A 57,671-nucleotide genomic window follows, 5' to 3' on the forward strand; every position below is an offset into this window, starting at 1 on the left:
CGCCTACGGTAACGCATGGTTTGTACGTGATATCGTATGGGCCCCCGACGCCAATGCCGAAATGAAAGCGCTGGATGCGCTGAATACCCGTGACTCCGCAGTGATCGATAAACGGTTTGAAAAACAACTGGGCAACTTCAAGCCTGGCGCCGACAGTACCGCTTCCATCAAACTCACCAAATACGGCCTGAATAAACTGGAATACGTTTCCCGCAACAGCCAGGAAGGCTTTGGCGTGTTTTCTGAAATTTATTACCCGGCCGGGTGGAACGCATTTATTGATGGTAAACCAGCAGATATTATCCGTACGGATTATGCCTTACGCGGACTGAAAATACCTGCAGGGGAGCATAAAATAGAAATGAGGTTTGAACCGAAAACGTTCCTGAAAGGATTAAAGATCGCCAATATCACATCTATCCTGCTGCTATTGCTGGTGGCCGCCTCCCTGGTGTTTGAAGTGATTAGGCAAAATAAAACAGGTGCAGCTGCTGAACCTGCGGCTCCGCAAAAAGCTAAAAAGTAACTGTTGTAATATTAAAAAGATGAGGGGCGGAGATAGTATCTCCGCCCCTCATCTTTTTAATAACTTACTTATTGTTCACTTCTTCCTTTTTTGACCACCGGGTAAAGTGATATCAAACTGATATAAGTCTGTATGATCTTCCAGGCATTGCCCCATTTCAGCCTGGCCACCGACAGCAGGAATGGCTTTCCCAAATCCTTCAACGCTTTCAGGTAGGCTACCGGAAGGTGCCGTCTTCGTATGTCCATTAAGGTTACCAGGCCATGCACCTTATAGGATTTAATGATCATTTCATCGGTTTCCTTACGGGCATGCCGGTCGTGGCAAATGGTTACAGCCGGGCACACCCCTATTTTAAACCCGTAATGAAGGATCCGCTGGGCCAGGTTACTATCTTCTCCGTAATGAAAAAATACCGGGTGAAATAACCCCGCTTTTTCCAGGCAGGCTTTACTCATCATCCATGCGGCAGCATTTACAAACTCCACCGGGTAAATATCTTTCAGGGGCTCGCCCGGTGCCGGTTGGCTGGCCTTGTAATATTGTGCAAATCCCGCATCCATACCGCTGTAGTCGCCACTCAGGTGTATGGGGCTTACCACCCCGTATTCCGGGTGCCGCTCCATCACATTGATCAGCACCTCAATGGTGTTCTTTTCTGTCCAGGCGTCCTGGTTGAGCAGGAAAACGTAGTCTGCTCCCTGCTGTAAAGCCTGTTTAATAGCCATGTTATTCGCCTGGCCAAATCCGAGGTTTGTACCCGAACGTATCAATGTTACTTCAGGATAATCCGCTTCCAGCATAGGAATCGTAGCGTCAGCAGAGCCGTTATCCACCACAATGGTTTGCACGGGATAACTGCCCGACCGCAAACTGCCAAAGCATTTATGTATCCATCTGGCCCCATTATAGGTGACAATAACAACAAATACTTTTTTCATTCCGGCTATTTTCTGTATTTCTCCTGCAGGAATTCAAAGAAGTAATGGGAAGGTTTCAGGTTAATGAGTTCATACCGGTTCTTTGCAAGATCATCATAGCTCATCGCCTCAATGGCCGGCAGGCTGAGGTTAAGTACAGTTTCCGGGGTACCTTTGGTGATAATGCCAATACCCCAGTCGCTATCGATGGTAAATACCTGCAGATCCTTGCGGGTCCGTAACATGGCAATCGACTTCCATACATCACCCGTCCAGGCCCCGGTCCAATCCGGGATTTCCCCTTTGGCAGCTTTCTCCAGCACTTCCTGTTGGGCCGCGCCTACCGGCGATTCACAGGCAGCATTTGGCGGATTCACATCATGCACTACAATAAAACCACCATCATTCAGGTATTCCAGGCAATTCACGATATCCTGGTAACATTGTTTGTAAGTATGCAAACCATCCACAAATGCCACGTCAATACCATCCTGGCGAAGCATTGCTTTCTGTTCTGCAAAAAACTGGTCGCTGGTTACCTGGAAATACTTTGCATTGCCCGGCTTCAGCTTTGTGCGTAACCAGGCCCTGAAGGGAAACCTGAATTCAGGGTCCACCGCAATTTTTGCTTTTACCGGTGCATCCAGGGAAAAGAATACATAACCGGTATCTACTCCTATTTCAACGTAAACTTTAGCCTTTGTTCTCTGCAACAGAGATTTAATGACAGCAATGCGATTCATTATAATGGTTTAATTTTTTTAATCATTCGCTTCTCAGAAAAACGCCCCTCACAAGATAGACATCATTTTCAATATACGATATTCGTTACGGTTCATTTACCGGAGCGCGCTAATACTTTTTACGGACCAGGTACCTGCCGGCAATAAACAGATGATTCACCAGGTTGGCCAGCCTACCATAGTAATGATTCAATATCCTGTACCGCTCCTTCCACGCCAGCTGCTGGTGCTGTTTTGAAGTGCCCCCTACCCTGAACCTCGCTACCACCAGGTGCGTATTGCATATTTTATGCGACGCCTTCAGCGTACGGATCATCCAGTCGATATCCGCACACACACGGTATTGAAGATCATATAACGGGCTCAGACTACGGCGGATCACATAGGCCTGGTGCGATACCACCATGCCATGTTTCAGGCTCTTCCAGGTTAACTGTTCCGGCACGCGGTGCGGGGTTTGTTCAGACCTCAGCCCTATATCCTGCCCGTTGTCATCCATAAACATTGCTTCCCCGTAATACACATCAGCATCGCTGCAGGTGGCCAGCATCCTGCTGATCACATCCGGCCCCGCCAGTACATCATCAGCATTGAGGAACAACAGGTACTCGCCTGTAGCAAGTTGCATGCCTTTATTCATGGCATCGTATAATCCTTTATCTTTTTCGGAGATCACAGTAGCAATGCGGGAGCGGTATTTTTCAATCACCCCCATGGTATTATCACGTGAAGCACCATCCACAATGATATACTCAATATGCGGATAGGTTTGCTCCAACACGCTTTGGATAGTGCTTTCAATAAATTTCTCGGCATTGAAACATACAGTAATGATGCTCACTACCGGGGAAGATGCTTTGTTCATGTATCTGTTGATTGCGGGTTCCTTACTACCGATTGAAACAGCTGATAGTACTGTCCGGCTATTACTTTCATTCCAAAATATTGTTCTATATATATCCTCGCCGCTTTGCCAAACTGCCGGCATGCATCCGGATGCTGCAGGAGCCTGAGCGTTTGTGCGGCAAACTGTTGCTGGTCGCCTGGCGGGATCACATATCCTGTTACACCGTCCTGCACTATTTCCCGGCATCCGCCCACATCAAAGGTAATACAGGCTGTTTCACAGCTTCCCGCTTCTATCAGCACATTGGGCAGGTTATCTGCCTTGGTGGGATAAAAGAAGATATCGCTGGCGCTGTAGCACTGCATCATTTTCTCCGTATCCTTCACATAGCCGGTATACACGCATTCCAGGTGTTTAAATGTTCCGGGCAGCTGGTCTCTGCCTATCATGAGCAGGTATACCTTCCGGTCGAGCTGCGCATCCAGCAGCTGTAAAATATGGAGCAGTTCAGCGCCGCCTTTAAACTCGCTGGCGAACAGGCGCTCGGATACAAAAGTGATCACCTGCGCATCTGCAGGGAGGCCCAGCGCCTGGCGGGAGGCCGCTTTATCCTGTGGCCGGAAATAACCGGTGTCAATAGGATTGGGTATATGGTACAATGGTTTGTTCCTTGTAAGCGGGCTTTCCGCGGTCATGTTATACAACCAGCGGGAAGGCGATACTATATGGAGATCGCTGCCGGCATATAGCTTTTGTTTTCTTTTGATGAGGTAATTGCCGGTAGGCAGGCCCATGGCAGGAGAACGCCTGTGCTCTCCTTTGCCGGCCCGGCCGTTTTTCCAGGAGGTGTCTCCAAAGGTATGCGCTGCATTGCCGGTAATGGCCCACATATCATGCAGGGTCCATACAATAGGGGCAATGGCAGATAAGCGCGGCAGCAGCGTAACATCAAAATATCCGCCATGAATATTGTGCAGGCTGATCACATCGGGTTGGTAAGCGTGTGCATGCCGCATGATGGCGGAAGTAGAGAACGGAAAATATAAATATTGCAGTCCGGCGCGGTTACTAATTACATTAAGCCCCCTTTCAATCACGTTACGCACGGTACCCGGGCGGGTGGGCGTTGCGCGGGAGGAAGCGGTATGGGTGCCTACCAGGAAATCGTTGGAGGTATGATAATATTCCTCCAGCCCGGCTGCAATCCTTTGCGCCGCTATGGCAGCGCCTCCGCTGTTCTCATATTTATTGATAAAAAGTACTTTCACCGCTAATATTTAAAGAACTGTTGCATTTGTTGGCGGAATATATCCGGTGGCCAGTTGCGCACCAGGATGCGTGGAAGCGCATACGGATTGCTCCAGCTATGTACCTGCCCGTGATAGTTGGCGCATACCATTTGCAGGCCAAGTGCTTTACATGCTTTGATACTGTCGGCATTATAATAACGTTTGGTGCCCAGGAACTTTCTCGCGCCAAAAGGATAGGAAAAGTGCACCTGCGGGACGCCCAGCACGCCTTCCAGGATCTCTTTGGACATACCTATTTCGGTATGCTGCTCTTCATAGCTCAGCATGCCTACAGCCGGGTGACGGTGGGTATGGCAACCAATTGCAGCATAGGCGTTGCTGTTCATCGCTTTTACTTCTTCCCAGGTCATCAGCCGGTGGGAAGGCCGGCCGGTCGCAGTTTGGCCGGACCATTCATACAGCTGCTGCATGACCGATTCTATTTCCGTGGGTTTGCAGAAGCGCAGCACCTGCTGCAGCGCGTAATAGGTTTCACGTATAGCTGTTAGCGTGCCGGTGGCATATTGCATGGCCTTCCCGTTGATGGTGATCTGCAGCACCGGCGGCAGGTTGCCGGGTGTGAGCAGTACCCTCTCCAGGTCGTCCCACCACAATTCGTAAGCGGTATTGATCTTTGAGGTAGTGATATAAAACAGGGCCGGCGCTTTATGCTTTGTAAGCAAAGGCAATGCCTCGTGATAATTATCTGCATAGCCATCATCGAAGGTCACAAATACTGACCGTTGAGGAAAGGCTTTTTTGTTTTTTACATGATAGAGGAACTGATCTGCATCCAGCAGGTTATAGTCGGTGGCCAGGTGCGCGAGATGCGAGTCGAAATGACCAGGCGTAACGGAAAGGTCCTGTGGATCCTGCTGCAGGGTGGTTACCCGGTGGTACAATAATATTACCGCCGGTTGCTGCACTTTGTTGGCCACATAGTGCATCACTGAAAATATTTTTTTACTCAGGTCTCCCATCAGGTGCTACTACATTTTATAGGCGTATACATTCAGCTGCATGTCCATGGTATCATTTGCCGCTCTATTAACAAAGGGGGAAGATCTTTCTGTGGCAGATTCAATGAAATACCTGAAGCCGTTCCGCTGGAGGATTTCCAGGATATCTCCCAATCCCTGTGGTGTTTTGTTAAAAGAATGATATTCTATAAAGATATTTTTTACAGCAGATAACATGCCGTCACAATCCTTTATCACTGCCACTTCGGCTCCTTCTATATCCATTTTGAGAAAGTCCACGGTTCCTGCCTGTTCCAGCATGCTTTTTAACCGCACGGTTGGCACTGTTACTTTATTACCGCTTCCCTCCCCGAATACACTGCCGCCATCTGCATTATCAGTATAAAAAGTAATGCCTTCCTCATTGGTCCATACAGCCCGGTCCACTACAGTAACCCCGCTAAGGTTATTTTTCAGGAGATTATCCCTGAGAACGCCTGCTATAAACGGGTCTGCTTCAAAGGCAGTAATCCTTGCATCGGGGAAAAGTGATTTAAAATAAATACAGCTAAGGCCCACATTGGCGCCGCAGTCGAAGATCACCGGGGCTTTATTGCTGCTTTCAAATTTATATACTTCTGTAAAAAAGATCTCTTTGTATTGGAATACAAAGGACGGTCCATCTACAATATTTATATGATAGTGCAGGAAATCAGCAGGGGCCTGTTTTTCTATCCGCTGCTGATAATGCTTACGGTGTAAACGTAAAAACTCCCGGTAATACCTGTTGCTGACAACCTGTTTAATCTTTTGCAGATTTTCACTGATCAATCCCATGTAGTCTTTTTTTTGCTTTAATGGTAATTATTACCGGGTATACCGGGTCATTAAAATCCAATTCCGCTGTTGTCAGCTCTTCTGTTACAATGCCCTGCAAAATAGCTGTGCAGGTGAGCACATTCCCGGAGGAAGATACTTCAATATTCTCTTCTCCAAAAACCTCACCGAATGCTTTGGCGGCCGACTGGGTAGTAAATCTCCAGTAGTCCCCCCATTGTTTCATATCTGTGGCAGACAACTGCGTAATACCGGCCAGGGTAGCCAGTAATACGCCTCCCGGTTTAAGCAGGTAATAGGCGCCGGTTATGGCCGACTTAAAGTCATATATAAAATTGAAGGTTTGTGTACAGATAAAACAGTCGATACGGTTTTCAGGCAAAGTACCCGGGTTGGTAAGATCTCCCACAATAGTTACCTGCGGTTCCTGCTTCATATGCAACACCTCATAGGTATGTACTCCGTGGCCAAACTGCCTGGAGTATCTGCTCTCCGCTATTTCCAGTACACTCCCTGAAATATGGGCAGTGTTAGCCTTTAGAAACTGTTCTATATAATAGCGGTCCACAGGCGTGCCCCGGTCGAAACCAAAAGTTGTGGACAGCGGCTGCAGGTTTCTCAGGCTGGTCCACGACAGTGGCGAAACCGTATTCCTTTTCAGGCGCTTTAATATCTTCCTGAGCAGCTTAACCATTCTTAGTGATTTTTCTCCAGAGTTTAATGATCCTTTGCTTCGCCTTTGCTTTAAAGGTCATACCTGCATTACGTCTTAAAAAAGTACCAAACTTTTTTTTTCTACCAGCAGGTAATTGCTTACAGGAATATCTTCTACAGGAATTCTTTCCTGGTAAATCTCTGTATAGGTATAATCATGCTCCATAAAATGATGGGTAGCACTGGCTACGTTGCCATCATGCCTTACCAGGGATTTCACGGGATAAAGGGTAAGCATATCATTCAGGTAAGCAGTAGCCCTCCAGCGGATAGCCCAGGAGCTCACCTTTCCATTCTTCTGCTGGTGCAGCATCCTGAAAAAAGGATAACCTCCCCAGAAATCAAAGGCTCTTTTCAGCCCGCTTTTTTTTATCTTTTCAATAACCGTTTCGGTATCTCTTTCAAACTTGTTCCAGGCTCTTGACCAGGTACCCCAGCCCAAACAGCCGGGATCATGGATCATAAAAGTAGATGGCTTATAGTCTGCCGGCATTTCGATCGGGTAAAGATAACCATGAATGGCAATCACCTTTTCGTTCTGCTCATATTTCCAGAGGCCGTCGTTCATGTATTGCAGGAAATAAGGAGACACTGCCAGGTCATCTTCCAAAACAATTACTTTTCCATGTTTATTAATCACTTCTGTAACTCCATCTATCACGGAAGTAGCCAGGCCTTTATTCTTTTCCGCTTCCAGCACCACCACTTCCTTACACCATTGCCTGCTGTGCACCACTTCCCGCGCCTGTTTTACCAGTGCTACCTGTTCGGGGGTTGCATTGGCTTTGGGACCGTCGCAATAAACATAAAGGGTACTTTCCCCTGCCTCCCGGTTTTTACTCAGGTGCTCTAAGGTGCTCAGTGTCAGCTCTGGCCGGTTGTATACAAATAATACGATGGGAGCAAGTTCCATGATATGAAAAAGCACTGCATAGTGCAGTTGTTAGGTTAAAACGGTAAAAATCGTATAAAAATAACAATAAAACAAATGTGTAGAAGTGGCTATAGTCGTCCTCCGCCGGCAAAATAACGTTTCCAGTAGGGCTCATTCAGATCGCTGATCATGACGCCGGCGCTGGTGGAGGCGTGAACAAATTTATCGTTTTCCAGGTAGATGCCCACATGGGAGATCCGTTTATGACGGATCCTGAAAAACACCAGGTCACCTTCATGCAGATCTTGTGATTTTACTTTCTTCACCTGTGAATACAGGTCTACAGAGTTACCGGAAAGGCCCATCTGGAATACAGTATTCATGAGAGTATTCACGAATCCTGAGCAATCAATGCCGTCTCTAGTTTTACCACCAAGCCGGTAAGGTGTGCCATACCAGTCGTCTATAAAACTATACAGTTTCTGGTTCAATACATCTTCCACGGCAACATCCAGCAACTGCGCATATTTGAATTGCCAGCTCTGTGCATTTTCCAGGTTGGCGCTGCCCCTGGTAATATTCCTGCTGATGCTGATATCCCTCTTATTATCACGGGAGATATTGCGGACAGGACGTTTGGTGGCAATGCCATCTATAAATTCAACCCGGTTATTATTAGCGGTAGCTGGTACGCTGGTTTGTTTTTTAGCAGTACCTTTTTTTAATGAAGCACAGGAACTGAGCGATAATGCACATATCGATAACTTCACAAGCAGGTGTCCCTTTACTCTGATCATAAGCGTCTGGCTAAATTTTCGCTAAAATACAAATATATAGGGATTTACAAATGTTGATTTATGCGGATTTTGTCTTGGAACACTGATTACGCTGATTATAATGATTAGTTTGATTTTTACTTTTAGATTTTTTTAAAATAACGAAGAAAGATGAAAACAGATATCCGCTTATATCTCCCAAAATATTTCCAGGTCATTAATAAAATTCAAAAAATAAAATCAAACTAATCATTATAATCAGCGTAATCAGTGTTCCAAGACAAATTCCGCAGCGCCTTCGGCGATCTTTACGCGAATTACATTACTTTTGTCGCTTGACGAAACAGATTAGCCGATGATTTTCTCCCATTTACACGTTCATACCCAATTCTCCTTACTGGATGGGGCAGCCGACATTAAATCGCTCTATAAAAAAGCGATGGCTTCCAATCAGCCCGCACTGGCAATTACCGACCATGGTAATATGTTTGGTGCATTCCAGTTTGTGGCAGAAGCATACAATAATAAATTAAATCCCGGCGATCCTAAAGATAAAAGACTGAAAGTAAAGCCTATCGTAGGATGTGAATTCTATGTAGTGGAAAACCGCCACAAGCGGGCCTTTACAAGGGAAGAAAAAGATATCCGCTATCACCAGGTGTTACTGGCAAAAGATGATGAAGGCTACCGCAACCTCATCAAACTTTGTTCACTGGGTTATATGGAAGGATTGTACGGTAAATATCCCCGCATTGATAAAGAGCTCGTATTACAATACCATAAAGGGCTTATTGCCACTACCTGCTGCCTCGGCGCCTCCGTGCCGCGTATCATACTCCGTAACGGTGAAGAGGAAGGAGAAAAAGAATTCCGCTGGTGGCTGGATATATTCGGGGAAGATTATTACGTGGAATTACAACGACACGGCATTCCCGAACAGGAACAGGTAAACGCCGTACTGCTTCGCTTTGCGCAGAAGTACAATGTAAAGGTGATTGCTTCCAACGATTCCCACTATGTAGACCAGGCCGATGCCAACGCGCATGATATCCTGCTTTGTATTAATACCGGCGAGAAAAAAAGTACGCCCACCAACAAGGAATTTTCCGACGACGACAGCGCAGGTGGCAAGAAAGGGCGTTTTGCTTTTTATAACGACCAGTTCTATTTCAAAACAACGGAAGAAATGTCGGCCCTCTTTCATGATCTTCCGCAGGCCATTGATAATACCAACGAAATTGTAGATAAGGTACAGTTGCTGGATCTCAAAAGAGATATCCTGCTGCCCAACTTCCCTATTCCCAAAGAATTCATTACACAGGACCAGTACCTGCGCCATATTACCTACGAAGGCGCGCGTTCCCGGTACCTGGAAATGACCGCCGATATTGAAGAACGTATCAACTTTGAGCTGCAGGTAATCGAGAACATGGGTTTTGCCGGTTACTTCCTTATTGTGGCCGACTTCATCAAAGCAGGCCGTGAGCTGGGCGTATTTATCGGACCGGGCCGTGGTTCAGCCGCAGGATCGGCGGTAGCCTACTGTATTGGTATCACCAATATTGACCCCATCAAGTATAATCTCCTGTTTGAGCGTTTCCTGAACCCGGAACGTAAGAGCATGCCCGATATTGATACGGACTTCGATGATGAGGGCCGTCAGAAAGTAATTGACTACGTAGTACAGAAATATGGCCGCAACCAGGTGGCGCAGATCATTACCTATGGTACCATGGCCGCCAAGATGAGTATCAAGGACGTGGCCCGTGTAATGGACCTCCCCCTGGTAGAATCCAATACGCTTGCCAAGCTGGTACCGGATAAACCCGGCATACAGCTGGATCGGATTTTCAATGCTCCCCTTGAAGGTGAAAAAAGCCTGGCCGATAAAGAAGGCCTCGCCGGTGAAGATATTGAGAACGTAAAAAAACTGCGGGAGCTTATCAAAGGGGACGACCTCCAGGGAGAAGTGCTCCGTGAAGCCTGCGTACTGGAAGGCTCCGTACGTAATACCGGTATCCATGCGGCTGGTATCATCATCGCACCACAGGACCTGTACGACCTGATACCTGTATCTACCGCAAAGGATTCCGACCTGCTGGTAACCCAGTTTGAAGGAAGCATTATTGAATCTGCCGGCGTAATCAAGATGGACTTCCTGGGGCTGAAAACCCTTACCATCATCAAAGGTGCGCTGGAACTGATCCGCCAGAACCATGGTATCTCCATCGAGATCGACAATATCCCGCTGGACGATGCCAAAACATATGAGCTCTACCAGAAGGGCGAAACCAACGCTACGTTCCAGTTCGAGTCGCCGGGTATGCAGAAATACCTGCGGGAGCTGAAACCCGATAGGTTCGACGATCTTATCGCCATGAACGCCCTGTACCGTCCGGGACCACTGGAGTACATCCCCTCGTTTATCCGCCGTAAACACGGACTGGAACCGGTGCAGTACGATATCGCCGAAATGGAGGAATACCTCAGCGATACCTATGGTATCACGGTATACCAGGAGCAGGTGATGCTGTTGAGCCAGAAACTGGCTAACTTCTCCAAAGGAGATGCGGATGTACTGCGTAAGGCGATGGGTAAAAAGCAGATCGCGGTACTGAACAAGATGAAAGCGCAGTTTATGGAAGGTTGCGCCCAAAACGGCCATGATCCTAAGGTGTGCGAGAAAGTATGGACCGACTGGGAAGCGTTCGCCTCCTATGCGTTCAACAAGTCGCACTCCACCTGCTATGCTTTCGTGGCTTATCAAACCGCCTACCTGAAAGCCCACTACCCTTCCGAATATATGGCCGCTGTACTGAACTGCGCCAGCAATATTGAAAAGATCACCTTCTTCATGGAAGAGTCCAAACGTATGGGCATCGACGTATTGCCGCCCGATGTGAATGAATCTTTCAAAGGTTTCGCCGTAAACAAACAGGGCCAGGTACGCTTTGGCCTGGGTGGTTTGAAAGGCGTGGGTGAAGCCGCTATTGAAAACCTGCTGGAAGAACGTAAAAAGGACGGCCCTTTCAAAAACATCTTCGATTTTATCAAACGCGTAAACCAGCGTGCAGTTAATAAAAAATCGCTCGAAGCCCTGGTGATGTCCGGCGCTTTCGACAGCTTCCCGGAATTACACCGTGCCCAGTACTTCCATAAACCGGAAGGCGAACCCCTTACCGGGCTGGACAGGATCGTTAAGTTCGGCCAGCAGGTAACAGCTGGCTCTTCCAATATGGGCAGCCTCTTTGGTGCAGACGACCTGCCCGATGTAGAACCACCCAAGATCCCTAACTGCGATCCATGGCCGCTGATCATGAAGCTCAACAACGAAAGGGATATCACCGGTATTTACATTTCCGGTCACCCCCTGGATGATTACCGCTTTGAGCTGAAGCATTATCACATGAACTCAGTACAGGAACTGGTGGAATACCAGGCCGAAATATCCCAGCCGGGCGGTTCCGGAGGCCGGGCCAGGGAGCGCAATTTCCGCCTGGCGGTATATATTACCAGCGCCCAGGAAAGGATCTCCCGAAATAACCGCCAATTTGGCGTAATGACCATAGAAGACTATACCGGTAAATTTGAATTTGCTTTATGGAGTGAAGATTTTATCCGCTTTGCCCCCTACCTGAAACCGGGTCTTTGCCTGTTTATCAATGGTGGTTTCAAATCCAAACGGTTCAATGATAATGAGTATGAGTTTAAAGTAAGTAGCATCCAGCTGTTACAGGAAGTGAAGAAAACCCATACCAAACAAGTGTTTCTGAACACCATGCCTAAGTTCATTAACCGGGAAACAGTCGATTTCCTGGCAGACAATATCAACCGTTACCCGGGCAATAGCGTGCTGCACGTACACCTGACCGACCGCGACGATCAAACCCAGGCAAAGCTGCATACCTTTAACCGTAATATCGAAATGAATGACGAGTTGGCGGGTTTCCTTTATAAACAGCCGGATATCGATGTGTATATAGAGATAATCAATAAGTAAGATGTCAGAAATGCAGTAATTTGCACTCGGATCAAGATTTGATCGTAATAATACAAATCATAAAAATCAAAACAATCGTTAAATAAAACTTTTTAAAATCAAAGAATATGGCTTTAGAAATCACTGATGCGAACTTTGAAACGGAAGTTCTGAATTCCGATAAATTAACTGTTATTGACTTCTGGGCAGAATGGTGTGGCCCTTGTCGCGCTATCGGTCCTGTAATTGAAGAACTGTCTAAAGACTACGCAGGTAAAGTAAATATCGGAAAGGTTAATGTGGACCAGAACCCACAGTTGTCTGTAAATTACGGTATCACCAGTATCCCTGCTATCCTTTTCGTAAAAGGCGGTCAGGTTGTTGACAAACAGGTAGGCGCTGTGCCTAAATCCGTACTGGATAAAAAAATACAGGCCAATATGTAATTTTTATAAAAACTGAGTTTGAAAGCGCTCCGGGTTGCTCCGGAGCGCTTTTTTTATCGCCTTCGGCGATGAAATTGTCTTGGAGCAGGATTACGCTGATTATACTGATTACTTTGATTTTTACTGCGCGTTTTGTTGCTTTTAGCTTTTTAAAAATAATTAAGGAAGATAAAAGCTTGTATATCCGCTCGTATCTTACTTTACATTTAACCAGATTTTTAAAATAAAATCAAAGTAATCAGTATAATCAACGTAATCCTGAGTCAGACAAATTCGCATCGCCGAAGGCGATTTTCGCGTATCTTCAAACCAAAATTTACCTTTTTGCGTCACTATTTCCTTGCCCTGGTTACCTTTTTTTACTGCGCCACAGCCATCGCTCAACGCAAATGCGGCACCGCCGAAGCATTGCAGCAGCGGGTAAAAGAAATTCCTTCCCTTCAGAAAATTATATCGGATAATGAAGCCCGGATGATGCTGGGCCAGCAACGGCAGCAGCTCCGCGCCCGCGTGGAAGCGATCCCGCAAACAGTAACTATTCCCGTGGTGGTACATATAGTGCTGGATAACCCCGCGCTGGTAACAGATGCGCAGGTAGCCACACAAATAGATGTACTGAACCGCGATTATAACGCCCTGAACCCTGATATTTCCCAGGTGCCCTCCGTATGGCAATCCCTTATTGGCAACAGCCGCATTAACTTCTGCCTGGCGCAAAGAGCACCCGGCGATGAGCCCACCAGCGGTATTATAAGGATGCAAACTGCTGCCGGCCAAAGCTTTTCCATCAGCAACGCCGCAGCCGACGCCAAGTACAACAGTACCGGTGGCTCCGATGCCTGGGACCACAGCAAATACCTCAATATCTGGGTCACCCGCCTTTCCGGCAATTATCTCGGCGTGGCCGCCCCTCCGGGCACCGGCTACCCTGTGGAACAGGAGGGCGTAGTGGTGCAATACACCGCTTTTGGCACTACCGGCAGTGTTGGGGCTACCTACAACCTCGGGAGAACCGCTACCCATGAAATAGGCCATTATTTCGGCTTAAAACACGTTTGGGGAGATGACAATGGCACCTGCGATATTGATGACGGTATCACAGATACCCCCCTTCAGGGCGATAATACCTACGGATGCCCCACTTTTCCCAGGCTCGATAACTGCACCCGTACCTCACCCGGTATCATGTTCATGAACTACATGGACTATACCGATGATGCCTGTATGCATCTTTTCACAGCCGGACAGGTAGACCGTATGCGTTATGTACTGGAAAACATTACCGCCAGCCTCACCAACTCCAACGGCTGCGTGCCCCCTTCCATGGCAGATAACGACGCCTCGCTGCTAAGCATCAATACGCCCGGTGGCAAAATATGTGATAACCATATTACGCCGGTGGTTACCCTGCGCAACCGCGGTGCCAATACCCTCACCACCGTGAAGATCTGGTACCAGGTGAACAGCGGCGCCCTTACTGCTTACGACTGGACAGGCTCCCTGGCCAGCCTGCAGCAAACCACGGTTACGCTGCCTTCCTCCAGCGTGGCCATAGGGAACTATAACCTGAAAGCATATACGCAATCGCCCAACGGCCAGCCCGATGGCAACATTACCAACGATACTGCGAATACCCGTTTCCGTTATGACGCAGAAGCTACCCTTCCTTTTGAAGAAGGTTTTGAAGACGACAGCTTCCCGCCACCAGCCTGGGACCTCTACAATCCCGACCACAGCTTCACCTGGGAACGTATCCGTAATGTAGGCAGGAACAGCAGCGCATCGGCCATGGTACGCAACCTTGGATACAACACCAACGACCAGGCGGATGATCTCATTACACCCGTAATTGATCCTCAGGGCGCCGACTCGGTGTTCCTCTTCTTTGATGTGGCCGCCGCTGTGTATACCGACCCGGCCACCTCCGGGAACGCATGGGATACCCTACAGGTGCTTGTTACCAACGATTGCCGCCAAACAGGCCAGATCGTCTATTCCAAATGGGGCAGGGACCTGATTACACGCCCAACAGCCATACAAACAGAGTTCACCCCAACCGCTGCGGAATGGCGCCGCGATTCAGTGGATCTGACCGCTGTTAGCCATAAAGGAAAGTTTCAGGTAGCCTTTAGAAATATCTCAAACTCAGAGAATAATATCTATATTGATAATATAAATATTGTTACCAGGCCGGTAAATCAAATACTCCGCGAAAAAGGAATAATGGTGAACCCTAACCCTACAGACGGCATTGTTTGGGTTACTTTCCTGGAAGTGCCGGAAGACCTGTTACAGGTATCCATTTATAATGTACAGGGGCAGTTTATTATGAGCCGCCCGGCAGCTGCCATCGGGGCAGGCAACCGGCTGACCTTTAATTTGGTAAATGAGCCAAATGGTGTTTATTTTGTAAAATTAATTTACAGGAACAGGGCCAACACCATTAAATTAATGAAAGTAAGATGACGATGAGACAAGATTATCCGGCTGTTCAGACGCTCCTTCAGCAACCCAACCTGGACGCAGCATTGAAGCGTATAGCAGAAAAGATCCTCCAACAGGAAAGAATTACACCCGCAGAAGGGCTGATCTTATTTGAAAAAGGCGATATCGGCCTTGTAGGTGCATTAGCCAACCTGGTACGGGAACGGATGCACGGCGACAAAACTTACTTCAACCGTAACTTCCATATTGAACCTACCAACGTTTGTGTATTTACTTGTCACTTCTGCTCCTATTCCCGCTTGTATAAGAACAGGGAAGACGGATGGGAACTGAGTATAGACCAGATGATGGACATCGTTAAGAAGTACGATAACCAACCGGTTACGGAAGTGCATATTGTTGGCGGCGTACATCCTAAAATGCAGCTCGACTTCTTCGTGGAGCTTATTCGGAAGATCAGGGCACACCGCCCGGACCTCCACATCAAAGGGTTTACTGCCGTGGAACTGGACTACATGTTCCGCAAAGCCAAGGTAAGTATAGAGGAAGGGATGCGCATACTCAACGAAGCTGGCCTTCAATCCATGCCGGGCGGCGGCGCTGAAATTTTTGCTCCCGAAGTGCGCGCAAAAATATGCCACGATAAAGTAGATGCCGAAGGATGGCTGGCGATTCACAGGGCAGCACACAACCGTGGCATGCATACCAACGCCACCATGCTGTATGGCCATATAGAATCCTTTGCCGACCGTATAGACCATATGGAACGCCTGCGCAACCTGCAGGATGAAACCGGCGGCTTTAATACTTTTATCCCGCTGAAATTCCGTAATAAAGGCAATGATATGTCCAATATCCCGGAAACTTCTATTGTGGAAGACCTGCGACTGTACGCCATTGCACGTTTATATATGGATAACTTCCCCCACCTGAAAGCCTACTGGCCGATGCTGGGAAGAAACACCGCGCAGCTGACCCTTTCATTCGGCGTGAATGATCTGGATGGCACCATAGATGATACTACCAAAATTTACTCTATGGCCGGTGCGGAGGAACAGAATCCTTCCATGAATACCGCCCAGCTGACCATGCTCATCAAGCAGGCAGGCAGAAGGCCCGTGGAAAGAGATACCGTGTACAACGAGATCAGAGATTATACAGACGTGGTTTTTTCAGACGAAGAACTGCTCACAAAATAGGATCACTGCTTATGCAATTACACCTGAAATGTATATTGATAGCCAGTTTGTACGTAGCCGGCTGTCACCAGAACAACAGTAATAACAATACCGGTTCCGCCTCCTCCGATGCGGGAACTGCTGTAACTACTACGGAAGTTACTGGTGAAACCTCCAACGGCATTGAGTTCAAAAAACAGGGCACCCTTGCATTCATTTCCAAAACCGGTGCTGATACCCTGCGGAAAATCGATATTCAACTGGCGCAAACAGACGAGCAGCGGGCCGACGGGCTGATGTACCGTAAATCCATGACAGACGACCAGGGCATGCTTTTTATTTTCCCTGATATGGAGGAACGCGCGTTCTGGATGAAAAACACCTACATCTCCCTTGATATTATTTACATAGCAGATAATATGGAAATCGTGTCTATCCAGAAATATGCTACTCCCCTTTCAGAGGAAAGTCTTCCCTCTTTCAAAAAAGCGAAATATGTGCTGGAAGTGAATGGTGGGTTCTCCGATAAATATCATATCAAATACGGCGATAAAATAACTTATCAATAAAAAAGGAAGCCCTGGCAGACGCCAGGGCTTTTTTTGCTTTGATACATATTTGATCGCTAACACTAATAGCCTTTTCTATACGTTTACCTCCGCATTCACCACATCCAGTATGTGTAGCTGCGTTTTTCCCGCAGGCACTTCCCAATCTATTACATCACCGGTGCTGTATCCCAGTAAGGCTGTGCCTATGGGAGAAAGGATCGATAATTTGCCCAGCTGTAAATTGCTGGCAGCCGGCAATACCAGCTGTACATTCCTGATAGCCCCACTACGCTCATCCCTGAACCGCAGGGTAGAGTTTACCTGCACTACATCGGCAGGTACCTTGCCTTTCCTGATAGTGGCCCTCTCGAGCTCTTCTTTCAGTTTGTCTGTACCCGGTGCATGATAGCACAGGGTTTTAAGGATTTCGTAATCATGTTGGGACACAATGATCTGCTTCTTTTTCATGATAGCCGGGTTTTATGTCAGTTGTTTACAGATGGCCCCGGGTACAACAATGCGCCTGCTTTGCTGTTATGGTCCGGGGCATATATTTCTTCATAAGATCGTATATCCGTTCTGGTTACACGCCTGTACAGGGCCGCAGGGTCTACCTTCTCCGCGGAAGCAAATCCGCAGGCCCCCATCAGTTCTGCCAGTGCGGCAATGGTATTGCGGTGATAATTGGCTACCCGTACTTTTTTGTCGGCCACATTTACACCCTGGTACAAATGCGGATCCTGTGTAGCCACGCCCACAGGGCAGTTGCCACTGTCGCATTGCAGCGCCTGGATACAACCCAGGGCCAGCATCATTCCCCGTGCGCTGTAGCAGGCATCAGCCCCCATGGCCAGCACTTTCAGGATATCGAAGCCGGTAATTATTTTTCCGCTGGCAATAATGCGTATATGTTGCTTCAATTTGTGATGTTTCAGCAGGTTAACTACCAGCGCCAGGGCATCATATAATGGCATACCGATGGAATCCGTGAATTCCAGCGGAGCTGCGCCGGTACCGCCTTCGGCGCCGTCTACTGTGATAAAATCGGGGTAAATACCTGTATTTATCATGGCTGTACAGATACGCTCAAATTCATCGGCACGCCCTACGCATAGCTTAAACCCTACGGGCTTGCCACCGGAAAGCTTACGCAGCTGCTGTAAAAAAACCAGCATTTCGTATTCATTGCTAAAGGCGGTATGGCCGGCAGGCGATAATACGCTTACCCCCGGCTTTACTTTACGGATGCCCGCAATTTCAGGTGTGTTTTTGGCGGCCGGCAATACGCCGCCCTTACCCGGTTTAGCGCCCTGGCTCAGTTTCACTTCAATCATTTTTACAGCCGGTTCTGCTGCTGCTGCGGCAAATACGTCCGGGGAAAAGTTGCCGCTTTCATCCCGGCAGCCGAAGTAACCCGTACCGATCTGCCAGATAAGGTGGCCTCCATGTTGCAGGTGGTAAGGGCTGATCCCGCCCTCTCCTGTATTGTGCGCAAAATTGCCTATCTGCGCGCCGCCATTGAGAGAGGCGATCGCTGTTTTACTCAATGCACCGTAGCTCATGGCGCTGATGTTCAGCAGGCTGGCATTATAGGGCTTGCTGCATTGTTCATTCCCTATGTTCACCCTCAGCGACTCGGGTTTTACCCTGGTGGGAAACGCCGTATGGGCAGCCCATTCATAGCCCGGTTCATACATATTTTCCAGCGCACCGAATGCCACTGTCTGTTTTACGTCTTTTGCACGCTGGTATACAACTGCACGCTGGCGGCGACTGAACGGTCGCCCGTCTGTATCGGATTCAAAAAAGTACTGCCGCATTTCCGGTCTTATCTGCTCCAGCAGGTAACGCAACCGGCCCAATAAGGGATAGTTCCGCAGCAACGCATGTTTGCCCTGCAACCGGTCGTAGATCGTGAGCAGGGTAAGACCTGCAGCCAGAGGCAATAAGATCCATCCGCTTAAATAACCACGATAAAGGCTTGCAGCAACGCTCACATCCAGCAACAGGCATAATAAATAAACTGCCCATCGTGCTATCCGATGATTCATAAAATTGATTTTATAAGATTGTTTTGGAAATACTAATGGAATAAATCTGCGCAGATGCAGTTATCCTCCCGGGTACAACACTTTGTATGCTAAAAGTTGCCCGGGCTTAATTGTTGAAGACTTTGGGGCAGGATAAGAACGGCAAAAGAAACCCGCACGTGCATTTGGAAGCACGGGGTGTATTGAGTATGGGTAATATGTAATTTGCCGGACGCAATTAATAAATAATTGTATCCGGCAAATATAAGGCATTTATTTACAACAAAAGGTTAATTCGCTAACTCGCCCGCTGTGAAAGGCTTCTGGCGGCCATTATACAACTTTCTCACCTGCTGGATATCCGCAGCGGTTACTTTATCGGCTTTGTTTTTCCAGGCGCTGCGCAGGAAGGTGAGCAGCTGTGCAATGTCTGCATCACTGAATTCATCACTGGCGCCGATGCCCGGCATATCGCCGTTTATTTCGGGCGCCTTGTACATTTTTCCATGTACTTCTACCGGGCCGGTGAGCCCGAATAATACAATAGAAATAAATGCTTTCTTATTACCGTTTACCCAGTTGCTTTCATTCAGTGGTGGCGCCATGGAGGCTATGCCTTCCCCGTTTTTACCATGACAGGTCTGGCATACGGTATTAAAGATCTTATACCCTCTTGGCAGTTCTTTCCGCAATGCTTCCATCTTTTTAGCATTGGCTTTACTGTCCATATTCTTCAGCACCTGTTGCAGCTGCCGGCGCAATACCAGCGCGGTATCGGGATTCCAGGCAATTACCTGTTTCAGTAAGGCCTCTTCCCTGTTGGCGGCGTTGTTTACCAGCGCAGCTGCCACATAACGGTCAGGGGCATACGATTTTATCATCTTATCTTCCAGGCGGGTGGCTGCTGCTTTGTCCAGTTTGCCTACTGCCGGTAATATATATGTTACCGCCGGCGCCAGGTAAGGGTTGTTTGATAAGGAATCCAGCGCTGCTACAGTTGCTTTGATGTTGCTGCTGTTCAATACAGACGGTAACGCTGCCAGCCCCTGCATCTTCAGACCGGCGTCTGTTTGTTGCCAGATCCAGCTGATATCCTCTGCGGTAAGGCTGTGCAACCCTTCCAGGGTCCAGAGGGCGTGGATCCGGGTGAGCGGATGTGCAGCGTCTTTGAGCATGGTTCGCAGTTCGGGGGCCATGGCTGTTAAGTGCTGATCAATGATGAGTTGCTGCGCTTTATCTCTCAAAATACCGTTTTCATTACCCAGCATTTTACCGAGGAAAGCAGGCGTAAGCTCAAACGTTACCGGCTGAGGCTTGCTACCGGCTGGAACGATCCGGTAAATACGGCCGCAGTTCAGGGGCAGCGTAAGGTTACGCATCTTTATTTCATTCTTCAGGTAGTCTGTAAGGTAGGTTTTGTGCTGCAGGATGCCACGGTACATATCGGCGATGTACAAGGCCCCGTCAGGACCTGTGCGCAGGTCCACCGGGCGGAAACGCTCGTCTGTGCTGGCGAGGAATTCCTTTCCCTTGTAGGCCTGCACGCCTTTCACAATATAGCTGCTGTCCGACAAAATATTCCTTTTGATCAGGTTGGCGGAGGGCTCTGCTACAAACGCATTGCCTGCATAAGCAGCAGGCAGCAGGTTGCCGCGATAGATCACAGGGCCACAGGCTGCAGTAAAATTTACCAGGCGCAGACTGTCGTCCAGCGTACCCTTCTGGTAACCACGGTTTACGCCGGGTGTTGGATGGGCAGGATAAGTGCGGTTATCGGGCACTATTTTCTGGTCGAAGCCCGCTGCATTATTCTGCAGGGGATTAGTGCCGCCCAAGCCGGGTGAAAAATAATCACCCAGGAGGTTTTCGGAATTGTTATTATAATAAAGACGGCCGCGATCATCCTGGGTAATTCCCCATTGACCCCGGAAATGGGTAGGTTCTTTTAACCACTTATTTCCTGCCTTACGGTAACGCCTATCCGATTTTGCATTATAGATCCAGTTATCCATTGCGCGCAGCAGGCCATTGGGCTGGTGCTCCACATTTCCGCCAGCGGCATATTGATCATCCACCAGGGTTTTCTTACCGGGTTTATCGCCGTTATTTTCTATAAACCAAAGCTGCGGAGGCGTAGCTACCAGTACCCCGTTCTCTATCAGGCATATGGCTCTTGGCAGTACCAGTGAATCAAGGAAAACGGTACGTTTATCCATTACGCCATCACTGTTGGTATCTTCCAGTATCACTATTTTCCCGTCTGGTTTATCTTCCCCGGTGCCGGCGGTATCGGGCATAAAGCCGGTCATTTCCACTACCCACATGCGGCCACGCTCATCAAACGACATGGCCACCGGCGCCACTACCATAGGTTCCGCGGCTACCAGCTGTACTTCCAGGCCATTGTCGACCTGCATCTGGCCAATAGCTGTTTTGGCATCCAGTACGGGTGAAGTGGCAAACTGCTCCCGCATGGCAATAGAATCTTTTCTGTGCTTGTCTCCGTCCTTTGGCTGATTCCCTTGCCCACAGGCAAATAGAGCCATGCATAACGTGGTGATTAAACGATAGTGAATACGCTGCATTTGGTTTATCATTCGATTGCGAAAGCACTAAAAATACATTTCTAAATATATTTTTTTCGAAAAATTATATGAGTGAAAGATCAACTATCTGCACCACGTCAAAAAAACTTATCTTCGTCGCTTCATTGCATACATTTTACGATTTATTTGCATTTATGGAACGCTTTCAGGGCATCATAGGCATTGTACTTATTTTGGGTATAGCCTTTCTATTTTCCAATAACAGAAGTAAGATCAATTACAGGCTGGTATTCAGTGGTATTGGCTTACAGGTATTGATAGGTTTCCTGGTATTTAAGGTGCCCCCTATTACCTGGTTCTTCCAACGGGTAGGAGATGCGATGGGGAAGCTGGAAGCCTTTGCCCGTAAAGGTGCGGCCTTTGTGTATGGCGGCATTGGCGTATCCCAGCCGGATGGCACGGGATTAAAGGACTACGCCGCCGGTGGTTTTGTATTTGCTTTTAATGTAACATCTACCATCATCCTGGTATGTGTGCTGGTAGCGGTTTTGTATCATTACGGTATCATGCAGCGCGTAGTAGCAGTAATCGCCCGGGCTATGAATTACGTGATGCGTGTTAGCGGCGCGGAAGCGCTGAGCAATGTGGCAAGCGCATTTGTAGGACAGGTAGAAGCGCAGGTAATGATCCGTCCGTACTTATCGAGTATGACCAAGAGCGAGATCCTGGCATCTATGAGTGGAAGCCTGGCCTGTATTGCGGGCGGTATCCTGGTGGTATATGTGAACATGGGACTGCAGGCAGGATTGCATATTGCGCCCTTCCTTATCACAGCCAGTCTTATGGCGGCGCCGGGCGCACTGGTGATCTCCAAGATCGTTTTCCCGGAAACAGAAGAAAGCGTAACCATGGGCCGCGTAAAGATGGAAGTAAAGAGTAATTATACCAACGTGATAGACGCCATTTCACACGGCGCAGGCGATGGCTTTAAAATAGCCATGAACGTAATTGCCATGCTGATCGGGTTTATTGCTTTTATTGCGCTGATCGACTGGATCCTGATCCATATCGGTCATATTTTCGATCCCGGTTTTAACCTCAGCCTCGACTGGATTTTCGGAAAAGTATTTATGCCAATGGCCTGGGCCATGGGTGTGCCACAGGGAGATGTGCAGAATGTAGCTACCCTGCTGGGACAAAAACTCACCATCAACGAATTTGTGGCTTTTAAAAGTCTTACTGATAAAACCGTTCCGGTGCTGACCTCTAAAGGCATTGCCATTGTTACTATTGCTATTGCAGGCTTTGCCAATTTCAGCAGCGTAGGTATGCAGATTGGCGGTATTGGCGAGCTGGCGCCCGACAGAAGATCGGACCTGGCGAAACTGGGGCTTAAAGCGCTGTTATGCGGTACGCTGGCGTCTTATATGTCTGCTTCCATTGCGGGGATATTGATTTAGAGCGGATTTTGTCTGACTCAGGTTATGATGATTTCGCTGATTTCCCTGAATTTTTTTTGGTGTTTTGTTGATATGAGCGGATTTTGTCTTGGAACACTGATTACGCTGAATTTTTTTACCGGCGTTTTGTTGATATAAACGAATATTTTTTTACACTTTACTTATAATAATTAAGGGAGATATAAGTGAACAATCCACTTACATCTCCCTTAATTATTATAAGTAAACGCAAAAATAAAATCAAACAAAATCAGCGTAATCAGTGTTCCAAGACAAAATCCGCTGAAAGACAAGTGCCAAAGGCACTCCCCCTACTCCAAACGCTTGATCAGACCCGCCTGTACACCAGCCCATTCTTCGCCATGCCCGGCTTCTTCCCAGTAATTCTTCATTTCGGAAGCAGCTACAATTTTGTTTACTGCAGCAATCGCCTGGTTCCTGAGTGCGCGTGTACCGATGAGGTTCAGTACATCCAGCTGATCCAGCGGATCTTCAGGGAAATCTTCGCTAGGGCGGCCAACCAATGCTGCCACCAGTTCTGCAGCGGCCAGTGCCTCTTCGCAATCTGAAACTTCCAGTGTTTCGATGTTATTGATGATACGCGCCAGCGTATCAGACACCAAACCACCGTCTTTATTATCGATCAGGTCAAATATCCAATCCTGTGATCCATCATTTTCAAAATTTCTGGTGCCCCATGCGCCCATAGTGTTTACGTTTTTTTATTTTTTTAGAATAAAGAATAAAAGTAATAAACTGTCTTCACAACAACCAAACCAAGTGGCTAGTTTAAACTCCTGAAATCTACCGGAACCAGTTTACTTACCCCCGGCTCCTGCATGGTTACGCCATAGATCACGTCTACAGCGGCCATTGTTTGCTTGTTGTGTGTTACAATAATAAATTGTGAATTATCGGAAAACTTCCTGATCATGTTGGTAAATTTACCCACATTGGCATCATCCAACGGGGCATCCACCTCATCCAGGATACAGAATGGCGCCGGTTTAATCAGGTAAATGGCAAACAGCAGTGCAGTAGCCGTGAGTGTTTTTTCACCACCGGACAACTGTGTAATAGCCGCCGGGCGCTTACCTTTTGGCTTCGCGATGATTTCAATACCGGTATCTGCCAGGTTTTCCGGATCACTCAGGATCATATCGCACTGGTCTTCTTCCGTAAACAATGCTTTAAACACCCTGATAAAGTTCTCTTTCACCTGGTTAAAGGTATCCAGGAATTTCTGGTTAGCGGTTGACTCTACTTCCTGTATAGTAGCCAGCAGTGAGTCTTTCGCATTAACAAGATCCGTTTTCTGCTCCAGGATGAATTCGTAACGTTTCTTCATTTCCTGGTAAGCCTCAATGGCTGTGGGGTTAATTTCCCCCATATTTTCCATGCGCTTTTTCAATCGCTCTGCACTGCCGGTCAGTTCTTCCACGGACAGTTCGGAGCTGCGCTGCTCATCAATAATCTCATCAAGGTTCACCTTAAACTCCACGCTGAGCCTTTCCTTCATAGAGGTAAGCTGCAGTTTCAATTCGTTCACTTTATCCTTGATAGTATTCAGTTGCTGTTCCAGTTCCTGTTTGGCGCGCTGTTTTGTTCTCAGCGTGGTTTCCAGTTCCTGCAGGTGGTTACGGAAATTATAGTATTCCTGGTCTTTTTCGTTGAGGGCTTTTTCTTCTTCTTCACGCTGGCGGAACAGTTCCACGAGGCCGTCATCAGCATGGCTCAGTTTTTCTACGGCAGCAGCGATGTTGGCCACTGCATCTTCCAGTTGCGATTTGTTGCTGGTGATCTGCACATGCAGGTCTGCCAGTTGTTTGCGTTTAAATTCCAGTTCCTGTTTGAGGGCCTGTATTTTACTTTGCTGGCGGGTATGTTGCAGGTTCTGGTTATTGAACTGCACAGTGGCCATATTAAACTGCTGTTCCGCTTCCTGGGCTGTCCTGTCGGCATCAGCGATACTGTCCTGCAGTTCATTCACCCTTTCATTCAGGCTTTCCAGTTCATCTTTTACACCGGAAATACTTTCCTGGTTGGTTTCCAGCGATTGCTGCATTTCCTCCAGGCGTTTGTCGCCGGCTTCAATGAGATGATGGAAGTTTTCAATCCTGTTCTGCAGGCCGAACAGCTGGTTGCTCAGTTGGTTTACCTTTTCCCTTGCAGCATTGATATTATTTTCGTTTAACTGGCTGTTGTAGCCTAACACTTCGTCGTGTTTGCTTTGCAGCGCTACTTTCAGGCGGCCTACTACACTTTCCAGGTCTTTGATCTCTGTTTCCAGTTTTTCCAGGTTCTTGGCCCGGCCCAGCTTCTTGCCTTCAAATAGTCCTACAGAACCACCGCTGATATTGTATTTGCCACGGTGCATGCGGCCGGATTTTTCCACCAGCAGCATTCTTTCGTCTGCCACCTGGCTGAATTCCAGCCTTGTAAGGTCCTCCCCTATAAACACTTTACCCAGGAGGTAATGCCCGAGCCCCATGTATTTTTCTTCGATCTCCACTACCTCCAGCGCCGGGATAGTGCCTGCGGGCGCCAGCAGCGGCGAATAATCGGTACGGAACTGATCGAGGATAAAGAAATTGGCCTTCCCTTTCTTGTTGCTGTCGAGCAGCTGGATAGCCTGTACCGCTTCCTGTACGTTGTTTACAACATAGTAGCTCAGGTAAGGTTCCAGCAGGTTTTCCACGCAGGTGCGGTATTCTTCTTTACAAAAAAAGATATCGCTGAGGATAGGAGCGTTATTGTTCCAGTCGGGATTTTTCTTGAGGAATTTGATACTCTCTGGATAGCCTTCCAGGCTGTCGACCAGCGATTTGAGCAGGTCGAACTCGTTCTTTTTGGCATCGAGGGTACGATTTTCATCCACCAGCTTATCACGCAGCCCTTCTATATCGGACTGGGTGGCGAGGATTTTACTTTTGGTTTCTTCCTGGAAACGGACCATGTTTTCCAGTTCCGTTTTGCTGCCGGTCAGTGTTTGCTGCAATGCCTCTTTTTCTGTTTCCAGCTGGGCGATCTGCTGCTGGCGGCTGGCTTTTTCTTCCTGGAGCTGCTGCATGCTGCGTTGCAGGTTCATCACGGAAGTATCGGCAACGGCTACTTTCTTTTCCGCCTCAAACTGCTGGCGTTGCCAGCGTTGCTGGTCGTTGCGCAGGGTTTCGAGGGCTTGTTTCTTCTGATGGAAGCGTTCCTTCTTTTCCTCTACCATATCGCGGAGGGTTTCCAGTTCGTCTGCCATTGTTTCAAACACTTCCCCTTCTTCTTCCACCTGTTTCTCTGTAAATTCGATAGAGGTGGTAAGTCCCTGCAGTTGTCCTTCTGCATTATTGAGGAAGTCGCTGATATTTTTTTCCCGCTCGCGCAGATATGTGAGCTGCTGCGTGGCAAGGTTCTTATCGTTTTCCTTGGTGCGGATAGTGGAAACCAGTTCATTAAAGGATTTCTGCATGGTTTGCAGTTCCCTTTCCTTTGCTACGAAATGCAGTTTATCCTGTTCTACGGCTGCTTCTGCGCTGAGTATCTCTGTTTCCAGCGCCAGTTTGCGGTCGCTTTCATTCTGCTGGGTATCCGACAGTTCCTTGAAAGTAACGTTAAAGCCTTCCAGGGCCGCTTTGGCAAGCTCAATACTGATTTCGCGGTATTCCTTTTTTACCTCGTAGAAGCGTTCCGCCTTACGGGCCTGGCTTTCCAGTGTTTTGAGGTTGTTATTGATTTCAAACAACAGGTCCTCAATACGGTTCAGGTCACCTTCGGTGGCGTCCAGTTTGGATTTGGCTTCTTTTTTCCTGGTTTTATAGATGGAGATGCCGGCCGCCTGTTCCAGCATACGGCGACGGCTGTTTTCTTTGTCTTTGATGATATCATCCACCATGCCCAGCTCAATGATGGCATAGGAATCGGTACTTACGCCCGTGTCCATGAACAGGTTATGGATATCCTTCAGGCGGCAGGCCACGTCGTTGAGACGGTACTCGCTGTCGCCGTTCTTATAAAACTTACGTGTAATCGTCACCGTAGTGAATTCGGTGGGTAGTACGTTCTTCGTATTCTCGAAAGTGAGACTAACTTCCGCCATACCGCTTGCAGAGCGGCTTTTGGAACCGTTGAACACAAGTCCCGCCTGGTTATCAGAGCGGAGGTTGCTGATTTTGTGCTCGCCGATTACCCAGCGGATGGAGTCGATGATATTACTTTTGCCGCAACCGTTTGGCCCAATCACCCCAGTGATGCCTTCGTCGAACTGCAAAACGGTTTTATCTGCAAAACTTTTAAAGCCTTTAATTTCTAGTGTTTTTAAGCGCACGTCGTACTCCGAGGTTTTTTAAGGCGTCAAAGATATAATTTTACCCGAATCAAAAAGTAATTTAAGTGAGATGCAATAATATACAGTAATTATTTATACACAATCACTGCTTATTGCTCTCTGCCCGCAGCACGCAACTAAAGTCTAAAAGACTGGTTATAAATATAGTAAAAAGAACAATTACAATTTAATTCCCTGTGAGAAAATAACGCAGATTTTGCCTGATGCGGATTTTGTCTGACTCAATGATTTTGATGATTTTTCTGATTTTTCTGATATATTTTTCTGCCCCCCCGTTAAACTGATGCCATTCAATATTATATAATAATATAATACAATATAGAACTCCGGAATCAACATAATCATCATCCTGGTTCAGACAAAATTCCGGTTATAACAACAAAACACAGTTAAAACTCCCTAATCATTATAATCATCAAAATCACTGAGCCAGACAAAATCCGCGTAAGACAAAATCCGCTTATCTTTGCGCCATCAAAAACCCATTTACGTTTGCGTACAGAACAGCAGATCAACAACGTCAAAAATTTTCTATACAGTTATCATTTCAGCAACGGTATGCGTACCACTATCAGTGTGGTAGTGCCCTCGCTGGTATTCGCCTGGTTTGGTATGCTGGACCTGGGTATCGCGGTATCCATGGGCGCCCTGTGTACCGCCCTCAGCGACGTGCCAGGTACCATTATACACAAACGGAATGGTCTTATCATCAGTACCATCCTGATCTTCTTTACTGCGCTGGGTACAGGATTGCTAATCCCTTATGCCATCCCTATGGCCGTGTGGATAGGTATCTGCTGTTTTATGTTTGCCATGCTGCTGGTATACGGCAACCGCGGTGGCAATATAGGTACCGGCTGCCTGCTGGTACTGGTATCTATACTGGGAGAAACACAACTTACCCCGCAACTCACCCTGCTGCATGCTTCCATGGTGCTGCTGGGCAGTATTTGGTATGCTGTGCTGGCACTTACCCTCTGGCAGATCCGCCCTTATCTTAACGTACAACAGGCGCTGGGAGATTGTATCCTGCAAACTGCCCGCTACCTTGAAGTAAGGGCCAATTTTTATACCCCTGGCATCAATGTAAACGAGAACTATAAAGCCGTGCTGGCACAGCAGGTGATCGTCAATGAAAAACAGGAAAATGTACGCGAACTGCTGCTGAAAAGACGGTCCGCCCAACAAGGCACTACCAGCCTGAATAAAAGCATGGTGCTCATTTTCCTTGATATGGTAGATCTCCAGGAACAGATCATGGCATCACAAACGGACTATAATGCCCTGCAGGCCGATTTCAAAGACGAAGCCATCCTCGAGAAATTCCACCTGCTCATTATGGAGTTCGTACAGGAACTGAAGAACATAGGCATGGCCGTGGCCGCGGGCCAGCGCTCCCTGCCCAAAGCCAACCTGAAATTTGAAATGGAGAAGGTAAAACAGGCTATCGCCGATATTACCCTGAAACTACCTACCCTTAAGGAAAGAACACGCACTATTCCGCTTACCAACATCCTGCAGAACCTGCAGGATATGGCCCAGCGCATTTATAACCTGCACCGGCTTACCCGGCTGGAGCGACTGAAAGACGAATCCATAGATCCCAAACTGGAGCTGTCCAAATTCACTACCCGGCAGAAATACGACTTCGAAACATTCCGTGACAACCTCACGTTCAAATCACATATCTTCCGCCACTCCATCCGTGTGAGCCTGGCCACACTGGCAGGTTACGGGCTGGGGCTGGCCCTTCACCTGGATCGTATATACTGGATCCTGCTCACCGTAGTGGTGATCCTGAAGCCTGGCTTCGGCCTTACAAAATCCCGCAGTATACAGCGTTTAATCGGTACCGTTACCGGTGCACTATTTGCCGCCGGCCTGCTTTATATTACCCATAACGATACGGTGATATTCGTGGTAATGCTTATCTGTATCCTCGGCGCTTATAGCTTTATGAGCATCCAGTATACGCTGAGTGTATTTTTTGTAACACCGTTTATCATCTTCCTGCTGCACTTCCTCCACCCTTCCGATCTGTACAACCTGACACAGCGGGTACTGGACACCTTCATCGGCGGAGGTATTGCCTTCTTTGCGAACATGCTGCTGTGGCCTACCTGGGAACATAATTTCCTGCCGGACCATATGAAAAAGATGATGGAAGCCAACCGCAAATATTTTGAATTGGTAATGCGCGCCTACTCCAATGAACAGTTATCCATTACCGATTTCAAACTGGCCAGGAAAGACGCTTATGTAGCCGCCGCCAATCTGATGTCTGCCTTCCAGCGCATGTTATCCGAACCTAAAAGCAAACAAAAGAACGCTTCTGAAGTATACCACTACGTGGTACTGAATCATACGCTCACTTCCCACACAGCCGCCCTGGCGGCATACAGCCTTCATCACGGGGTACAGTTCCCCCGGCCGGAATACCGCGAAATTACGGATTACCTGCTCCATTATATGGACCAGCTCATACTCATGACAAACCCCGCCACCGGTGGCAGCGCGCAGCCTTCGCCTCTGATCCATGCTTTCGACAGGCTGGATGCCCACCTGGAAAGCCTGGTACATCAGCGCCAACAGGAAATCAATGATGGGAAAGGCGCTACACCCACCCGCGACGAAATGCTGGAAACGAAACAGGTGCACGACCAGCTTATGGCCATCCTGGCGTTAGTAAAAGATATGAGCAAAGCCCTGACACAAAGCGCGTAGCGAAGGGATCGCCTTCGGCGATGCGAATTTTGTCTGACTCAGGATTATGATGATTACGCTGATTACACTGATTTATTTTTCGGGATTTTAAAGGATTGAATTAATAAAAAAATAGGGAGATAAAAGCAATATTCACTTTTATCTCCCCTAATCATATATAAAATCTCAAAATAAATCAGTGTAATCAGCGTAATCATCATAATCAGTGTTCCAAAACAATCGCCGAAGGCGATCCCTCCGCTTATTCCCCCAGGATGGTGAACTGGTCGGTTACGGGAATAATCGCGTCCAGCACCCGGTCAAAGAACGCAGGGCCCTCCTGGGCATACCAGGGCAGGAAGTTTTCCTTACGCTCCTGCAATGAGCCGGCCGGGAATAGTTTATTTTTAATCTGGCGGATCTGGTCCGTTTGCCAGGCGAATTTCTTCTTCTCTGCGCGCAGGAATTTATGTTCCAGCTTACCGATCGATTTCAGCGCTTTCTTTCTTTCAGATGCCGTAGTGGCAATCAGCGTTACATCAATACTGCGGGCCTTTTCTTCCAGTGCATCAAACAATTGTTCAATGGCGGCGTATTCATCTTTCAACACCAGCGAGGCATTCGTATGGCGCTTCACATAATCGTTCACAATATCTTCCGTCCCCTTGAAAAGATCATTGGTGCTAAGTCCCAGCTTAGTAATACGTTGCCGGGATATTTCATCTGTGAGCAACAGCGAATTACGTAGCAGCAACACGGGGAATGGTACTTTATAATGTGTAAAAAGCCCCTTTAACTCCAGCCAGTAAGCTATTTCACCGCCACCACCAATAAAGGCAATGTTAGGCAGGATAGTTTCCTGGAACATGCCCCGCAAAATAACATTGGGGCTAAAGCTTTCAGGATGCGCTTCCAAAGCTGCTTCCAGGGAAGCGGCGTTGAAAGTCAACGGGGTGTGTAATACTTTCCACTGATCGCCCTCCCGCACAATGCGTTCCCTTGAGCCATCCTGTAAATAAAAAAGATTTATTTCCCGTGGATTGGCCTGTACTTTATAATGTTCTCCCAGCTTTTCAAGCGTATCACTTACAATAGCATGCGATGCCTGGTTAAGCAGTTCGTCCTTTATAACTGGAAGGTATAAACGTTTTAATGCAGCGCTGTCCGGTACCAGCGTAACCAGCCCGAACCGGCCAAACAAGGCATGTACCAGGTACAGGGTGGCTTCCTGTATATTAGCGTGTTCCAGGTAAGCTTTCTGCAGAAGGCTGATCAGCTCCTCGCTGTGAGGCGCATATCCCAGTACTTTCTTCACTTCGGCAATCAGCGCTTCCAGTCCATCAGGTTGCATACGGCCTACCGCTCCCTGCTGGGTGGTGTTCCAGGTGATGGTTTTCCCTTCAAGGTAAATGCTGCCCAGTTCTTCCAGGTCGGCATCTTCGCTGCCCATGTAATATACCGGCACAAAATGATGCTGCGGATATTGCTGCTTCAGTTCACGGCAAAGCTTAATGGTTTGCAGGATCTTGTAGGCGAAGTAAAGATAACCGGTGAAAATATTGGGCTGATGAGCGGTGCATACAGTAAAGGTAGTAGGTTGTAGCAGGGCTGTGATGTTATCCTGCACTGCCTTTACAGGCTCAAGGCCCTCGTATTGCTGTTCCAGGGCTGCTACCAGAGCGGCACGTGGCGTATTAAACTGCTGCCGGGCAGCGATGGCGGCGTTAAAATCCGGATGTACAGGAGAATAGGTATAAAATGGTCTGATCTGCGGACGTTCTGCTAAAAAATCTGTTACCAGCTGATTAAAATAACCAGTTTTCCCATAAGGAATATATTCGGGCATATTGAGTTTCGAATTACAAATTACCAATTACAAAACGATGCAGTGCCAACACATCGAAATTTTTGAATGTACGAAGTTAGGTAATTAGTCAATTGGTTGATCAGAATATTGGTTGACCGGCAATCCCCACGTTTCTTTGGCGCTTGTTTTGACAGTGATGGTGCAAACAACGCTCTGAAAAGGCGAAACCAGCAAAACACAGCATTATGAAGGTAGCAATATTATCGCCCATAGCCTGGCGCACACCGCCCAGGCATTACGGACCCTGGGAACAAATGGCATCCAACCTGGCAGAGGGGCTGGTAGCCAAAGGAATGGAGGTAACCCTTTTCGCCACCGCCGACTCGGTAACTTCCGGTGTCCTGGCCGCCATTTGCGCCAAAGGGTACGAGGAAGACCGTGAAGCTGATGCCAAAGTGAACGAGTGTATGCATATCAGTTACCTGATGGAACAGGCCCGGGATTTTGATATCATCCATAATCATTTCGATTTTCTTCCCCTCACCTACTCCAGGCTTATTAAAACGCCGATGGTAACCACCATCCACGGATTTTCCTCTCACAAAATATTACCGGTATACCAGCGGTATAATGATATAGGAAGATATGTGTCTATCAGCAACTCCGACCGCCATGTATCGCTGCATTACAAGGCCACTGTGTATAACGGGATCCGGACAGGGGATTTTGCCTTCGAGCCTGCGCCCGACAGCTATCTTTTGTATTATGGCCGCATTCATCCCGACAAAGGTGCATACGACGCGGTGCAGATAGCTCTTCACTCCCGCCGCAAACTGATCATTGCGGGGATCATACAGGATGAAGCCTATTTTAATGAGAAAGTGAAACCATATATAGATGATGAACAGATCATTTTTATCGGCGCTGTAGGCGGAGAAGAACGCAGCCAGTTGCTGGGCAAGGCCAGCGCCCTGTTACATCCTATCTACTTTAACGAACCTTTTGGGCTGAGCGTGGCAGAAGCTATGCTTTGCGGCACGCCTGTTATTGCGTATAACCGCGGCTCTATGCCGGAACTGATCCTCGACAGGAAGACAGGTTTCCTGGTAAACAATTTACAGGAAGCCGCCGCCTGTATTGAAGATCTTACGCTGATTAACCGCCACGACTGCCACCTGCACGCAAAAAATAATTTCAGTGCGGAAACCATGACAGAACAATACATCAACGTATATAATTCCTTATAGCACCTATACGCCGTCTTCTTTGATCTGTGTGAGCAGTTTATCGAGTTTAACGGTGGCAAAGCCTGATGCATAATCAGAGAGGCCGTAGGGAATGATCAGTTCATCGTTGTGAATAATAGATCCGCAGGAGTACAATACATTGGGCACGTATCCTTCTCTTTCATCTTTGTTGGGCATGAGCAGCGGCTCGCGTAAACGGCCTATTTCCTTTGTGGGATTTTCCAGGTCCAGCAGGCTGGCGCCAATGCAATAGGTACGCATAGGGCCTACACCGTGCGTGATCACCAGCCAGCCGTCCGGGGTTTCAATGGGGGAACCGCAGTTGCCCACCTGTACAAATTCCCAGGCATACTTGGGCGTATGCAGGAGCTGCGGGTTTTCCCAGATATTGATTTTATCAGAGTACATGATATACCCGTTGATGCCGTCGATCCGGGAGATCATCACATATTTGCCGTTGATCTTACGGGGAAAGAGCGCAAGGTTCTTGTTTTGCGCTCCTTCTCCGTAAAGCGGCATGATCTTGAAGTTGTAGAAATCTTTTGTTTGCAGCAGCTTGGGCTGAATGGTGATACCATCGTATGCTGTATAAGTGGCATAATAGGTAACACTGCCGTTTTCGCTGGTATATTTTACAAAGCGGGCATCTTCAATACCACGGCTTTCCGCCTCTGAATAAGGAAAAATAACGCGGTCCGACAGGTCGGTATCCAGTGAAAAATTCAGCTCGTAATAAGAATCCGCCAGCCATAGTACCCTTTCCAGGCCTTTTTTAAGGAGATGATCCACCTGGAAGCGCTGTTGCATTTCCCTGATCACCTTTTTTAAGGCGAGGTATTCGAACTGGTCTGGCAGGGAGTTCTGTATTTCACGCATCACGGAGTCCGGCAAACGGATGGATGCGGCATTCTGAAAGAACGTTTGTTTATGATAGAGGGAGTTGCGGATGATTTCCGCTTCATCTACATAATTACCGGGCGCTATCAGTGAAATTTCATTGTTCTTATCGATGATACCCGACCGGAAAGCGATAGAAGATACGTGTCCTTCCCCTACTGCCCGGAAGCTCATGATCACGCGTTTTTGTCCTTCTTCCAGCCCGCTCTGGTCCACATCCTCCACGAGGGAGGGGTTGAAAAAAGCCGCTGATTCTATGGAGTATTCATTGGTGAAATAAGAACCGGTGAGCAATTTGCGTTTGTGTGAGAGGGCTTCATAATCGATCTGCAAACCAGGAAACAGGTGTCTCAGCCGGTCTGCATGTCGTTCAAATATCCTGGTAATATTCCGGTGTCTCCGGGAAAATTCTCTTAGTATAGGCATGATCGTTACATCCACTTCAGCATCGCTCATGGCGGCTACCTGTTGAATAATGGACTTGGCCCGGGCTTCCCCGTTGAAAAAAAACCTGGCTACTACCCTTTTAAGGTCAGGATAAATCTTGGTACTCTTCCGCTCTATGGACAATCGCATGGTTATCTTGTTTGTTAAATACTGAATCCGTCTTCCAGGACAACTCCTTTTTTAACAACAACAATGCCGTCTTTTACTGTATATTTTTCAAAGTCCCCGTCAGCTAAGTGCTTTCCACCATTTATATGTACGCCGTTACCGATGCGGCAGTTTTTATCAATGATGGCATTATTGATCACGCAGTTTTCACCGATGCCCATTAAAGGTCTTCCCTCTGCGCGGGATCTTTCTATTTCATCGAGCGTTTCGTAGTAGTCGCTTCCCATAATATAGGCATTGCTGATTTCGCTGCCTTTGCCAATGCGGGTACGGATCCCCACCACTACTCTTTCCAGCTTGTCTGCCATAATAATACAACCATCAGCGATCATTGTTTTCTCCATATGGCCGGAAATTTTTGTGGGCGGCAGCATACGGGCGCGGGAATAGATAGTTTGCGACTCGTCAAAAAGGTTAAATAAGGGAATTTCATCGGTAAGACCAATATTGGCTTCGAAGAAAGACTGGATATTACCGATATCAGTCCAGTACCCTTCATATTGATAGCTGAAGATGCGCCGTTTGTTTTCGATAGCCTGCGGGATGAGCTGTTTACCAAAGTCCGCCGCTTCCGGTTGTGCATTGAGCATATCAAACAGTACCTGTCGGCTGAAAATATAAATTCCCATACTGGCAAGATATACCCGGCCTTCTTTCTGCATTTCCTCGCTTACTTCGGAAGCCCACGGAGGCAGCACAGCCTGCGAAGGTTTTTCTGTAAAGGAAACAATGGCGCCCTGTTCATCTTCCTTTAAAATACCAAAATCAGAAGCATCCCTGGCGCTTACGGGGATAGTGGCAATAGATATTTCCGCACCCGTGTCGATATGATGTTTGATCATCTTTCTGAAGTCCATCTGGTACAACTGGTCACCGGATAAAATGAGTATATATTCAAACTCAAAGTTCTCCATGTGGTGAAGGCATTGTCTTACGGCATCTGCCGTTCCCTGGTACCAGGTAGGATTATCGGGGGTTTGCTCCGCTGCCAGTATATCCACAAACCCCTTATCAAAGTTGCTGAAGTGATAGGTGTTTTTAATATGCTTGTTCAGGGAGGCGGAATTGAACTGCGTTAGTACAAAGATGCGGTTCAGCTCTGCGTTCAAACAATTGGAGATAGGAATATCCACCAGTCTGTATTTACCTGCCAGGGGCACCGCTGGTTTGGAGCGGCGACGGGTAAGCGGATACAGGCGGGTGCCGGCCCCTCCTCCGAGAATAATGGATATTACATCGTTCGTCATAATGGGAATTGGTTTTAGAAAGTCATCACTCAATTATTCTTTACTATTTCATACGCTTGTACATGTCCAGGTACCGCTGTGCGGAACTGTCCCAGGAATTATCAATGTTCATGCCTCTTAATCGTACTTCGTCCAGGTGTTTGGAGTCGCGGTACAATTCTATGGCGCGCTTTACGGAATAACAAACATCCCAAACGCTGGCCTGGTTAAACCGGATGCCTACGCCGTCCTGGTCGCCAAAGTCGATGACCGTATCTTTCAGTCCGCCGGTACTACGCACTACCGGAACAGTTCCATAACGCAGGGCATACATCTGGTTAAGCCCGCAGGGTTCCACCCTGGAGGGCATCAACAGGAAATCGCTGCCGGCATATATCTGGTGGGATAACGATTCGTCGTACCCGATATGTACATTAAAGCCGTAGCTTACCACGGCGCGGGTTTGTTGCAATGACCATTCAATATGGGGCTCCCCGCTCCCCAATACGAGGAAATTTACTTCACCTGCCAGTTCATGCAGGGTTCTGCCAATTATTTCCGGCAGGAGATCGGCCCCTTTATCGCCTACCAGGCGGCCTATAAAGGAGATCAGTGGTAAGGAAGCGTCCAGCCCGAAGCGTTCGCAAAGGAGCTGTTTATTTTCTTTTTTCCCGGTACTTACCGTATCAATATCATAATTGAGCGATAACATACGGTCGGTGGAAGGATCCCATACCACCGTATCGATCCCGTTCAGGATGCCCACCATTTTGGCTCTTTCCTGGTTGATCAGGCTTTCCAGCCCATTGGCATTGGAATACAGTTCTTCCAGGTAGCCTGGCGACACGGTAGTGACGCGCCAGGCGCACTTAATGGCCGATGCCAGCGGGTTGATAGCCCCGTTCCAGTCGAGCATACCGGACTTCCACAGGTCGAAAGACGGGATCAGGTATAGTTTATCCCAGCCAAACTGGCCCTGGTACTGTGCATTATGAATGGTAAGCGCTGTGGGGATGCTTTTCAGCCGCTCATATTTATAACCGTAGTTGAGCAGGAAAGGGATCAGGCCTGTGTGGTGATCGTGGCAATGGATCACGTCGGGCTGGTGCTGCCATTCGTTGATCCAGTCCAATACGGCGATCTGGAAGGCCAGGAACCGCTCTGTATCGTTGGGATAGCCGTAAACGCCGGGAGTATCCAGTAAACCGGGGATATCTACCAGGTACAGGTCGAACCCCAGCTCATTGCTGCGCTCCTTTATAACGTTAAAGTGGTACCAGTTGTGCCCCAGCCACATGCCGGCCTGGTGTACCACGTCAAATTCGTGGGTATGGTAATACTTATTCCTGTAGGCCGGTATCACAACCTTGGCAAAATTGCCTAACTGGTGCTGATATTTGGGCAACGCCCCTACCACATCACCTAGTCCACCTACTTTGGCTACCGGGTAACATTCCGCGCTGATGTGTAAAATTTCCATGCTGTTAAGTTGATAATCCTTATTAAGTTAAACTGGAAAAATAAGAAAACAAAGACTTCCCTGTGATTTTTTATGATTATTATGATAATCCCCGCCGGCGATCACATGAGCCGCCGTGATAGTTTATATTTGTAACAGTAATTGTTATGTGTTTCACCTCTAAATGCTGAATGCTCATGGATTTTGGCCGCGTTCCCGAAGATATGCTGATGGACATTGATTTTAAGTTGCCCGCCGAACCTGTTTTCAACAGAAAGGTACTGAAGGGCAAACCCGTGAAAAAGCCGCAGGCCTGGCTGGGATGCGCCAAATGGGGGCGGAAAGAGTGGATCGGGAAAATATATCCCAAAGGCACAAAGGAATCTGCCTTCCTTGGCGAATATGTAAAACATTTCAACAGTATTGAGCTGAACGCCACCCATTACCAGATCTATGGCCCCGAAACCATTTCCAAATGGGATGAAAAAGCAAAGGGCATGGATTTTAAATTCTGCCCCAAAGTGCCGCAGGCCATCAGTCATTTCAGCAACCTGGTAAGCTCAGGTCCTAAAACCACCGCTTTCCTGGAAGGGGTACTCGCCTTTGGCAAACACCTGGGACCCATCTTTTTACAATTGAGTGATAAATATGGCCCGGCCAAACGGGAATACCTATACGAATATCTTGCTTCTTTGCCCACCGATCTCCAGTTTTTCGTGGAATTACGCCATAAAGAATGGTATGAGAACGAAGCCATACGGCTGGAATTATACGAAAAGCTCAATAAACTCAATGTAGGCCTCATTATTACCGATACCGCCGGCAGGCGGGATGTAGCGCATATGCATCTCACCATCCCGAAAGTATTTATCCGCTTTGTAGGAAACAGCCTGCATCCAACGGATTATACGCGGATCGACGACTGGGCCAACCGTATCAAATACTGGCTGGACAATGGTTTGAAGGAGGTTTATTTTTTCATGCACATGCACGATGAGGCCACTTCGCCTGAACTGGCCGTGTATCTTATCGATAAACTGGAAGCCGTTTGCGGGATAGACGTAAAAAAGCCCCAATTTGTAAAAGAATAGCGCTTTTTTTTACGAATACATTACAAGGGGTGAAAAAGACGGACTGAAATATTAATTTCGCCCTCTCAAAACAGGTTTTTACCATGATGCGCGACAAGCTGGAACAATTAGCCGGGAAACTGGAAGGCACGCTTTATACAGATGATACCATGCGGACACTTTATGCCACCGATGCATCGGCATACCGTGAAATGCCACTGGCCGTAGCTATTCCGCAGCATATCGAAGATCTCAAAACACTGATCAGTTTTGCGCGTGAAAATAAAACATCCCTGATACCCCGTACCGCCGGCACTTCGCTGGCCGGGCAGGTAGTAGGAAACGGCATCATAACCGATGTGTCACGCACTTTCACCAAAATACTGGAATTTAATAAAGAAGAAGGATGGGTACGTGTACAACCCGGCGTTATCCGTGATGAACTGAACATGTTCCTCAAACCGCACGGGTTCTATTTTGGCCCGGAAACCTCCACCGCTAACCGTGCTATGATAGGCGGTATGGTGGGCAACAACTCCTGCGGCTCCAACTCCGTAGTATACGGCAGCACCCGTGAACACCTGCTGGAAGTAAAAGCCCTGCTCAGCAACGGCGAAGAAGTTACCTTCGGCAGCATGGACGCAGAAACCTTTCACCGGAAATGCGAAGGCCCCGATACACTGGAAACCCGGATCTATAAACAGATACGTACCAGCTTAAGTAATCACAGCTACCAGGAAGAGATCCGGAAAGAATTCCCAAAGAAGAGCATTCCGCGCCGTAATACAGGTTATGCCGTGGATATGCTGCTGGAAACGAATCCCTTTACCGCCGGAACGGAAGACTTTAACTTCTGCAAGCTGATTGCCGGCTCCGAAGGTACCCTGGCTTTTCTTACCGAAATAAAACTGCATGTAGATCCGCTTCCTCCAAAGGAAACCGGCCTTCTTTGCATACATTTTAATAATGTAGATGAATCACTGCGGGCCAATGTACTGGTAATGGACTACAAACCCAGCGCCAGTGAACTGATTGACCACTACATCCTGGAATGTACCAAGGATAACATTGAACAAAGCAAGAACCGCTTTTTTGTACAGGGAGATCCCGGCGCTATCCTGGTAGTGGAGTTTTGCCGCAACACCCGCGAGGAGATCACTGAAATTGCCGGCAGGCTTGAAGCCACCCTGCGGGCAGCCGGACTGGGATATCATTTCCCCCTGCTGTTTGGCAACGATACCAAAAAGATATGGGCGCTCCGCAAAGCCGGACTGGGCCTGCTCAGTAACCTTCCCGGCGATGAAAAGGCGGTACCGGTAATTGAAGATACCGCTGTGGCCGTGGAAGACCTGCCCGACTTTATCCGCGATTTCAACGATATACTGGCGAAATACAAACTATACGCGGTGCACTATGCACATGCGGGCAGCGGTGAAATTCACCTCCGTCCCATCATCAACCTGAAAACAGAAGAAGGAAATTTACTGTTCCGTAAAATTGCCGAAGAGATTGCCACCCTCGTAAAAAAATACCATGGCTCCCTTAGTGGTGAACACGGCGACGGCAGGCTCAGGGGCGAGTTTATTAAACAGATGGTGGGTGACAAAAACTATGAGCTGCTCCGCCAGATCAAATATACCTGGGACCCCGAGAATATTTTCAATCCCAACAAAATTGTAGACACACCGTCCATGAACACGATGCTGCGCTACAAACCAGGGCAAAAAGCGCCGGAGCTGAAAACCATTTTTCATTTCCCGGAGCAAACCATGCTGCAACATGCAGAGCAGTGCAACGGTTCGGGCGACTGCCGCAAAACGCAGCTGAGCGGCGGCACCATGTGCCCCAGCTACATGGCCACCCGCAATGAGAAGGATACCACCCGTGCCAGGGCAAATATCCTCCGTGAGTTCCTTACCAACAGCACCAAGGAAAACCGCTTCGACCATAAAGAAATTTATGAAGTACTGGATCTTTGCCTGGCATGTAAAGGCTGTAAATCAGAATGCCCTTCCAACGTGGATATGGCCAAGCTGAAAATGGAATTCCTGCAGCACTACCACGATGCCAACGGCGTACCATTGCGCGCCAACATGATCGGCAACTTTTCCAAATTATCCGGCCTGGCCGCCATTGCACCCGGTGTTTACAACGCTATGGTTAACAACTCCTTCACCGGTGGCATAATCCGTAAGTTTGCCGGCTTTGCGGCGAAACGCTCCCTGCCCGGTCTTCACAGCATTACCCTACGGAAATGGTTCAACGAAAAATGGCCAAAGGAAAAACAAGGAGCCGCCGGCAATAAAAAAGTATATCTTTTCTGCGACGAGTTCACCAATTATAACGACACTACTATTGGCATCAAAGCCGTACAGCTGCTGCACCGCCTCGGTTATGATGTGCAGATGGCTGAGCATCCCGAAAGCGCCCGCGCCTATATGTCGAAAGGATTACTGCGGAAAGCACGTGAATACGCCGACCGCAATGTTCGTATATTCAGTGACGTTATTAATGAAAACGTACCTTTACTCGGCGTAGAGCCCTCTGCCATACTTAGTTTCCGCGATGAATACCCCGACCTCGTCAGCGAAGGGCTACGCGATAAAGCCAAAGCGCTGGCAAAAAATGTATTCCTCATCGATGAGTTTATTGCCGCAGAAGCTGATAAAGGACATATCACGTCTGAACAGTTCACTACAGAAAAACAGCATATTAAACTGCATGGACATTGCCAGCAAAAGGCGTTGTCTTCTGCCCTGCACAGCCAGAAAATGCTTTCACTGCCACGGAATTACTCCGTGGAGGTAATCCCTTCCGGTTGCTGTGGTATGGCCGGTTCCTTTGGCTATGAAAAAGAGCATTACGACCTGAGCATGCAAATAGGCGAGCTGGTTTTATTCCCGGCAGTACGCAATGCGGCCCAGGGAACGCTCATCGCAGCGCCTGGTACCAGCTGCCGCCACCAGGTAAAAGACGGTACCGGCGTTAAAGCGCTGCACCCGGTGGAGATTCTGTACAATAGCCTGGTATAGCGGAGGGGATCGCCTTCGGCGATTGTCTTGGAACAGGATTACGCTGATTATACTGATTAGTTTGATTTTATTTTCTGGATTTTGAAAACAGATTTGGGGAGATTTAAGCAAAAGTATCCGCTTAAATCTCCCCAAATCCTTTAAAATCAAAAATGATCAAATCAAACTAATCAGTATAATCAGCGTAATCCTGAGTCAGACAAAATTCGCATCGCCGAAGGCGATCCCTCCGCTATACCCTGCCTACATAGAGTTTTGTTTCGTAGTGGAACTTCACCATGCCCTGCTCCTTGTATTTCTGGAACAGGTCTTCCAGGGCATGCATCATAGGCGTATGCGATGGATGGCCTTCTTCGGGAACGTATGAAGAGGAAAGCAATCTTCCTTTCAGTGCGGCGAAATCGAACAGCTGGGCATTCTGGAACACTTTTTCCTGCATGGTGCCAGGTTGAAAAAAGGAAGATAACTGTGACGCCCCTACGTTACGGTGCTGCATATCTTTATAATCTGTACCGTATTGATGCAGGAGCTTTTCATATCCTTTTTCAAATGGCAGTTCCGCCTGGCGAACGTTCCACATCAGTACCACCCATGCTTCCTTCCTGCTTATGCGGCGAAATTCTGCTGCAGCGGCCTGCTGATCAAACCAGTGAAATGCGGTGCCTGCCACCACCAGGTCTATAGAGGTATCCGGTAGCGTGGTATGTTCGGCGGAGCCGTTAACGGAGGTAAAATCGGGATACCGGCTCAGGAGCTTTTCAGCGGCTTCTCTCATTTCTTTATTAGGTTCCACGGCATATACCTTGTTCCCGTTGTCAAGAAAAGGCTGGGCGGAAATGCCTGTGCCTGCGCCTATATCCGCCACGATGGTTTGCCGGGTAAGACCGGCAGCGGTTTCCAGATACGGAATAACGGCCACAGGATAATGTGGCCGGTACCTGATATAGTTATCTACGCGGGTGCTGAAACGTTCAGTATTTTTCATAAGTAATGAAGTTAGGATTATTCTCCTAATCCTTTAGGCTTCTTCTCCTCATTACCATGTGCTTCCAGGTCTGCCAGTTTCTTCTTACCGTAAGAGAGCTTTGTGATGAGCACGTACAATACCGGTACCGTAAAGATTCCCAATACTGTTGCAGCCAGCATACCTCCTACTACGGTAAAGCCTATATTAACACGGGAGGCCGCGCCGGCGCCCTGTGCAAGGCACAATGGCATTACCCCTAATATGAAGGCGAAAGACGTCATCAGGATAGGACGCAGACGTAATTTTACGGCTTCCAGAGTAGCATCCAGCAGCGGCATGCCCCTGTCTACACGTTCCTTACAAAACTCTACGATCAGGATGGCGTTCTTTGCCGCAAGACCTATCAGGGTGATCAAACCGATCTGGGAGTATACGCTATTGGCCTGTTTTGTCAGCGACAACGCCAGGATAGATCCGAACAAGGCAATAGGTACCGCCAGCAATACAGAGAACGGCACCGACCAGCTTTCGTACAGGGCTGTAAGCAGCAGGAACACAAACAGGATAGATAATCCGAAGATGAGCGTGCTACTGTTACCGGCTTCAATTTCCTGCAGGGATACATTGGCCCATTCAAAAGAGAAGTTTTCCGGCAGCACCTTTGCGGCCACTTCCTTCAGTGCATTGATACCGTCTCCGCTACTGTAACCAGGTTTGGTGTCGCCGTTGATTTCCACAGAGCGGTACAGGTTAAAGTGATTGATCACCGGTGCGCCCGATGCTTTTTTGGTGGTGATCAGTGCGCTGAGCGGCACCATCTGCCCCGTGCTGTTTCGGACGTAATAAGTATTCAGGTTATTGATACTGGTACGGTAGGTAGAATCTGCCTGTAATACCACACGGAAGCTGCGGCTGAATTTGGTGAAGTCGTTTACATATAATCCACCGAGGAAAGTTTGCAGTGCGTTGAATACATCGCTCACGGCTACACCGAGTTGTTTACATTTATCGCGGTCCACATCCACATTGAACTGCGGGGTATTGGCGCTGAAGAATGCATATGCACGGGCTATTTCAGGGCGCTGGTTGGCGGCCATAAGGAACTGCCCCATTACCTGCAGGAACTGGTTGATATCGGGATTGCTCCGTTGCTCCAGCATAAAGGAGAACCCGCCGGTATTACCTAATCCACGCAATGTAGGAGATGGAATACAGATAATATTGGCGCCGATAATACGCCCGGTGGCCATTTGAATTCTTCCCAATACCTTATTCATGTTATCTCCGTGTTTGTAGCGCTCATCCCAGGGGCGGAGGCTCACGAAGAATGTACCGGAGTTAGGCTTGGTGGCATTGGCCACGAAGTTGATCCCTGTGATACCAAAGAAATGGAGTACTGCACTATCTTTCAGCAGGATATCACTGATCTGCGCCACCACTTCCTTCGTACGTTGCGAAGAAGAAGCTTCCGGCAGTTCCAGGGCGATGAACATAGCGCCCATATCTTCCTGGGGCACAAAGGTGGTTGGTGTTTTCTTAAAGAGATAAAAGGCGGCAGCAAACAGCAGGGCCATGATCACCAGTACTGCCGGCGTTTTGCGGATACTGAACATTACCCCCCTGCCATAGCGGTTGGTAAATCTTTCAAACCATTCATTGAATTTGAAGAAGATCCTGTTCAATCCCCTTGACTTCTGTGTGAGGTGCGCAGGTTTCAACAGGATGGCAGTAAGTGCAGGCGTTAACGTTAGTGCCAGGAATGCCGACAACAACACGGAGAACGCGATGGTGAGCGCAAACTGCTGGTACAAACGACCGCTTACACCGGGGATAAAGGCCACCGGCACAAACACCGCTGCCAGGATGAGGGCGATGGCAATTACAGGCCCCTGTACCTCCGACATGGCTTTGAATGTGGCTTCCCTTGGCGACATCAGGTTGGCATCGATATGATGCTGCACCGCTTCCACCACCACAATGGCGTCATCCACCACGATACCGATAGCCAATACAAAACCAAACAGGGTAAGGGTATTGATGGAAAAGCCCAGCAGCTGGAAAAATATAAAAGTACCTATGAGAGAGATCGGGATTACCAGGATGGGAATGATGGTAGCCCTCCAGTTCTGGAGGAACACGAACACCACTATCACCACCAGGATCAGCGCTTCCACAAAGGTTTCTATTACTTCTTCTATCGAGATCTTTACGAAGGAAGTGGATTCAAACGGCACGAGCCATTTCACATCATCGGGAAAGCGTTTCGACATTTCCTCCATTTTCTTCATTACCAGGTCGTTCACATCCAGCGCATTGGCGCCGGGGGCCAGGTAGATGGCCATACCGCTACCTGTTTTACCATCCGCTTTGGCTTCAATGGCATAAGTAAAGGAGCCGAGATCTATCCGCGCCACATCACGGAGGCGGACGAGGCTACCATTCTGGCTGGTGGCTACTACTACGTTGCCAAATTCTTCCGTGGTGGCAAGGCGGCCTTTTACACTCACCGTATATTCGAACGCCTGTGTACTGCGCATAGGAGCGGCACCCACGGAACCGGCGGGTACCTGTTGGTTCTGTTCCGTAATGGCGCGGGCAATATCGCCGGCGGTAAGACCAAGCGCCGCCATCTTATCCGGGTTCAGCCAGATACGCATACTATAATCCTGCGAAAAGGCATTCACGTCACCCACACCAGACACACGGGCCAGTTCCGGCTTCAGGTAAATATTCATGTAGTTATCGAGGAATTCGCGCGAATGTTTTCCTTTGGGAGAGTTCAGCGCGATTACCATCAGCATATCATTGGACCGTTTCTTAACGGTTACCCCTACACGGCGTACTTCATCGGGCGTACTTGGCAGTGCCAGGCTCACACGGTTCTGTACATCCAGGGTGGCGATGTCGGGGTCGGTGCCCAGCTTAAAGCTAACCGTGATGCTCATGGAACCGTCGTTGGCACTTACCGACTGGATGTACATAGCGCCGGGAGTACCATTCACCTGGTTTTCTATAGGAGTGGTCACTGTTTCCTCTACCGTTGTGGAGTTGGCTCCCACATAGTTGGCCCTTACATCTGTTACCGGCGGTGCAATATCAGGCAATTGTGCAATGGGCAGATTGAACATGCAGATGAGCCCTACAATCACAATAATGATAGCAATTACGATCGTAGTATTCTTGCGCTCTATAAATGTTTTTGAGATCATACTGTGATGCTGATTTAATATTTATGGTTTGGCTGCCCCTGCTCCTGCTCCGGCTATATTCACGGTATCTCCGGGTTTTACCCGCTGTATACCTTCCACCACGATTCTGTCGCCGGCCTTCAGGCCGCTGGTCACCAGCTGCATGGTATCCGTAACCGGTCCGGGCACAATATCCTGGGCGCGGATCACATTGTCTTTTGAAATGGTATATACGCTGGTCTCTGATAAATTCTGGATAATGGCTTTCGCCGGGATGGCCAGCTGTGTGGCAGGTGTACCGTATTGCATTACCACAACGATGCTCATGCCTGATTTAAGCATACCGTCTTTATTCTCAAAAACAAGCCGTACCCTTACAGTACCGGTTTGCGGGTCTACAATATTGTTGATGGTAAGCACTTTCCCTGCTTCCCCGTAGCGGGTACCATCTCCGAACTGGATATAGAATTTTTCATCGCCGCCTTTACCGCTCTGGATGCGGAGGAATTCCGGCAGGCGGGCCTGGGGAATATCCATGTCTGCAAACATGGGGTGCTCATTAACGATAGTGTTGATCAGCGTTTGCCCGGCGTTGATCACATCCCCTACTTTCACCTGCACAATACCGATCTTACCGGTTACCGGGGCGCGCACTATGGCGTGGTTTACATCGGTGCCGGCCCTGGCCACAGAGGCTTTTGCAGCAGCTACATTGGCCTGTGCAGTAAGCATGGACGTGTAGGCCTGGTCAACCGTTTGCTTAGAGATAGCATCATGTTCCAGCAGGGATTTATATCTTTCGTAATCCCGTTGCCGTTGTGCCAGGTCGGCTTCCGCCTGTTGCTGGGTGGCGGCTACCTGCCCGTAGGCAGCGGCATAGCGGCTGCGGTCTATATCATACAGAGGTTGTCCTTTGGTTACGTTACTGCCGTCGGCCACCCGGATGGCTTCCAGGTAACCGGAAACATCGGGCTTGAGTTGCACCACATCGTGCGCCACCAGGGTAGCAGGAAATTTCTCCGACACGGTATATACGGCCGGTACTACTTCTGCAGCTACAACGGTTGGTTTCATCATCCCCATCATGGCGGCCTGTTGCTGTTGCTTTTTGCTGTTGCCACAGGCAGCACAGAGTATCATTCCTGCCACATAAAAGGTCCGCTTGTAATTTATTAGATACATATGAGAAATTAATTGCGAATTACGAATGCTGATACTTTATTTGATTTTGCCCATGGCTTTATCCAGGTCTGTTTTACTGATCAGGGTGTTTAACAGGGCCTGCACATAATCCACCTGTGCCTGTTTCAGCTCACTTTCTGCAGAAATCACATCCAGGCTGCTGGCCACTCCCTGTTCAAATTTGAGCACAATACGATCATAAATGCCCTGCGTGAGACCCATATTTGTTTTCTGGGTGGTGAACCGGGATTTATTGTTGAGATACTGCGTATTGGCGTTAGTCACTTCCAGTTTGATCTGTTGCGACAGGTAACTAAGGTCATTCTTTGATTTTTCCAGGGTTATTTGATTCTGCCTGATCTGGTGTATCCGTTCGGTGCCGGTGAAAATGGGCCATGCCAGGGTTAATCCAAGTGCGGATGCGCCAAAACCGGTTTTATAGAGGTCCCCGAAATTTGAAGAGAAATAGTTCCAGCCATAGTTCACATAACCGTTCAGGGATGGCAGGAACGACATTTTTTTACTTTTCAGGTTCAGCTCATTCAGTGCAATCTGGGTGGTTTGGGATGTCATATTCCACGCGGTCCTGTACCAGGTAATCAACGGTATCGGCAATGAATGCTTCCACGTTGAGGTCCTGCACTGTTTCTGTAAGGTCCAGCTTTGCTTCCTGCGGCATACCCATCTGGAACTTGAGTAACTGGGTAGTATATACGAGTAAACGGATCTGTGTTTCAATATCGGTGACCACGTTATTATAGGATACCTGTATCCTGTCTACATCCACCCTTTCGGCCACCCCTACATCGTAACGTGCTTTGGTATCTTTCAGGGTTTTCTCCAGCTGGTCCATATTGGCTTTGGAGAGACGGATGTTCTCTTCATTGGCCAGTACGGCGTAATAGGCTTTGGTGATGGCCACACGGGTCTCTATTTCTGTTCTTTTATAGGTTCTTTCTGCGAGCCCTCCATATACCCTCGCTGCCTTCAGACCGAGGAAGTAATCGCTGTTAAAGATGGTCTGGTTTACCTGCCCGGTAACAGCAGAGGAATACTTGGTTCCAAACTGTACGGGAATTCTCACACCGGAAGTCGGGTTGGTCAGATCGGGTATCAAAGAGGTAGCCAGCTTCAGATTGTCTGTAAAACTGGCATTCACATCTGCATGGGGCAGCAGCTTCCCTGTGGCTTCTTTGATCTGTTCCCTGGAAAAATTGATATCCAGCCGGGCATTTACGACATCGTTCTGATGTGCAAGTCCATACTGTATGCAATTGGCCAGGTTAAAAGCAAAAGGTCCCTGTTGCGCTGTATCTGTTTGCCCGTAAGCTCTTGTTATCCCTGAAAGTAAAATAAAGGTGCATAGAAAAAGACGACAATGCATACGTATTACTTTGAAAGTATATGATGATTGATAGATACTTAACAACAAACAGGTAAAAAGGTTCTGTTGGGCAACCAGCCGTTTTACCATCCCTGAAATGAACGGGATGGCTAATAATTACCGCTAAAAGCTATTTTCGTATCTTTCGGAAAAGTTATTGTTAACTATGTCTATGTCTGTTATAAAAGAACCCAAACCGTTTTATCGAGAGTTTGAGCTGGAGCGATTGCTTCTTTTCAGTGATGCGGTGTTTGCCATTGCCATTACTTTACTGATTCTTGAAATCAAATTGCCTTCCCTTCCGGGAAAAATGCCTGTCAACGGTTACTGGGAGTTTTTCGAGCCTACCGCTATCCAGTTCCTGGCCTTTGCGGTAAGTTTTGTTTTCATTGGAAATTTCTGGGTACGGCATCTTCAGTTATGCCGGTTTCTCCAAAATTACAATGAAGGATTGATTCATCGTCATCTTTTCTTTTTATTTTTTATTGTGTCGTTTCCATTTTCTACTTCTGCGTTGCTGCATACCAGTTCCCATTTCATGTTGCCCTTCTTTATTTATCTCTGCAATGTGGCGGGCTGCCTGGCGGCGCTGTTCTGGATCAGCTATTTTGTTTTCCAGAAAAACCCTGACCTGGCAGTAGCAGGGCATCATACAGAAAAAGAGCTGTTGTACCAGCGGTTTAAATACGGCTTTCTCACTATGGCAACAGGTTTCACATGTATAGCCATGACCTATTTCCTGTTCCCGGAAAATACAGCGTACCAGCGTATCAGTTATATCCTGATTCCGGCACTGGCATTGTTTAATTATTTCCGCTTAAAGATAAAAAAACGTAATACGCTCCGCCTGGTACACAAAATGGGGGCTAACCACTGAAAAAACAGCCTATGTTAGAACTTGACAAGAAGGAAGCACAGGTAATACAACGGGCGATACAGTCGTGGCAGCAGGACCGGCTCATCAGCGATGACCAGGCCGGGGAGCTCCAAAAAAGCTACAGGGTAGTGAATACCGACTGGCAAACCCTTACGCTCTATATTTTTATTGCAGCTATTTCCTGTGCCCTGATGGCTTTCGGATCGCTGGTACTGGATGAGAAGTGGATTGAGATCATCCGGAAGAAATTTTCGCTGACGGATGGTGTGATTGCCTTATTATTTGGTGCGCTGACCGTTTTTCTCTGTTACGAAGGATGGCGGCGTAATAAGCATCAACCGCTGTTTTCCTTTAACCGGGAGCTTTTCTGGCTGTTGCCGGTTCTTAGTATAGGCGTGACCGTGGTATACTTTGGCAAAAGCGTTAATTACCTGGAAGGAAATTACGGTGCTTTCTGGCTGCTGGCTACTGTTTGTTATGGCGTGCTGGGCATTACCCTGCATTCCCGGCTGCTGTGGGTGGCCACCCTGCTTTGCCTGATCCCGGCCTATGTGAAGCTCACCTATTTCCTTACCGGCGATGCTTCCTATTTCCTGGGTATGAACCTGCCCTGCCGCATGGCTTTGCTGGGCATATTACTTACAGGAGTAGCCTGGTTATTGCGGCAATTCCGGATATATGCTCCTGTTAAAGATATAACCTGGAGTGGCGGATGGCTGCTATTGCTTATTTCCGGCTGGCTGATCTCTATTTTCGGCAACTGCGGCACCTGGGATGAATGGCAGCAGTTGCGCCAGGTCCACCTGTTGCAATGGGTGATCATTTACACTGCATTATGTGCAGGTGTGCTCCTGCTGGGCCTCCGTTTGAAAGACGACCTGCTGCGCGACCTGGGTGTGGCCTTCCTCCTGCTGGACCTGTATACCCGTTACTTTGAATACCTGTGGGACTTCACCAACAAAGGCCTTTTCTTTGGTATCCTGGCATTATCGTTCTGGTGGGTGGGCCGGCTTATTGAAAAAAGAATGAAACAGGGAAACGTACGAAAATAAAAAGGCCTGCGGCCGTTTGTCATCTTCCCGGGAGAACAAACGCCGCAGGCGCTCTTTGCTAAGCTGCTACCACATCGCCAACGGCTATACCATAACGGCCGGTATCTTTCACACTCCAGTCGTAATTCCCGGTGATCCATGACCGGAGCACTGATACAAAACGTAACAGTTCATAATCGGTTTCAGCACCTTTCAGGGGAAGGAGTTTTTCCAGGGCAATGAAAATGGCCACTTCCTCATTGTGCATACGTGCAGCCTCGTTGATGGCTTCCTGGAGGGAGCATTGCCGGGCATGCTGTAATACCAGCACCAGGTTATGCACGTCGCCCTGGCGGACTTCCTTTGTACAGGAGAACAGGTCGTTGGACCAGCAAACGATGTTGTTGCAGGCCTGGATCATGCGCTGCACCAGTGGCTGTTCTGCTACCTCCCTGCTGAGATAGATCTTCTCAATAATTTCGATGGCCTCAATATCTGCAAGGAGCGCGCCTGTATAGGGCCGCATGTGCACATAATCTGCTATGGAAGGCGTGATCCCCGCTTCGCGGTTTTCTGCCTCCCAGATGCAGGAGGTAAAATAATCGTCCATGCTCCGGATAAAGCGCAGTCGCCACGAAGGACTGCTGATAGCGCGCATACGTTCCCATATGCTGCTAAGAGCTGCAGACATTGCTCCCCCGGTTTCAGGGGTCACCAGGCGGTTGTGATGCAGGATGTCCATTAATCCTGCCATCATGCTCCGGAGAAAATCTGCTTTACGCCCTACCGTGGCTTCATCGCATTGATCATCAAGGATAAACAGCCAGGTGTTGAAGTCTGCAATGATGCATAGCTCATGCAGGGCCGCGTCGGGAAAAGCCCTGGCGGCAAGCCAGGCAAAGCGGGCCCTTTCAAATCGCCGGTGGGCTGTTTCTGTGGTGATGAGGCCATAGGACGTTACCCAGGAAACAACGTGTTGCTGGGCTTCATGTACATGCTGGTTAAGGCCTGAAGGGAATGGATAACTGATAGTTGGCATTTGGATGGTTGTCATGTGTCTTTGGGTTTAATAGTTAATTATGGTGGGTAATAAAAACGACGCTGGCATTACCGGGGTGGGTTCCGGAAAAGTACTGGGGAGCAGGCACACAGGATCAGCCGCTGCTTAAAGGCAGAAGGCCATACAGATAGGCGTTATCATCTTATTAAGATAAAGTAACCCGGTTAACAGTAAAAAGTGGCATAGTAAAATAAAAATTTAATTATAGGGTGTTCACCGGCGTACCGAGATATTGCAATACCAATGGTAGTGCGCGATGGAACCAGATCGTAAACGAATCAGGTTCTTTTTCCATTAATTCCAGTATTTTGCCGGACGACAGGTAGCGGTAATCGCATACTTCGGAGATATCAGGAAATATGTTGCCGTTATAGGTACCCAGCAATACGTGATCAAATTCATGTTCGGTTAACCCGTTGTCAAAACCCGTCCTGTAAGTAAAGGAGAAAATCTCCCGGAGATCGCAATCGAACCCCAATTCTTCCTTTAAGCGCCGGTGCGCAGCAGCAGCAGTATCTTCACCCGGATACGGATGGCTGCAACAGGCGTTGGTCCATAATCCTGCAGAATGATACTTCTCCAGCGCCCTGCGCTGCAATAAAATCTCACCTGCATCATTGATAATAAATACAGAAAAAGCGCGATGAAGTAATCCTTTCTCATGAGCTTCCATCTTCTCCATCGTTCCAATAGCTTCATCCTGTTCGTTCACTAAAATTACGTCCGGTGATTTCATAGACTGTCAAAGATATTTTAATTAAGCTTCCGGCAGATAAAAAATAGGACAAAGAATAAAAAAACTATGTTTCTACAGGTAATAAATGGTTGAATGGTTAACAGCAATACTTTAACGGTTATTTGGATAAATATAATATAAATTTTCCGGACTTTTGTAATACAATAACCACTAAAATGGCAGAAGACTTACAAATCATCAGGGGAAATAAGGAGGAGCAATATACGTCACTGATCCCCCAGATAAAAGGATTACTGGAAGGAGAACCCGACCTGGTAGCGAACCTGGGCAATGTGGCCGCTGCGCTGAAAGAGCAGTTTGGATGGCTATGGGTGGGATTTTACCTGGTGAAGGGAGAAGAACTGGTGCTTGGTCCTTTCCAGGGCCCTGTAGCGTGTACCCGTATCCGTAAGAACAAAGGGGTTTGCGGCAGCAGCTGGGCACAGGCAGCCACGCTTATTGTTCCTGATGTGGAGGCATTTCCGGGGCATATTGCCTGCAGCAGCTTATCAAAATCAGAAATAGTGGTGCCACTGATACGCAACGGCGAAGTAAAAGCCATACTGGACGTGGATAGTGAGCAACTTGCTCATTTTGATGCTACCGATCAGCAATACCTGGAGGAAATTGTGGCACTGATTGTGTTGTGACAGGGCGGATTTTTATATCATTGCTTTATTGAGGAACCATTATGCTTTTTTTCAGGAAAAAAAATACAGCGACGCCGACAGACCTGCTGGCCTTCATGTCTACAGATATTCACTCCCATCTTGTACCCGGTGTGGATGATGGTGTGCCTGATGTGGAAACGTCCCTGCATTTCATTGAACAACTGCAGGCCATGGGAATCCGGAAAATTGTAACCACCCCGCATGTGATGATGGACAGGTACCCAAATTCTGCAGGCACCCTAACGGACCCATACCGGCAGGTGCAGCAGGAACTGGCTGGGAGGAACAACCCCCTCCCCTTTCATTTTGCCGCAGAATATTACCTCGATGAACAGTTTGTGCCGCTGATGCAGCAACCCCTGCTTACCATCAGCGGGAATATGGTATTGGTGGAGATCTCGTTTATGTCGGCCCCGCCGCAACTGGCGCAATGGCTGTTTGATATACAGGCAGCTGGCTATCAGCCAGTGCTGGCCCACCCGGAGCGGTACGGCTATTATCATGCAAACATATCTCAGTATGAGCAACTGAAACATCAGGGTTGCCTGCTGCAGCTTAACCTGTTATCCCTTACCGGCTATTACGGGAAACATGTGCAACAAACGGCAGAAAAGCTGATGGCTGCCAGGTTACCAGATCTGATAGGTACGGATCTGCATCATGAGAAGCACCTGCGCGCCATAGCCGGGATCGCACAGAACACAAAGCTCCGGAAAGTACTGGAAGCCTATCCGTTTGGAAATGCGGCATTATAGTTAACGGATCAGCATCACTGTACCGGTCTGCTTCCTTGCCTGCTGTTTGCTGTCGGTATACAAAAGCACCCATACATAAGTAGCGGTTGGCAGCTGCTGGCCTTTAAATAACCCGTCCCATGCGCCATCGGGGCTATTGGTGCTGAATACGGTTTGTCCCCACCGGGTAAATACGTCCAGCCGGTAATCGTGTACATCATCGTGTACTTTTGCGCGGAACAGGTCGTTTTGGCCATCGCCGTTGGGAGAGAATGCGGTGGGAACGAATACGGCGCATTCGCGGATGTTGCGTTTTATAGTGCTGATAGTTTCAGTCAGGCAATTGTGCTGATCCTTGATAAGCAACCGGTAATTACCGGCATCCAACTGACCAAAACTGTTATCAGTCTGCCATGTAACCTGATCGATACTGAATGAGTAGGGTTGTGTTCCTCCGGATATATTCAATTGTATCCTTCCATCCCTGGTATCTGAGCAACTCACATCTTTTACATTCACTTTTTCCACCTCCAGTGGAGCAGGTTGCGACAAAATGGCCTGGCTACGGGCCTCACAGCCTACCCGGTCATTTACTAAAAAACTATAATTCCCTGCCTTCAGTTTTTCAAATACAGGATGATCCTGAAATTGTATACCATTATCCCGGCTGTACTTGTAAGGAGAAAGTCCATCTGTGGCCTTTACTTCGATGATCCCATTTTTATTACCATAACAGGAAGGAGGAGTTAATGTGGTGGTAACGTTTACCACATACTCGTTTACACGAACCATAGACTTTGTACTGGTGCCGCTTGCCGATGTAACAGTTACTTCATAATCACCGGCAGACAGGTTACCAATTGAATCTTGAACTAAAGCATTATTGTGTGACCATTGAAAGGTAAAAGGCGGTTTCCCTCCGTTTACAATTACTTTAATATTACCGGTACTCTTGCCACTACAAGTAGGTTGTACACGAAAGCTAACATCTGGGATTACTGTCAGTGCAGGAGAAAGATTATCAATTAAACAAGCCGTATATCTGCTGCCTGCACATGTACCTGGCAGATTAGGCATCAGGACAATATAGTTGTAATCTTTTGTCGGCTTTAATACGGCAACATATCGTTTCCATTCTTCATGTGAAAACGGACCTGATGACCAGAGTAATTCCTGCTGTTCATCCGGTTTGTTGCTGCCATAAATTGCCATTGAACCACCGCACATTATTAAAGTATCATATTTTGCAGGGGCAGCCAAATCAAAAGATACCTGATAAGCGGTACCCGCTTTGAGAGGAGTCGGGAGCTGTTGGGAAATACCCTCCATATATTTGGTACCATAGATCCCACCCATGTATGTTTTACCGTCTGAAGCGGCTAAGGTGATCCCATAAACTCCTGGCTGTGTGTCCGGTGATTGAAATGCCCGAAGCCATGGTGCTGGTACAGATCCTGCTTTCGGAGGGCCTTCAATAGAGGGATTACGGATCGCAATATCTTGCGCCGTTAATAATAAGGTTTTCATAAGAGACATGGTGCATAAGCCCAATGTCACTATCCAGTGAGAATTAGACATACACAAAAATATGAATATAAATTGCACATTACTACTAATAATTATACAATAGACAATGGAGGTACTACCATGTTGGTATTTACCTTTGCAAATCTTGACAGCACTGCCCCCGCACCTATTACAGCTCCTTTACTGACATGGGCGCCACCGCCTATATAGGCATTAGGAGCAACATGCACGAAATCTTCAATCACTGCGTCATGATCAATAACTGCACCCGCGTTAATAATAACATGTTTGCCCAGTATTGCACCTGCCTGGACTACCGCCATTGCCAGGACAACCGTTCCTTCTCCTGTTACAACATTTCCGGCTATACTGGCAGTTGGATGTATTAGTGAGGTAAAGGAATGTTTAACGTTATGAGTAATCCGCTCTCTTACCGTATTGTTTCCGATTCCTATAATTAATCCTGCATCTCTGAAAAGCAATGGATTATACTGCTGCACAACTTTATTTTCCTCTCTCACTTCATCATCAAAGAAAACATATACTTTCCTATTCATTAAAGCGATCATATCTGCAATTACAAGAGCATGGCCTCCGGCACCGTAAATAACTATTCCTGTATCATTGTTGCTGTTTATCTCATTTACGCGATCCCTGCTGATTATCATATTTCTGATTTTACTTTCTGTCATAATGCAACGTTTTTGACCATTAGTTTATTCTTTAGGCTTATGTAAATGAGCACTAAGGGTACACAGATGAATAGAAATACTGAAATTGTATTCCTGGTATTATAAATCACAAGGAAATTGATTATTAGTTGCACGATACCATATCCTGCGCTGATCAGGAGATGAGGCATCTTTCTGTCATTCGCCAATATCTGATAGAAATGAATACGATGGGCTTTGAATATATTTTGCTTTAACAATAATCGATGTACGATCGTCAGAGAGGTATCAACCCCATAGACAGCCAGGAAAAGGATATACGTCCAATTTCCACTGGTAAAGATCAGGTCCAATAGCAATACCATGATCCAAAAAGCAATAGATACACTTCCCACGTCTCCTGCAAAACATATCGCCTTTTTTCTGAAATTAAAGAACAGGAAAACAATACTGGCCAATATCGGCAGCCAAATCATATCAGGATGGATAAAGGCTACCTGTCTAAGGTTAACGTACTGCAGGGAAGCCAGTACAACGAGACTGTACACACCTGTGATGCCATTGATACCATCCATAAAGTTGTAAGCATTGATGACACCAATAACAAGGATGAACAGACCAATCAATATGTAAAGAGGAAAAATGGTAAATGCATTTACATACAGGAACAAGCAGGTGACCGCTAGCAGATGAAACAGTATGCGAATCCTGTTAGATAAGGTATACATATCATCCAGAAAACTGATAACACCTATTAGCAGGATGCCCATAACAGGCAACCAAAATTCGCTAAAGTGCCAGACAAGCGCTACCACTGCAGCCAATAAAAAAATAATTCCTCCTCCACGTATGGTGATGTTGCTGTGTGAACTTCTTTCATTAGGCTTGTCAATAATATTATACTTATCAGCCAGCCGAATATATCCCTGAAGGGTGAAAAAAAATAATATGGACAATATCAGATAGATCATATAATTGATGGTAATTTTTCTATGACTTTAGAGGGATTCCAATGTATTAATTTGTTGGCCTTTCTATCATCAAACGTCAATGAGGATAATATCTTTCTTAGTTTGCGGCTATTAATCGGAAAGCGTTTTCCCACCAGATCCCCCACTGCTGCCAGCGACTGTGCTGCCACCAGTGGAATATGCCGAGGATGCTTCCGGTCCAAAGCACCTGCGATGCAATGTTCCAACTCTCTGAAACTAGGATGGTAGCCATCAGTCAGATTAAAGGTGCCTCCTACCTGGGCAGCTTTGGGTATAATAGCGGCAATATCTTCAGCCCAGACGATACTCTTTCTGGCCTCGGCCTTGCCGATGCTGAAATAACGTCCGGACCGGATACCATTCATCATGTCACCGAGGTTACCGGGAGGATTTGGACCTGCTATCAACGGGAGTCGCAAAATAGTTAACCGGACCCCACTCTCTGTTGCCCATTGCTGCAGCCACTGCTCCGCCATGATCTTACTCTTTGCATATGGAGTACTGCCGCTCAGGGGAAACTCTTCATTGATCATTTCTCCGGCATCTTTTCCATATACTGCAACAGTACTGATAAAAATAAATGCGTCGGGTTTAGTATCAGGACTAAAAGCGCGGCACAGATGCTTCGTTCCATCCACATTTACTTTAAAAAACTCTGCTTCTTCTGCAGGAGAAGAAGGTATCATATGCGCCTTCCCCGCAGCATGGATCACTATGTCATATTTCTTACCAAATGGTGCAATGCCAGTCCCCAGATCGGCCTGATAAGTAGCCTCCTTTCCTCTTCCAATCGTTTCTATGCAAAAGGCAAACTCACTTTGTGACAAGTAACCAGTGAGCACGCTACCCAAAAATCCAGAAGCGCCCGTAATTAAAATATTTGCTGCCATCAGGATAATGTATTTATCTGATTTATGTAAAAATTGTTGATATCATTCCAGACCTGGCGTTGTTCAAAATGTTCTTCGATGTATGCGCGGCTGTTCTCGCCCAACTTAATACGTGTGGCCTTGTCTGTTATCAGTTTCACGCATGCTTCTACAATAGCATCTACTTGCTTTGATGGAATCAGATAACCATTTACTCCATTAAATACCATCTCATTGCAACCGTTGATGTCGGTAGCAATACAGGGTAAA

The 57,671-nt window shown here is 47.7% G+C and carries 45 protein-coding genes (2 of these 45 only partly in view); 15 read left to right on the forward strand and 30 right to left on the reverse strand.

What is annotated here, in order from left to right; genetic code table 11:
- Window positions 1–526 carry the 3' end of a YfhO family protein gene (locus ABIE50_RS23605; protein ID WP_209859040.1) on the forward strand. The gene continues 2,000 nt to the left of window position 1, outside the view, so 526 of the gene's 2,526 nt are visible here — the last part of the coding sequence; its start codon lies beyond the left edge, outside the window; it ends in the stop codon at window positions 524–526.
- Window positions 527–594: 68 nt separating this feature from the next.
- Here the strand turns inward: ABIE50_RS23605 and ABIE50_RS23610 are convergent, their stop codons facing one another.
- The 9 genes from ABIE50_RS23610 to ABIE50_RS23650 form a co-directional block, all read right to left on the reverse strand.
- Entirely contained in the window at window positions 595–1,467 is an 873-nt protein-coding gene (locus tag ABIE50_RS23610) for a glycosyltransferase family 2 protein (protein ID WP_209859038.1), read from the reverse strand.
- A 5-nt stretch (window positions 1,468–1,472) separates the two neighbouring features.
- Window positions 1,473–2,189, reverse strand: coding sequence for a class I SAM-dependent methyltransferase (locus tag ABIE50_RS23615; protein WP_209859036.1), 717 nt, complete (start codon window positions 2,187–2,189; stop codon window positions 1,473–1,475).
- A gap of 109 nt (window positions 2,190–2,298) precedes the next feature.
- Complete coding sequence (locus ABIE50_RS23620; protein WP_209859034.1) at window positions 2,299–3,054, reverse strand: glycosyltransferase family 2 protein; 756 nt, start codon at window positions 3,052–3,054, stop codon at window positions 2,299–2,301.
- On the reverse strand, window positions 3,051–4,304 hold the full coding sequence (locus ABIE50_RS23625) for a glycosyltransferase (protein WP_209859032.1): 1,254 nt from the start codon (window positions 4,302–4,304) through the stop codon (window positions 3,051–3,053). Before ABIE50_RS23625 ends, ABIE50_RS23620 begins: the two co-directional genes overlap by 4 nt.
- 2 nt (window positions 4,305–4,306) lie before the next feature.
- On the reverse strand, window positions 4,307–5,305 hold the full coding sequence (locus ABIE50_RS23630; RefSeq protein ID WP_209859030.1) for a polysaccharide deacetylase family protein: 999 nt from the start codon (window positions 5,303–5,305) through the stop codon (window positions 4,307–4,309).
- 9 nt (window positions 5,306–5,314) lie between these two features.
- On the reverse strand, window positions 5,315–6,121 hold the full coding sequence (locus ABIE50_RS23635; protein ID WP_209859026.1) for an FkbM family methyltransferase: 807 nt from the start codon (window positions 6,119–6,121) through the stop codon (window positions 5,315–5,317).
- Window positions 6,105–6,815, reverse strand: a complete 711-nt coding sequence (locus ABIE50_RS23640; protein WP_209859025.1) for a methyltransferase domain-containing protein — start codon at window positions 6,813–6,815, stop codon at window positions 6,105–6,107. Before ABIE50_RS23640 ends, ABIE50_RS23635 begins: the two co-directional genes overlap by 17 nt.
- A 75-nt stretch (window positions 6,816–6,890) precedes the next feature.
- Window positions 6,891–7,748 carry a glycosyltransferase family protein gene (locus ABIE50_RS23645; RefSeq protein ID WP_354028146.1) on the reverse strand — a complete coding sequence of 286 codons (858 nt, stop codon included), beginning with the start codon at window positions 7,746–7,748 and terminating at the stop codon, window positions 6,891–6,893.
- A gap of 89 nt (window positions 7,749–7,837) precedes the next feature.
- Complete coding sequence (locus ABIE50_RS23650) at window positions 7,838–8,506, reverse strand: C40 family peptidase (RefSeq protein ID WP_209859021.1); 669 nt, start codon at window positions 8,504–8,506, stop codon at window positions 7,838–7,840.
- A gap of 334 nt (window positions 8,507–8,840) precedes the next feature.
- Between ABIE50_RS23650 and dnaE the strand changes: the two genes are divergently transcribed.
- The 5 genes from dnaE to ABIE50_RS23675 all read left to right on the forward strand — a co-directional run bounded on the left by dnaE (window position 8,841) and on the right by ABIE50_RS23675 (window position 17,102).
- On the forward strand, window positions 8,841–12,485 hold the full coding sequence (gene dnaE / locus ABIE50_RS23655; RefSeq protein WP_142688563.1) for a DNA polymerase III subunit alpha: 3,645 nt from the start codon (window positions 8,841–8,843) through the stop codon (window positions 12,483–12,485).
- Between the two features lie 107 nt (window positions 12,486–12,592).
- Window positions 12,593–12,910 (forward strand): thioredoxin, encoded by a 318-nt coding sequence (gene trxA / locus ABIE50_RS23660; protein ID WP_079472839.1) that lies wholly within the window; start codon window positions 12,593–12,595, stop codon window positions 12,908–12,910.
- Window positions 12,911–13,234: 324 nt separating this feature from the next.
- Entirely contained in the window at window positions 13,235–15,376 is a 2,142-nt protein-coding gene (locus ABIE50_RS23665) for a M43 family zinc metalloprotease (RefSeq protein WP_209859018.1), read from the forward strand.
- Window positions 15,373–16,554: an aminofutalosine synthase MqnE gene (mqnE, locus tag ABIE50_RS23670; RefSeq protein WP_209859010.1), complete on the forward strand. Its 1,182-nt coding sequence runs from the start codon at window positions 15,373–15,375 to the stop codon at window positions 16,552–16,554. The genes ABIE50_RS23665 and mqnE overlap by 4 nt, the downstream gene beginning before the upstream one ends.
- Before the next feature lie 11 nt (window positions 16,555–16,565).
- A complete protein-coding gene (locus tag ABIE50_RS23675; RefSeq protein ID WP_209859008.1) occupies window positions 16,566–17,102 on the forward strand; it encodes a DUF192 domain-containing protein in 537 nt (178 codons plus the stop codon).
- Window positions 17,103–17,177: 75 nt separating this feature from the next.
- Here the strand turns inward: ABIE50_RS23675 and ABIE50_RS23680 are convergent, their stop codons facing one another.
- From ABIE50_RS23680 to ABIE50_RS23690, 3 genes are all read right to left on the reverse strand, one after another.
- Window positions 17,178–17,552, reverse strand: a complete 375-nt coding sequence (locus tag ABIE50_RS23680) for a GreA/GreB family elongation factor (RefSeq protein ID WP_209859006.1) — start codon at window positions 17,550–17,552, stop codon at window positions 17,178–17,180.
- Window positions 17,553–17,569: 17 nt separating this feature from the next.
- Window positions 17,570–19,135: an FMN-binding glutamate synthase family protein gene (locus tag ABIE50_RS23685; RefSeq protein ID WP_209859004.1), complete on the reverse strand. Its 1,566-nt coding sequence runs from the start codon at window positions 19,133–19,135 to the stop codon at window positions 17,570–17,572.
- Window positions 19,136–19,404: 269 nt separating this feature from the next.
- Window positions 19,405–21,660 carry a DUF7133 domain-containing protein gene (locus ABIE50_RS23690; RefSeq protein ID WP_209859002.1) on the reverse strand — a complete coding sequence of 752 codons (2,256 nt, stop codon included), beginning with the start codon at window positions 21,658–21,660 and terminating at the stop codon, window positions 19,405–19,407.
- A gap of 194 nt (window positions 21,661–21,854) precedes the next feature.
- Here ABIE50_RS23690 and ABIE50_RS23695 point away from each other — a divergent pair, with 194 nt between their 5' ends.
- The gene (locus ABIE50_RS23695; protein WP_209859000.1) at window positions 21,855–23,120 is read left to right on the forward strand and encodes a NupC/NupG family nucleoside CNT transporter; all 1,266 of its coding nucleotides are present in this window, start codon (window positions 21,855–21,857) and stop codon (window positions 23,118–23,120) included.
- Between the two features lie 311 nt (window positions 23,121–23,431).
- Here the strand turns inward: ABIE50_RS23695 and ABIE50_RS23700 are convergent, their stop codons facing one another.
- Window positions 23,432–23,827 carry a DUF4259 domain-containing protein gene (locus ABIE50_RS23700; protein WP_209858998.1) on the reverse strand — a complete coding sequence of 132 codons (396 nt, stop codon included), beginning with the start codon at window positions 23,825–23,827 and terminating at the stop codon, window positions 23,432–23,434.
- Window positions 23,828–23,904: 77 nt separating this feature from the next.
- The gene (gene smc / locus ABIE50_RS23705; protein ID WP_209858996.1) at window positions 23,905–27,435 is read right to left on the reverse strand and encodes a chromosome segregation protein SMC; all 3,531 of its coding nucleotides are present in this window, start codon (window positions 27,433–27,435) and stop codon (window positions 23,905–23,907) included.
- 513 nt (window positions 27,436–27,948) lie between these two features.
- On the opposite strand from smc, the gene ABIE50_RS23710 reads away from it, so the two are divergent.
- Window positions 27,949–30,180 carry an FUSC family protein gene (locus ABIE50_RS23710; protein WP_209858994.1) on the forward strand — a complete coding sequence of 744 codons (2,232 nt, stop codon included), beginning with the start codon at window positions 27,949–27,951 and terminating at the stop codon, window positions 30,178–30,180.
- Window positions 30,181–30,421: 241 nt separating this feature from the next.
- On the opposite strand, the gene bshC is transcribed toward ABIE50_RS23710, so the two are convergent.
- On the reverse strand, window positions 30,422–32,005 hold the full coding sequence (gene bshC, locus ABIE50_RS23715; protein WP_209858992.1) for a bacillithiol biosynthesis cysteine-adding enzyme BshC: 1,584 nt from the start codon (window positions 32,003–32,005) through the stop codon (window positions 30,422–30,424).
- Window positions 32,006–32,211: 206 nt separating this feature from the next.
- Between bshC and ABIE50_RS23720 the strand changes: the two genes are divergently transcribed.
- Window positions 32,212–33,213, forward strand: coding sequence for a glycosyltransferase family 4 protein (locus ABIE50_RS23720; protein ID WP_209858990.1), 1,002 nt, complete (start codon window positions 32,212–32,214; stop codon window positions 33,211–33,213).
- A 3-nt stretch (window positions 33,214–33,216) separates the two neighbouring features.
- Here ABIE50_RS23720 and ABIE50_RS23725 read toward each other — a convergent pair whose 3' ends face one another.
- Genes ABIE50_RS23725 through ABIE50_RS23735 form a run of 3 tightly spaced genes read right to left on the reverse strand, consistent with a single transcriptional unit; the run spans window position 33,217 to window position 37,431 of the window.
- Window positions 33,217–34,686, reverse strand: coding sequence for a glycoside hydrolase family 130 protein (locus ABIE50_RS23725; RefSeq protein WP_142688551.1), 1,470 nt, complete (start codon window positions 34,684–34,686; stop codon window positions 33,217–33,219).
- A gap of 14 nt (window positions 34,687–34,700) precedes the next feature.
- Window positions 34,701–35,972 carry a glucose-1-phosphate adenylyltransferase gene (locus ABIE50_RS23730; RefSeq protein WP_209858988.1) on the reverse strand — a complete coding sequence of 424 codons (1,272 nt, stop codon included), beginning with the start codon at window positions 35,970–35,972 and terminating at the stop codon, window positions 34,701–34,703.
- 43 nt (window positions 35,973–36,015) lie between these two features.
- Window positions 36,016–37,431 carry a glycogen synthase gene (locus ABIE50_RS23735; RefSeq protein WP_209858986.1) on the reverse strand — a complete coding sequence of 472 codons (1,416 nt, stop codon included), beginning with the start codon at window positions 37,429–37,431 and terminating at the stop codon, window positions 36,016–36,018.
- Window positions 37,432–37,607: 176 nt separating this feature from the next.
- On the opposite strand from ABIE50_RS23735, the gene ABIE50_RS23740 reads away from it, so the two are divergent.
- Both ABIE50_RS23740 and ABIE50_RS23745 read left to right on the forward strand, forming a co-directional pair.
- Window positions 37,608–38,501: a DUF72 domain-containing protein gene (locus tag ABIE50_RS23740; protein ID WP_209858984.1), complete on the forward strand. Its 894-nt coding sequence runs from the start codon at window positions 37,608–37,610 to the stop codon at window positions 38,499–38,501.
- 83 nt (window positions 38,502–38,584) lie between these two features.
- Window positions 38,585–41,512, forward strand: a complete 2,928-nt coding sequence (locus tag ABIE50_RS23745) for an FAD-binding and (Fe-S)-binding domain-containing protein (RefSeq protein WP_354028147.1) — start codon at window positions 38,585–38,587, stop codon at window positions 41,510–41,512.
- Between the two features lie 232 nt (window positions 41,513–41,744).
- Here ABIE50_RS23745 and ABIE50_RS23750 read toward each other — a convergent pair whose 3' ends face one another.
- Genes ABIE50_RS23750 through ABIE50_RS23770 form a run of 5 tightly spaced genes read right to left on the reverse strand, consistent with a single transcriptional unit; the run spans window position 41,745 to window position 48,233 of the window.
- On the reverse strand, window positions 41,745–42,497 hold the full coding sequence (locus ABIE50_RS23750) for a class I SAM-dependent methyltransferase (RefSeq protein ID WP_209858981.1): 753 nt from the start codon (window positions 42,495–42,497) through the stop codon (window positions 41,745–41,747).
- A gap of 17 nt (window positions 42,498–42,514) precedes the next feature.
- Window positions 42,515–45,688: an efflux RND transporter permease subunit gene (locus tag ABIE50_RS23755; RefSeq protein WP_209858979.1), complete on the reverse strand. Its 3,174-nt coding sequence runs from the start codon at window positions 45,686–45,688 to the stop codon at window positions 42,515–42,517.
- Between the two features lie 21 nt (window positions 45,689–45,709).
- Window positions 45,710–46,849, reverse strand: a complete 1,140-nt coding sequence (locus ABIE50_RS23760) for an efflux RND transporter periplasmic adaptor subunit (RefSeq protein ID WP_209858977.1) — start codon at window positions 46,847–46,849, stop codon at window positions 45,710–45,712.
- A gap of 36 nt (window positions 46,850–46,885) precedes the next feature.
- Entirely contained in the window at window positions 46,886–47,422 is a 537-nt protein-coding gene (locus ABIE50_RS23765) for a TolC family protein (protein ID WP_354028148.1), read from the reverse strand.
- A complete protein-coding gene (locus ABIE50_RS23770) occupies window positions 47,388–48,233 on the reverse strand; it encodes a TolC family protein (RefSeq protein ID WP_354028149.1) in 846 nt (281 codons plus the stop codon). Before ABIE50_RS23770 ends, ABIE50_RS23765 begins: the two co-directional genes overlap by 35 nt.
- 172 nt (window positions 48,234–48,405) lie before the next feature.
- Here ABIE50_RS23770 and ABIE50_RS23775 point away from each other — a divergent pair, with 172 nt between their 5' ends.
- Together ABIE50_RS23775 and ABIE50_RS23780 are read left to right on the forward strand one after the other, a co-directional pair.
- Window positions 48,406–49,110 (forward strand): TMEM175 family protein, encoded by a 705-nt coding sequence (locus ABIE50_RS23775; protein ID WP_209858972.1) that lies wholly within the window; start codon window positions 48,406–48,408, stop codon window positions 49,108–49,110.
- Between the two features lie 11 nt (window positions 49,111–49,121).
- On the forward strand, window positions 49,122–50,162 hold the full coding sequence (locus ABIE50_RS23780; protein WP_209858970.1) for a hypothetical protein: 1,041 nt from the start codon (window positions 49,122–49,124) through the stop codon (window positions 50,160–50,162).
- Window positions 50,163–50,220: 58 nt separating this feature from the next.
- Here the strand turns inward: ABIE50_RS23780 and ABIE50_RS23785 are convergent, their stop codons facing one another.
- Together ABIE50_RS23785 and idi are read right to left on the reverse strand one after the other, a co-directional pair.
- Complete coding sequence (locus ABIE50_RS23785) at window positions 50,221–51,195, reverse strand: terpene synthase family protein (protein WP_209858968.1); 975 nt, start codon at window positions 51,193–51,195, stop codon at window positions 50,221–50,223.
- Between the two features lie 208 nt (window positions 51,196–51,403).
- On the reverse strand, window positions 51,404–51,937 hold the full coding sequence (idi, locus tag ABIE50_RS23790) for an isopentenyl-diphosphate Delta-isomerase (protein WP_209858966.1): 534 nt from the start codon (window positions 51,935–51,937) through the stop codon (window positions 51,404–51,406).
- A 176-nt stretch (window positions 51,938–52,113) separates the two neighbouring features.
- On the opposite strand from idi, the gene msrC reads away from it, so the two are divergent.
- Both msrC and ABIE50_RS23800 read left to right on the forward strand, forming a co-directional pair.
- Window positions 52,114–52,587 (forward strand): free L-methionine (R)-S-oxide reductase MsrC, encoded by a 474-nt coding sequence (gene msrC, locus ABIE50_RS23795; protein ID WP_142688539.1) that lies wholly within the window; start codon window positions 52,114–52,116, stop codon window positions 52,585–52,587.
- Window positions 52,588–52,628: 41 nt separating this feature from the next.
- Window positions 52,629–53,363, forward strand: a complete 735-nt coding sequence (locus ABIE50_RS23800) for a tyrosine-protein phosphatase (protein WP_209858965.1) — start codon at window positions 52,629–52,631, stop codon at window positions 53,361–53,363.
- Here the strand turns inward: ABIE50_RS23800 and ABIE50_RS23805 are convergent, their stop codons facing one another.
- The 5 genes from ABIE50_RS23805 to ABIE50_RS23825 form a co-directional block, all read right to left on the reverse strand.
- Window positions 53,364–54,869: a T9SS type B sorting domain-containing protein gene (locus tag ABIE50_RS23805; RefSeq protein WP_209858963.1), complete on the reverse strand. Its 1,506-nt coding sequence runs from the start codon at window positions 54,867–54,869 to the stop codon at window positions 53,364–53,366.
- 92 nt (window positions 54,870–54,961) lie between these two features.
- Window positions 54,962–55,561: a PglD-related sugar-binding protein gene (locus ABIE50_RS23810; protein ID WP_209858961.1), complete on the reverse strand. Its 600-nt coding sequence runs from the start codon at window positions 55,559–55,561 to the stop codon at window positions 54,962–54,964.
- Window positions 55,558–56,511, reverse strand: coding sequence for an MraY family glycosyltransferase (locus tag ABIE50_RS23815; protein ID WP_209858959.1), 954 nt, complete (start codon window positions 56,509–56,511; stop codon window positions 55,558–55,560). Before ABIE50_RS23815 ends, ABIE50_RS23810 begins: the two co-directional genes overlap by 4 nt.
- The gene (locus tag ABIE50_RS23820; protein WP_209858957.1) at window positions 56,508–57,422 is read right to left on the reverse strand and encodes an NAD-dependent epimerase/dehydratase family protein; all 915 of its coding nucleotides are present in this window, start codon (window positions 57,420–57,422) and stop codon (window positions 56,508–56,510) included. The genes ABIE50_RS23815 and ABIE50_RS23820 overlap by 4 nt, the downstream gene beginning before the upstream one ends.
- Window positions 57,422–57,671, reverse strand: the 3' portion of a protein-coding gene (locus ABIE50_RS23825; RefSeq protein WP_209858956.1) for a glycosyltransferase family 4 protein. The gene runs 923 nt beyond the window's last position; only the last 250 of its 1,173 coding nucleotides appear in the window; its start codon lies off the right edge, out of view; the stop codon is at window positions 57,422–57,424. The genes ABIE50_RS23820 and ABIE50_RS23825 overlap by 1 nt, the downstream gene beginning before the upstream one ends.

The sequence above is a fragment of the Chitinophaga sp. OAE865 genome, from assembly GCF_040546735.1.
Classification (GTDB): domain Bacteria; phylum Bacteroidota; class Bacteroidia; order Chitinophagales; family Chitinophagaceae; genus Chitinophaga; species Chitinophaga polysaccharea_A.

Bases quoted from the DNA above. Each gene is read 5' to 3' on its own strand.
- ABIE50_RS23635 (WP_209859026.1), bottom strand. From the start codon at position 6,121: ATGGGATTGATCAGTGAAAATCTGCAAAAGATTAAACAGGTTGTCAGC.
- trxA (WP_079472839.1), top strand. From the start codon at position 12,593: ATGGCTTTAGAAATCACTGATGCGAACTTTGAAACGGAAGTTCTGAAT.
- ABIE50_RS23620 (WP_209859034.1), bottom strand. From the start codon at position 3,054: ATGAACAAAGCATCTTCCCCGGTAGTGAGCATCATTACTGTATGTTTC.
- ABIE50_RS23755 (WP_209858979.1), bottom strand. From the start codon at position 45,688: ATGATCTCAAAAACATTTATAGAGCGCAAGAATACTACGATCGTAATT.
- ABIE50_RS23785 (WP_209858968.1), bottom strand. From the start codon at position 51,195: ATGACAACCATCCAAATGCCAACTATCAGTTATCCATTCCCTTCAGGC.
- ABIE50_RS23720 (WP_209858990.1), top strand. From the start codon at position 32,212: ATGAAGGTAGCAATATTATCGCCCATAGCCTGGCGCACACCGCCCAGG.
- dnaE (WP_142688563.1), top strand. From the start codon at position 8,841: ATGATTTTCTCCCATTTACACGTTCATACCCAATTCTCCTTACTGGAT.
- ABIE50_RS23780 (WP_209858970.1), top strand. From the start codon at position 49,122: ATGTTAGAACTTGACAAGAAGGAAGCACAGGTAATACAACGGGCGATA.
- ABIE50_RS23680 (WP_209859006.1), bottom strand. From the start codon at position 17,552: ATGAAAAAGAAGCAGATCATTGTGTCCCAACATGATTACGAAATCCTT.
- ABIE50_RS23690 (WP_209859002.1), bottom strand. From the start codon at position 21,660: ATGGCTCTATTTGCCTGTGGGCAAGGGAATCAGCCAAAGGACGGAGAC.
- ABIE50_RS23805 (WP_209858963.1), bottom strand. From the start codon at position 54,869: ATGAAAACCTTATTATTAACGGCGCAAGATATTGCGATCCGTAATCCC.
- ABIE50_RS23745 (WP_354028147.1), top strand. From the start codon at position 38,585: ATGATGCGCGACAAGCTGGAACAATTAGCCGGGAAACTGGAAGGCACG.
- ABIE50_RS23730 (WP_209858988.1), bottom strand. From the start codon at position 35,972: ATGACGAACGATGTAATATCCATTATTCTCGGAGGAGGGGCCGGCACC.
- ABIE50_RS23775 (WP_209858972.1), top strand. From the start codon at position 48,406: ATGTCTGTTATAAAAGAACCCAAACCGTTTTATCGAGAGTTTGAGCTG.
- ABIE50_RS23645 (WP_354028146.1), bottom strand. From the start codon at position 7,748: ATGGAACTTGCTCCCATCGTATTATTTGTATACAACCGGCCAGAGCTG.
- ABIE50_RS23770 (WP_354028149.1), bottom strand. From the start codon at position 48,233: ATGCATTGTCGTCTTTTTCTATGCACCTTTATTTTACTTTCAGGGATA.
- ABIE50_RS23675 (WP_209859008.1), top strand. From the start codon at position 16,566: ATGCAATTACACCTGAAATGTATATTGATAGCCAGTTTGTACGTAGCC.
- ABIE50_RS23700 (WP_209858998.1), bottom strand. From the start codon at position 23,827: ATGGGCGCATGGGGCACCAGAAATTTTGAAAATGATGGATCACAGGAT.
- ABIE50_RS23725 (WP_142688551.1), bottom strand. From the start codon at position 34,686: ATGCGATTGTCCATAGAGCGGAAGAGTACCAAGATTTATCCTGACCTT.
- ABIE50_RS23640 (WP_209859025.1), bottom strand. From the start codon at position 6,815: ATGGTTAAGCTGCTCAGGAAGATATTAAAGCGCCTGAAAAGGAATACG.
- ABIE50_RS23735 (WP_209858986.1), bottom strand. From the start codon at position 37,431: ATGGAAATTTTACACATCAGCGCGGAATGTTACCCGGTAGCCAAAGTA.
- ABIE50_RS23765 (WP_354028148.1), bottom strand. From the start codon at position 47,422: ATGACATCCCAAACCACCCAGATTGCACTGAATGAGCTGAACCTGAAA.
- ABIE50_RS23610 (WP_209859038.1), bottom strand. From the start codon at position 1,467: ATGAAAAAAGTATTTGTTGTTATTGTCACCTATAATGGGGCCAGATGG.
- ABIE50_RS23630 (WP_209859030.1), bottom strand. From the start codon at position 5,305: ATGGGAGACCTGAGTAAAAAAATATTTTCAGTGATGCACTATGTGGCC.
- bshC (WP_209858992.1), bottom strand. From the start codon at position 32,005: ATGCCCGAATATATTCCTTATGGGAAAACTGGTTATTTTAATCAGCTG.
- ABIE50_RS23810 (WP_209858961.1), bottom strand. From the start codon at position 55,561: ATGACAGAAAGTAAAATCAGAAATATGATAATCAGCAGGGATCGCGTA.
- mqnE (WP_209859010.1), top strand. From the start codon at position 15,373: ATGACGATGAGACAAGATTATCCGGCTGTTCAGACGCTCCTTCAGCAA.
- ABIE50_RS23750 (WP_209858981.1), bottom strand. From the start codon at position 42,497: ATGAAAAATACTGAACGTTTCAGCACCCGCGTAGATAACTATATCAGG.
- msrC (WP_142688539.1), top strand. From the start codon at position 52,114: ATGGCAGAAGACTTACAAATCATCAGGGGAAATAAGGAGGAGCAATAT.
- ABIE50_RS23820 (WP_209858957.1), bottom strand. From the start codon at position 57,422: ATGGCAGCAAATATTTTAATTACGGGCGCTTCTGGATTTTTGGGTAGC.
- idi (WP_209858966.1), bottom strand. From the start codon at position 51,937: ATGAAATCACCGGACGTAATTTTAGTGAACGAACAGGATGAAGCTATT.
- ABIE50_RS23800 (WP_209858965.1), top strand. From the start codon at position 52,629: ATGCTTTTTTTCAGGAAAAAAAATACAGCGACGCCGACAGACCTGCTG.
- ABIE50_RS23815 (WP_209858959.1), bottom strand. From the start codon at position 56,511: ATGATCTATCTGATATTGTCCATATTATTTTTTTTCACCCTTCAGGGA.
- ABIE50_RS23615 (WP_209859036.1), bottom strand. From the start codon at position 2,189: ATGAATCGCATTGCTGTCATTAAATCTCTGTTGCAGAGAACAAAGGCT.
- ABIE50_RS23650 (WP_209859021.1), bottom strand. From the start codon at position 8,506: ATGATCAGAGTAAAGGGACACCTGCTTGTGAAGTTATCGATATGTGCA.
- ABIE50_RS23685 (WP_209859004.1), bottom strand. From the start codon at position 19,135: ATGAATCATCGGATAGCACGATGGGCAGTTTATTTATTATGCCTGTTG.
- ABIE50_RS23740 (WP_209858984.1), top strand. From the start codon at position 37,608: ATGGATTTTGGCCGCGTTCCCGAAGATATGCTGATGGACATTGATTTT.
- ABIE50_RS23695 (WP_209859000.1), top strand. From the start codon at position 21,855: ATGGAACGCTTTCAGGGCATCATAGGCATTGTACTTATTTTGGGTATA.
- ABIE50_RS23760 (WP_209858977.1), bottom strand. From the start codon at position 46,849: ATGTATCTAATAAATTACAAGCGGACCTTTTATGTGGCAGGAATGATA.